51 protein-coding genes (1 of these 51 cut by a window edge) are annotated in these 57,031 nt (G+C 64.4%); 29 read left to right on the top strand and 22 right to left on the bottom strand.

Annotation, left to right across the window (positions count from 1 at the left end):
• The 4 genes from U1R88_RS30890 to U1R88_RS30875 all read left to right on the top strand — a co-directional run.
• Positions 1-961: the 3' portion of an FGGY-family carbohydrate kinase gene (locus tag U1R88_RS30890; RefSeq protein WP_322434761.1), read on the top strand. It extends 557 nt beyond the left edge of the window; the window shows 961 of its 1,518 coding nt (coding positions 558-1,518); the start codon falls outside the window, past its left edge; the stop codon is at positions 959-961.
• A complete protein-coding gene (locus U1R88_RS30885; protein WP_082979602.1) occupies positions 961-1,959 on the top strand; it encodes a sugar-binding transcriptional regulator in 999 nt (332 codons plus the stop codon). Before U1R88_RS30890 ends, U1R88_RS30885 begins: the two co-directional genes overlap by 1 nt.
• Positions 1,952-3,028, top strand: a complete 1,077-nt coding sequence (gene deoC, locus U1R88_RS30880; RefSeq protein WP_322434760.1) for a deoxyribose-phosphate aldolase — start codon at positions 1,952-1,954, stop codon at positions 3,026-3,028. Before U1R88_RS30885 ends, deoC begins: the two co-directional genes overlap by 8 nt.
• 231 nt (positions 3,029-3,259) lie before the next feature.
• Positions 3,260-5,656, top strand: coding sequence for an aldehyde dehydrogenase family protein (locus U1R88_RS30875; RefSeq protein WP_322434759.1), 2,397 nt, complete (start codon positions 3,260-3,262; stop codon positions 5,654-5,656).
• A 102-nt stretch (positions 5,657-5,758) separates the two neighbouring features.
• On the opposite strand, the gene U1R88_RS30870 is transcribed toward U1R88_RS30875, so the two are convergent.
• From U1R88_RS30870 to U1R88_RS30850, 5 genes are all read right to left on the bottom strand, one after another.
• Positions 5,759-8,863 (bottom strand): ABC transporter transmembrane domain-containing protein, encoded by a 3,105-nt coding sequence (locus U1R88_RS30870; protein ID WP_322434758.1) that lies wholly within the window; start codon positions 8,861-8,863, stop codon positions 5,759-5,761.
• A gap of 256 nt (positions 8,864-9,119) precedes the next feature.
• Positions 9,120-9,905 (bottom strand): winged helix-turn-helix domain-containing protein, encoded by a 786-nt coding sequence (locus tag U1R88_RS30865; protein ID WP_322434757.1) that lies wholly within the window; start codon positions 9,903-9,905, stop codon positions 9,120-9,122.
• Positions 9,906-10,133: 228 nt separating this feature from the next.
• Complete coding sequence (locus U1R88_RS30860; protein ID WP_322434756.1) at positions 10,134-11,216, bottom strand: helix-turn-helix transcriptional regulator; 1,083 nt, start codon at positions 11,214-11,216, stop codon at positions 10,134-10,136.
• 83 nt (positions 11,217-11,299) lie between these two features.
• The gene (locus U1R88_RS30855; protein WP_322434755.1) at positions 11,300-11,764 is read right to left on the bottom strand and encodes a GNAT family N-acetyltransferase; all 465 of its coding nucleotides are present in this window, start codon (positions 11,762-11,764) and stop codon (positions 11,300-11,302) included.
• 28 nt (positions 11,765-11,792) lie between these two features.
• The gene (locus tag U1R88_RS30850; RefSeq protein ID WP_322434754.1) at positions 11,793-12,710 is read right to left on the bottom strand and encodes a LysR family transcriptional regulator; all 918 of its coding nucleotides are present in this window, start codon (positions 12,708-12,710) and stop codon (positions 11,793-11,795) included.
• 168 nt (positions 12,711-12,878) lie between these two features.
• Here U1R88_RS30850 and U1R88_RS30845 point away from each other — a divergent pair, with 168 nt between their 5' ends.
• Entirely contained in the window at positions 12,879-13,823 is a 945-nt protein-coding gene (locus tag U1R88_RS30845) for a ring-cleaving dioxygenase (protein WP_322434753.1), read from the top strand.
• A 278-nt stretch (positions 13,824-14,101) separates the two neighbouring features.
• A complete protein-coding gene (locus U1R88_RS30840) occupies positions 14,102-14,473 on the top strand; it encodes a cupin domain-containing protein (RefSeq protein ID WP_322434752.1) in 372 nt (123 codons plus the stop codon).
• Between the two features lie 23 nt (positions 14,474-14,496).
• Here U1R88_RS30840 and U1R88_RS30835 read toward each other — a convergent pair whose 3' ends face one another.
• Complete coding sequence (locus U1R88_RS30835; protein WP_322434751.1) at positions 14,497-15,243, bottom strand: hypothetical protein; 747 nt, start codon at positions 15,241-15,243, stop codon at positions 14,497-14,499.
• 475 nt (positions 15,244-15,718) lie between these two features.
• Between U1R88_RS30835 and U1R88_RS30830 the strand changes: the two genes are divergently transcribed.
• Entirely contained in the window at positions 15,719-15,991 is a 273-nt protein-coding gene (locus U1R88_RS30830; RefSeq protein ID WP_322434750.1) for a hypothetical protein, read from the top strand.
• A gap of 260 nt (positions 15,992-16,251) precedes the next feature.
• Here U1R88_RS30830 and U1R88_RS30825 read toward each other — a convergent pair whose 3' ends face one another.
• Entirely contained in the window at positions 16,252-16,581 is a 330-nt protein-coding gene (locus tag U1R88_RS30825) for a GNAT family N-acetyltransferase (RefSeq protein WP_322434749.1), read from the bottom strand.
• A complete protein-coding gene (locus tag U1R88_RS30820) occupies positions 16,574-18,133 on the bottom strand; it encodes a VOC family protein (protein ID WP_322434747.1) in 1,560 nt (519 codons plus the stop codon). Before U1R88_RS30820 ends, U1R88_RS30825 begins: the two co-directional genes overlap by 8 nt.
• A gap of 220 nt (positions 18,134-18,353) precedes the next feature.
• On the opposite strand from U1R88_RS30820, the gene U1R88_RS30815 reads away from it, so the two are divergent.
• The 8 genes from U1R88_RS30815 to tkt all read left to right on the top strand — a co-directional run bounded on the left by U1R88_RS30815 (position 18,354) and on the right by tkt (position 26,685).
• The gene (locus U1R88_RS30815; RefSeq protein ID WP_068295732.1) at positions 18,354-19,289 is read left to right on the top strand and encodes a pirin family protein; all 936 of its coding nucleotides are present in this window, start codon (positions 18,354-18,356) and stop codon (positions 19,287-19,289) included.
• Between the two features lie 256 nt (positions 19,290-19,545).
• Positions 19,546-20,979 carry an ABC transporter substrate-binding protein gene (locus tag U1R88_RS30810; RefSeq protein ID WP_068295730.1) on the top strand — a complete coding sequence of 478 codons (1,434 nt, stop codon included), beginning with the start codon at positions 19,546-19,548 and terminating at the stop codon, positions 20,977-20,979.
• A gap of 208 nt (positions 20,980-21,187) precedes the next feature.
• Positions 21,188-22,069 carry a carbohydrate ABC transporter permease gene (locus U1R88_RS30805; RefSeq protein ID WP_322434746.1) on the top strand — a complete coding sequence of 294 codons (882 nt, stop codon included), beginning with the start codon at positions 21,188-21,190 and terminating at the stop codon, positions 22,067-22,069.
• Positions 22,069-22,905, top strand: coding sequence for a carbohydrate ABC transporter permease (locus U1R88_RS30800; RefSeq protein WP_068295726.1), 837 nt, complete (start codon positions 22,069-22,071; stop codon positions 22,903-22,905). Before U1R88_RS30805 ends, U1R88_RS30800 begins: the two co-directional genes overlap by 1 nt.
• 4 nt (positions 22,906-22,909) lie before the next feature.
• Positions 22,910-23,143 carry a DUF2160 family membrane protein gene (locus tag U1R88_RS30795; RefSeq protein WP_068295725.1) on the top strand — a complete coding sequence of 78 codons (234 nt, stop codon included), beginning with the start codon at positions 22,910-22,912 and terminating at the stop codon, positions 23,141-23,143.
• A gap of 286 nt (positions 23,144-23,429) precedes the next feature.
• Positions 23,430-24,326, top strand: a complete 897-nt coding sequence (locus U1R88_RS30790; RefSeq protein ID WP_322434745.1) for an NAD-dependent epimerase/dehydratase family protein — start codon at positions 23,430-23,432, stop codon at positions 24,324-24,326.
• A 161-nt stretch (positions 24,327-24,487) separates the two neighbouring features.
• Positions 24,488-24,664: a hypothetical protein gene (locus tag U1R88_RS30785; protein ID WP_322434744.1), complete on the top strand. Its 177-nt coding sequence runs from the start codon at positions 24,488-24,490 to the stop codon at positions 24,662-24,664.
• Positions 24,661-26,685, top strand: a complete 2,025-nt coding sequence (gene tkt / locus U1R88_RS30780) for a transketolase (protein ID WP_322434743.1) — start codon at positions 24,661-24,663, stop codon at positions 26,683-26,685. Before U1R88_RS30785 ends, tkt begins: the two co-directional genes overlap by 4 nt.
• An 8-nt stretch (positions 26,686-26,693) precedes the next feature.
• On the opposite strand, the gene U1R88_RS30775 is transcribed toward tkt, so the two are convergent.
• The 7 genes from U1R88_RS30775 to U1R88_RS30745 all read right to left on the bottom strand — a co-directional run bounded on the left by U1R88_RS30775 (position 26,694) and on the right by U1R88_RS30745 (position 34,139).
• On the bottom strand, positions 26,694-27,422 hold the full coding sequence (locus U1R88_RS30775; protein WP_068295719.1) for a GntR family transcriptional regulator: 729 nt from the start codon (positions 27,420-27,422) through the stop codon (positions 26,694-26,696).
• A 93-nt stretch (positions 27,423-27,515) separates the two neighbouring features.
• Positions 27,516-27,818, bottom strand: a complete 303-nt coding sequence (locus U1R88_RS30770; protein ID WP_322434742.1) for a helix-turn-helix domain-containing protein — start codon at positions 27,816-27,818, stop codon at positions 27,516-27,518.
• 321 nt (positions 27,819-28,139) lie between these two features.
• The gene (locus U1R88_RS30765; protein WP_322434741.1) at positions 28,140-29,507 is read right to left on the bottom strand and encodes a porin; all 1,368 of its coding nucleotides are present in this window, start codon (positions 29,505-29,507) and stop codon (positions 28,140-28,142) included.
• Positions 29,508-30,125: 618 nt separating this feature from the next.
• Positions 30,126-31,097: a 2-hydroxyacid dehydrogenase gene (locus tag U1R88_RS30760; RefSeq protein ID WP_322434740.1), complete on the bottom strand. Its 972-nt coding sequence runs from the start codon at positions 31,095-31,097 to the stop codon at positions 30,126-30,128.
• A gap of 128 nt (positions 31,098-31,225) precedes the next feature.
• Complete coding sequence (denD, locus tag U1R88_RS30755; RefSeq protein ID WP_322434739.1) at positions 31,226-32,230, bottom strand: D-erythronate dehydrogenase; 1,005 nt, start codon at positions 32,228-32,230, stop codon at positions 31,226-31,228.
• Between the two features lie 281 nt (positions 32,231-32,511).
• Positions 32,512-33,282: a VOC family protein gene (locus U1R88_RS30750; RefSeq protein ID WP_322434738.1), complete on the bottom strand. Its 771-nt coding sequence runs from the start codon at positions 33,280-33,282 to the stop codon at positions 32,512-32,514.
• A gap of 125 nt (positions 33,283-33,407) precedes the next feature.
• Positions 33,408-34,139 (bottom strand): DUF899 domain-containing protein, encoded by a 732-nt coding sequence (locus U1R88_RS30745; RefSeq protein WP_322434737.1) that lies wholly within the window; start codon positions 34,137-34,139, stop codon positions 33,408-33,410.
• A gap of 135 nt (positions 34,140-34,274) precedes the next feature.
• On the opposite strand from U1R88_RS30745, the gene U1R88_RS30740 reads away from it, so the two are divergent.
• The 4 genes from U1R88_RS30740 (at position 34,275) to U1R88_RS30725 (ending at position 37,687) form a co-directional block, all read left to right on the top strand.
• The gene (locus U1R88_RS30740) at positions 34,275-34,727 is read left to right on the top strand and encodes a MarR family winged helix-turn-helix transcriptional regulator (RefSeq protein ID WP_068295753.1); all 453 of its coding nucleotides are present in this window, start codon (positions 34,275-34,277) and stop codon (positions 34,725-34,727) included.
• Positions 34,728-35,055: 328 nt separating this feature from the next.
• Positions 35,056-35,835: a hypothetical protein gene (locus U1R88_RS30735; RefSeq protein ID WP_322434736.1), complete on the top strand. Its 780-nt coding sequence runs from the start codon at positions 35,056-35,058 to the stop codon at positions 35,833-35,835.
• Between the two features lie 254 nt (positions 35,836-36,089).
• Complete coding sequence (locus tag U1R88_RS30730) at positions 36,090-36,257, top strand: FkbM family methyltransferase (protein ID WP_322434735.1); 168 nt, start codon at positions 36,090-36,092, stop codon at positions 36,255-36,257.
• 59 nt (positions 36,258-36,316) lie between these two features.
• Positions 36,317-37,687, top strand: a complete 1,371-nt coding sequence (locus tag U1R88_RS30725; RefSeq protein WP_322434734.1) for a glutamine synthetase family protein — start codon at positions 36,317-36,319, stop codon at positions 37,685-37,687.
• A gap of 100 nt (positions 37,688-37,787) precedes the next feature.
• Here the strand turns inward: U1R88_RS30725 and U1R88_RS30720 are convergent, their stop codons facing one another.
• Positions 37,788-39,623, bottom strand: a complete 1,836-nt coding sequence (locus tag U1R88_RS30720; RefSeq protein WP_322434733.1) for a chloride channel protein — start codon at positions 39,621-39,623, stop codon at positions 37,788-37,790.
• 120 nt (positions 39,624-39,743) lie between these two features.
• Between U1R88_RS30720 and U1R88_RS30715 the strand changes: the two genes are divergently transcribed.
• Together U1R88_RS30715 and msrA are read left to right on the top strand one after the other, a co-directional pair.
• A complete protein-coding gene (locus U1R88_RS30715; RefSeq protein WP_068295699.1) occupies positions 39,744-40,157 on the top strand; it encodes a MarR family winged helix-turn-helix transcriptional regulator in 414 nt (137 codons plus the stop codon).
• A 107-nt stretch (positions 40,158-40,264) separates the two neighbouring features.
• Positions 40,265-40,966: a peptide-methionine (S)-S-oxide reductase MsrA gene (msrA, locus tag U1R88_RS30710; RefSeq protein ID WP_425545506.1), complete on the top strand. Its 702-nt coding sequence runs from the start codon at positions 40,265-40,267 to the stop codon at positions 40,964-40,966.
• 205 nt (positions 40,967-41,171) lie between these two features.
• On the opposite strand, the gene U1R88_RS30705 is transcribed toward msrA, so the two are convergent.
• Both U1R88_RS30705 and U1R88_RS30700 read right to left on the bottom strand, forming a co-directional pair.
• Positions 41,172-41,651 carry a GNAT family N-acetyltransferase gene (locus U1R88_RS30705; RefSeq protein WP_068295696.1) on the bottom strand — a complete coding sequence of 160 codons (480 nt, stop codon included), beginning with the start codon at positions 41,649-41,651 and terminating at the stop codon, positions 41,172-41,174.
• Between the two features lie 99 nt (positions 41,652-41,750).
• Positions 41,751-42,383, bottom strand: a complete 633-nt coding sequence (locus tag U1R88_RS30700) for a TetR/AcrR family transcriptional regulator (RefSeq protein WP_322434732.1) — start codon at positions 42,381-42,383, stop codon at positions 41,751-41,753.
• Positions 42,384-42,476: 93 nt separating this feature from the next.
• Here U1R88_RS30700 and U1R88_RS30695 point away from each other — a divergent pair, with 93 nt between their 5' ends.
• Entirely contained in the window at positions 42,477-43,142 is a 666-nt protein-coding gene (locus U1R88_RS30695; RefSeq protein WP_322434731.1) for an O-methyltransferase, read from the top strand.
• A 206-nt stretch (positions 43,143-43,348) separates the two neighbouring features.
• Positions 43,349-43,798, top strand: a complete 450-nt coding sequence (locus U1R88_RS30690; protein WP_322434730.1) for a group II truncated hemoglobin — start codon at positions 43,349-43,351, stop codon at positions 43,796-43,798.
• An 11-nt stretch (positions 43,799-43,809) separates the two neighbouring features.
• Here U1R88_RS30690 and U1R88_RS30685 read toward each other — a convergent pair whose 3' ends face one another.
• The 4 genes from U1R88_RS30685 to U1R88_RS30670 all read right to left on the bottom strand — a co-directional run bounded on the left by U1R88_RS30685 (position 43,810) and on the right by U1R88_RS30670 (position 48,542).
• The gene (locus U1R88_RS30685; protein WP_322434729.1) at positions 43,810-44,472 is read right to left on the bottom strand and encodes a GNAT family N-acetyltransferase; all 663 of its coding nucleotides are present in this window, start codon (positions 44,470-44,472) and stop codon (positions 43,810-43,812) included.
• Between the two features lie 37 nt (positions 44,473-44,509).
• Positions 44,510-45,211: a DUF2865 domain-containing protein gene (locus tag U1R88_RS30680; RefSeq protein ID WP_322434728.1), complete on the bottom strand. Its 702-nt coding sequence runs from the start codon at positions 45,209-45,211 to the stop codon at positions 44,510-44,512.
• 99 nt (positions 45,212-45,310) lie between these two features.
• Entirely contained in the window at positions 45,311-47,113 is a 1,803-nt protein-coding gene (locus U1R88_RS30675; RefSeq protein WP_322434727.1) for an IlvD/Edd family dehydratase, read from the bottom strand.
• Positions 47,114-47,432: 319 nt separating this feature from the next.
• Positions 47,433-48,542, bottom strand: coding sequence for an acyltransferase family protein (locus U1R88_RS30670; protein ID WP_322434726.1), 1,110 nt, complete (start codon positions 48,540-48,542; stop codon positions 47,433-47,435).
• Positions 48,543-48,832: 290 nt separating this feature from the next.
• On the opposite strand from U1R88_RS30670, the gene U1R88_RS30665 reads away from it, so the two are divergent.
• The 6 genes from U1R88_RS30665 to U1R88_RS30640 all read left to right on the top strand — a co-directional run bounded on the left by U1R88_RS30665 (position 48,833) and on the right by U1R88_RS30640 (position 56,846).
• Entirely contained in the window at positions 48,833-50,035 is a 1,203-nt protein-coding gene (locus tag U1R88_RS30665) for a pyridoxal phosphate-dependent aminotransferase (protein WP_322434725.1), read from the top strand.
• 31 nt (positions 50,036-50,066) lie between these two features.
• Positions 50,067-50,978, top strand: coding sequence for a sugar kinase (locus tag U1R88_RS30660; RefSeq protein ID WP_322434724.1), 912 nt, complete (start codon positions 50,067-50,069; stop codon positions 50,976-50,978).
• A 200-nt stretch (positions 50,979-51,178) separates the two neighbouring features.
• Positions 51,179-53,848 carry a bifunctional lysylphosphatidylglycerol flippase/synthetase MprF gene (gene mprF, locus U1R88_RS30655; protein ID WP_322434722.1) on the top strand — a complete coding sequence of 890 codons (2,670 nt, stop codon included), beginning with the start codon at positions 51,179-51,181 and terminating at the stop codon, positions 53,846-53,848.
• The gene (locus tag U1R88_RS30650) at positions 53,848-55,197 is read left to right on the top strand and encodes a virulence factor family protein (protein ID WP_322434720.1); all 1,350 of its coding nucleotides are present in this window, start codon (positions 53,848-53,850) and stop codon (positions 55,195-55,197) included. Before mprF ends, U1R88_RS30650 begins: the two co-directional genes overlap by 1 nt.
• Positions 55,198-55,315: 118 nt before the next feature.
• Positions 55,316-56,125, top strand: coding sequence for an MBL fold metallo-hydrolase (locus U1R88_RS30645; RefSeq protein ID WP_322434718.1), 810 nt, complete (start codon positions 55,316-55,318; stop codon positions 56,123-56,125).
• A gap of 364 nt (positions 56,126-56,489) precedes the next feature.
• On the top strand, positions 56,490-56,846 hold the full coding sequence (locus U1R88_RS30640; protein ID WP_322434716.1) for a hypothetical protein: 357 nt from the start codon (positions 56,490-56,492) through the stop codon (positions 56,844-56,846).
• Positions 56,847-57,031: the final 185 nt, after the last annotated feature.

The raw sequence follows: 57,031 nt of genomic DNA, 5'->3' as shown, positions 1-57,031 counted from the left end.
CTTCCCCGACGAGCTCTATGCCGAGTTCGGCATTGCCGACCTCGCCACGAAACTGCCTGGTGACATCAAGGCGGTGGGCGCGCCGATCGCTCCGGTCAGTGCTAACGCGGCTGAGCATCTCGGCCTCGCCAACCGGCCCATTCTGGCGCAGGGCGGCATCGACGCCCATACCGGCATCGCGGGTGCAGGCACCCTGAGGCCGGGCGAACACCTGCTGATCGGAGGCACCTCGATCGTCCATCTCTTCCAGCTCGCAGCCGAGGCCCCGGTCACCGGCTTCTGGGGGCCGTATCCCCATGCCCTGGTCGACGATTACTGGCTGGTGGAAGCCGGGCAGGTTTCGGCCGGTTCGGTGATGTCCTGGTATGCGCGCGACATGTTCGGGCTCGACCAACAGGAGCGGGCTGCCCTGGTGCAGGAAGCGAGCGCCCTGCCGGTCGGGGGCACCGGCCTGCTGACGCTTGACTATTTCATGGGCAACCGCACACCCTATCGCGATCCCCTGCTGCGCGGTGCCGTGCTCGGCCTTGCCCTCAGCCATACCCGCGCGGATCTCTATCGCTCCGCCGTCGAGGCGGTGGCGCTGGGTTCGGCAAACGTGTTCCGCCGCATCCAGGACCTCGGCATTCCCTGCAACCGCATCGTCTCTTCGGGTGGCTATGCCAAGAATCCGCTTTGGTTGCGGGCCACGGTTGATGCCATGGGCATGCCCGTCGAGCTCCTTGGGCAAACCAATCTCACCCTCGTCGGCACGGCCGCCTCAGCCGCCACCGGCGCCGGCCTGTTCGACGACCTCTTCGCCGCGGCGGACGCGGTGGCCCAGCCTGTCACGCTGGTCGAGCCCGACCTCGCCGCCCATGCCCGCTATGGTGAATTGCTGCAGGATTATCTTGAAGCGACCGAGCTTCTTGCGCCACTCTCGCGCAAGCTGGCATCCAGACAGCTTGAAGGACCGCGTTGATGAGTGTCGGCAATCTCGACCAAGACGTCCAGTTCAGGACGATGTCCGGCGAGCAGCGCGAACTCCTGATGATCCAGGTCGCCAAGCGCTACTACGAGCTCGACATGACCATGGGCGACCTTGCCAAGGAGCTCAACCTCACCCGCTGGCAGGCGAGCCGCCTGCTCACCGAGGCGCGCGAGGCCGGCATCGTGCGCATCGAGATCGTGCCACGGGCGCCGCGCTCCCCCGACATCGAGTCGAGGCTCCAGCGGCGCTGGAACCTGAAGGAAGCCGTCGTCGTCCCCAACAATGGCGAGGAGGACGAAGGCCTTCTGCTCGATGCCGTGGCGCAGGCCGCCGCGCGCATGCTCGCCGGTCTCGGCAAGGTGCCGCTGATCGGCGTGTCCTGGGGCCGCACCATGAGCGCCGTAGCCCACCGCCTGCCGCCCTTCTGGAACGAGGGCGTGGAGGTGGTGCTGCTCAACGGCGCCATGAATATCCGCTCGCCCTCGGTGCGCACCAACAACACCGCCGAGCTCTTCGCCCGTTCGGCCAACGGCACGGCAACCTTGCTGCCGGTGCCCGCCATTCTCGGCCATGCCGCCACCCGCATCGCCCTGGAGCAGGACCCCACCATCGCCAGCGTCTTGGAGCTTGCACGCCAGGCCCCGGTGATCTGCTTCGGCATGGGCACGATCAGCCCCGATTCCGTCCTGGTGCAATCGGGCTTTGTCACCGAGGCGGAAACCCAGGCGCTCAAGGCGAAGGGCGCCGTCGGTGACATTCTCAGCCGTTACATCGATGCCCAAGGCAATATCGTCGATGCGGATATCGACGCACGAACCATCGGCCTGGACCTGCGTTATTGCCGGGAGCGCAAATTCTCGATCGGCGTCGCTGCCGGCAAGTCCAAACAGCCCGTTACCCTTGCCTGCCTTCGGGCCGGCTATGTCAATGTGCTCGTCACCGACGAAGAGACGGCACGCTTCCTCCTGGATGAAAGCCACCATGGATAAGACCGAAAAAGGCACGCCGGCTGCCTCCAAAAAGCCCGCCCAGGTCTCCTCTGGTCAAACAGTCCCGGCCCTCAGCGTGGTGCCTGTCAGCTCCGCCCTCACCGTATCAGGCCAGGGTGCCCATGCCCGCAATCCCGGTACCGCCCTCAAGCCCGAATGGTTCGACGCGATCGAGGTCAATCTCAGCGCGACCGAACGCCGGGCCGCGACCCTGGGCGGGCGCCGCACGGTGAAGAAGGAATACCAGGCTGCCTGGCTGGTGAAAGCGGTGCAATGCATCGACCTCACCACCCTGGCCGGCGACGACACGCCCGGGCGCGTCCATCGCCTCGCCATGAAGGCGCGCCGCCCCATCCGCGAGGACATCGTTGAAGCCCTCGGCCTCGCCGATGCCCCGCCCACGGTGGGAGCGGTCTGCGTCTATCCGACCATGGTCGGTCCCGCCGTCAAGGCGCTCGCCGGCTCGGGCATTCCTGTCGCCTCGGTGGCGACCGGCTTTCCCGCCGGCCTCACCCCGCTGCCCCAGCGCCTCGCCGAAATCCGCTATGCGGTGGACCAGGGCGCCGGCGAGATCGACATCGTCATCAACCGAGCCCAGGTGCTGACACAGGACTGGAACGGTCTCTATGACGAGATCCGCGCCATGCGCGAGGCCTGCGGCGAAGCCCATCTCAAGGCCATTCTCGCCACCGGCGACCTCAAGACCCTGCGCAATGTCTACAAGGCCTCGATGGTCGCCATGATGGCGGGCTCCGATTTCATCAAGACTTCCACCGGCAAGGAGGACGTCAACGCCACCCTGCCCGTCAGCCTCACCATGCTCCGCGCCTTGCGCGACTATGGCGAGTTCACCGGCGAGGCGGTCGGCTTCAAGCCGGCCGGCGGCCTGAGGACGGCCAAGGACGCCCTCGCCTGGCTGGCCCTGATGAAGGAAGAGCTCGGCCGCCCCTGGCTGGAGCCCAACCTTTTCCGCATCGGAGCCTCTTCGATGCTCGCCGACATCGAGCGCCAGCTCGAACACTTCGTGACCGGGCGCTATTCGGCGCTGACCCACCACGCTTTGGCGTAGGAAACGCAACGCGAGAGCCTTCTCCACGAAATGGGGAAGGTGGCCCGACGAAGTCGGGTCGGATGGGGTGCGGCCCGCTAGCGGCGCCCTTTTCGGACTGAGAGCGCTAGCGGACCGCACCCCATCCGTCATTTCTTCGAAATGACACCTTCCCCACTTCGTGGAGAAGGCCAAGCGCGCCTCCCTCCGCTGGGGAAAGGCACGCCGGAACCTATGCCCAGGAGGCCTCGAATGCCCACCGTAAAGGAAATTCTGCAAACCATGGACTATGGTCCTGCGCCCGAAGCCGACAATCACGTCACGGCCTGGCTCGCGAGCCACGAGAAGGGCTTCAAGCACTTCATCGGCGGATCCTTCGTCGCCTCCAAGGGCAAGGACACCTTCGAGGTCGTCAATCCCGCCCGCGACACCCTGCTCGCCAAGGTTGCCGCCGGCACGGCCGAGGATGTCGACGCCGCCGTCAAGGCCGCGCGCAAGGCCTTTCCCGCCTGGTCGGCACTGCCAGGCCATGAGCGTGCCCGCTATCTCTATGCCATCGCCCGCCATATCCAGAAGCGCGAGCGCTTCCTCTCGGTGCTGGAGACGCTGGACAACGGCAAGCCGATCCGCGAGAGCCGCGACATCGACATCCCCCTGGTCGCCAGGCATTTCTACCACCATGCCGGCTGGGCCGAGCTGGTCGAGACCGAGTTCGCCGGCTATGGCCCGGTCGGCGTCTGCGGGCAGATCATTCCCTGGAACTTCCCGCTGCTGATGCTGGCCTGGAAGATCGCGCCGGCATTGGCGGCCGGCAACACGGTGGTGCTCAAGCCCGCCGAGTTCACCCCGCTGACGGCGCTCGCCTTCGCCGAGATCTGCCGCGAAGCCGGGCTGCCGGATGGCGTGGTCAACATCGTCACCGGCGATGGTGCCACGGGTGCGGCCCTCGTCGCACATCCCGATGTCGACAAGATCGCCTTCACCGGCTCCACCGAGGTCGGCCGGCTCATCCGCCAGGCCACGGCGGGCTCGGGCAAGAAGCTCTCGCTCGAACTCGGCGGCAAGTCGCCCTTCATCGTCTATGAGGATGCCGATCTCGACGGCGCCGTGGAAGGCGTGGTCGATGCCATCTGGTTCAACCAGGGCCAGGTCTGCTGCGCCGGCTCGCGCCTGCTGATCCAGGAAGGTATCGCCGAGCGTTTCCTCGGCAAGCTGCGCCGCCGCATGGAGACGCTGCGCGTCGGCGATCCCCTCGACAAGTCCGTCGACATGGGCGCCATCGTCGCGCCGGTGCAGCTCCAGCGCATCCAGGATCTCGTCAAGAAGGGCGAACAGGAGGGTGGCACGCTCTGGCAGGCCGATTGCGCGCTGCCGGCTAAGGGCAGCTTCTTCCCGCCGTCGATCTTCGTCGACGTGGAACCCTCCTCCACGGTCTCGGAGGTCGAGATCTTCGGCCCTGTCGCCGTGGCCATGACCTTCCGCACGCCCGACGAGGCGATCCAGCTCGCCAACCACACGCGCTATGGCCTCGCCGCCTCGATCTGGTCGGAGAACATCAACCGCGCCCTCGACACCGCCGCCCGCATGAAGGCCGGCGTGGTCTGGGTCAATTCCACCAACCTGTTCGATGCCGCCGCCGGCTTCGGCGGCTATCGCGAGAGCGGCTTCGGCCGCGAGGGCGGCCGCGAAGGCCTCTATGAATATCTCAAGCCCGACTGGGAGAAATCCCTGCCGGCTGCGGAGGACAGCAAGGCCGCCGCGCTGGGCGTCACGCCGGCCGAGGCACCCGCGGGCACCGGCCTGCCGAGCATAGACCGCACCGCCAAATTGTTCGTCGGCGGCAAGCAGGCCCGCCCGGATTCCGGCTATAGCTACACGGTCAAGAGCACGGCCGGCGCCACGCTCGGCCAGGCCGGCCTCGGCAATCGCAAGGACATCCGCAACGCGGTCGAAGCGGCGACCAAGGCGGGCGGCTGGGGCGCCGCCACGGCGCATAATCGCGCGCAGGTACTCTACTACATCGCCGAGAACCTGTCGGCCCGCGCCGCCGAGTTCGAGCAGCGCCTCGTCAGCTACGGCCATAGCGCCAAGGCGGCCAAGGCGGAGGTGGAGAAGGCTGTCCGGCGCATCTTCTACTATGCCGCCCAGGCCGACAAATATGATGGCCGCGTGCATTCCACCCGCTCGCGCAACGTGACGCTGGCGATGAACGAGCCCTTCGGCGTGGTCGGCATCCTCTGCCCGGACGAGGCGCCGCTGCTCGGCTTCGTCTCGCTGGTGCTACCGGCAATCGCCATGGGCAACCGCGTCGTCGCAGTGCCCTCGCCGGCCTTCCCGCTGGCGGCAACCGACTTCTACCAGATTCTGGAAACCTCGGACGTGCCGGCCGGCGTGATCAACATCGTCACCGGCGCGCGCGACGAGCTCGCCAAGACCCTGGCCGAGCACGACGACGTCGACGCGCTCTGGTATCACGGCTCCAAGAGCGGCGCCGCTTCCGCCGAGAAGGCCTCCGCCGGCAACCTCAAGGCGACCTGGACCAACCAGGGTCGCGCCATCGACTGGCTGAAGGACACGCAGGCCCAGGGCCCCGACTATCTGCGCCACGCCACCCAGGTGAAGAACATCTGGGTGCCCTACGGCGAATAAAGCTCTCACTTCCTTTGGAGCGCGGACTTCCAGTCCGCTCTTGCCATTCTGCAAGCGCGGTATTTCCAAGAGCGGACTGGAAGTCCGCGCTCCAAAAACGTCTCACGGCCGACCGGCGGCGACCTCGCCGGGTTGCTTGGGCTTGTAGGCGCCCTTGGTGATCACCTCTTCGCCGACCTCGACCAGATGGTGCCCGACGGTGCGCAGGAGATGCAGCGCGACGGTGATGTCGCTCTCCACGATGTCGAGGAATTCGCGCGTGCCGATGCGCAGGCCGGTCAGATCTGCCGTCGCGACCATCGACACCATGCGCGTCTGGCCGAGGATGACGGCAAGGTCGCCGATCAGCCGCCCGGGCAGGATGGTATCGATCAATTCCTCCTCGCCCAGCGAATTGAGCCAGCGCAGCTCGGCACTGCCGGAGGCGACGACATAGGCGCCATCGGGCACCTCGCCGGTGCGGAAGACATAGTCGCCGGCTTTGGTCGACATCCAGCGCGAGGCATAGGCGAGCAGCTCGATCTGGCTGCGCTTGAGGCCACGGAAGCTCTCGACGGTCGAGAGCACCTCGACCTTGGCCTGCAGGTCGCCCGAGATCGAGGCGTGATACGCCGGCGCCGGCGGGCGGATCGCCCCGTTGATCAGGCGGCCGTCGCGGATGGTGACCACTAGGTCGAAATCCTCGCTCTGGGCCATCTGCGGCTCCAGCACGATGATGGTGCTCTCAGGCAGCAAGGCCCGCAGTCTGAGCCAGATGGCACGGCGATCCGCCTCCGAAGCGCTCGCCATGGCGTGATCGAGCAGCACGAGATCGGGCCGGCGGATCAGGGCCCGGCCAAGGCCGATGCGCTCGCGCACCGCCGGCGAGAGGTTGGTGCCGGCGATCGCGGTGCGCACCTCCCCCACCAGCAGGCGCAGGGCGCCGGCAAGGCCTTGCGCCTCCACCACGTCCATCAGCACGTGATGGATCTGCCGGCGGGTCGCCTCCGACGGCGCCACGGACAGGCCGAACACTAGGTTTTCCAGCACGGTCAGGTCATAATTATAGGTTCCGGCCTCAATCGGCGAGAAGGTCCCGCCCGCCAGCTCCCTCAGGCGCGCGCCGTGTCGGGCGCGCGCCGCCAGGATGGCCGCAGCAAGCTCGGCAGGAAAATCGGTACCCAGATCACTCGGCGCGATGTTGAAGAGCAACGACAGCAGCGTGCCATGCTCGGCGACGCTCATGCCGGCGACATCATGGGCCTGCTCCTTGGACGCGACCGACCTCAAGCGTTCGAACAGCTCGGGGCCGATGGTGGTGAAGCGGCGCAGCAGCGGATGCCGCGGCCCGACTTCGCCGAAGGCCCTGACCAACGTCGAAGCGAGATCGATCGAGAAGGCCAGGAGCTGTTCGGCGATGTCGAGTCCCGCGATCTCAGCCAGGAGAACTTCACCCGGATGGCTTGATTCAGTCTCGCTGTGATGGTGCACGGCGTAGAGCAGATTCTCACCGATGGTTAGGCCGGGATTGATGGCACCGGGGTCGAAACGGTCGATCTGCTCGGCCAGCCCTTCGGTCTGGAGGCGCAGCGTCACCTCTTCCCGCAGGGCGCGGACGCGGCCGGCGGGATCGTCATGCTGGCCCGCGACAAGATAGCCGTCGAGGGCGCGATCGAGCAGCATTTCCGAACGGCCGATCACCTCGATGACATTGAGCCACCAGGCGTCGACCTCGCTGTCGTTCTTGAAACCGACGAGCCCACCATCCCTCCAGGAAACATCGAGGCGATCGGTACTGTTGGCGGTCTCCGTCGCTTCGACCAGGGCCTTGGCCGCTTCGCCCGACGGTTCGCCGGAGAACTCCGGCTCTAGATAGAGCGGCAGCCGGGTATTCTGAGCGATGGTGCCACGAAACAGATAGGGCGTGCTGTTGGCGACACCGATACGCGCGGCCAGCATAGTCGGGCTGGCGCCGGCGAGATCGAGGCCGGATATGGTCACCTGCCCAGCGCTGGGCATCGAAGCACCAGAGAGCAGATCGCACAGGGCCCGTCGCACCAGCATGTCCGCGCTCTGAATGGCAACGAGCGACCCGCCGGGTATGACAAGATCGACCTGGTCGAGCAGAGGCACGCCGCCAAGGCCCGGCATGGTGACGTCGCGCAAATGGATCGCCCCGTTCAGGCGGGGGACGTCGGCATCCGCCACCACGGGAGCCAGCGCCTCCGGCACTTCGAACTGCTCCAGCAGGCTGTCATAGCGCGAGGACGCCTCCTGGGCCTGGTTCCAGTAGGTCAGCAATTCGCGCCAGGGATCGGCAATGTCGCGGGACGCGGAGAGCGCCGCGATCAGGGCGCCGACGCTGAGTTGGCCATGGATGACCAGATAGCCGCCGATCAGGAAGAACAGGAAGGGGGTGAGCTGGGTGATCGAATTGTTGACGAACTTGATCAGGAATTTACGCTCGAAAATGAGCAACCGGATCGTATAGAGCTCACCCAGCTGATTGCTGAATTCGGCAAGCCGGTAGCGCAAACCGCCATTCTGGCGCAGATCGGCGACGCCGGCGACGCTTTCCCCAATGCGCTCCGACAGGGCGCGCACCCTGCCGACGCGCTGATGATGAAGCCTGTTCACATAGCGCTGCATACGTGGGATCAGGTAGGCCTGGACCGGGATGAGGCCGATACCGGCAACGCCGAGCCAGACATTCTGGAGAAAAAGGAAGGCGACGATGGTCAGGATCTGGCCGAACTGGAACACCGGCTGTGCGAAGGCATCGCCCATCACTCCGCTCAACGGCTCCGCCTCGGCGGTGACCATCGAAACGACCTCTCCCTGCGAGACAGTATCGAAGCGCTGCAGGGGAAAGCGCAGCACCTGGGCGATCAGCTTGTAGCGCAGCCGCCGGATCATGCGTTCGCCGATGACGCCCCTGTAGATGCTGAGCTGCATCTTGATGACGCCATTGGCCAAGGTGCAGATCAGGAAGCCAATGCACAACACCACGAGGAGCGTGGTCTGATCGAGATGAAGACCCAGGCGGTTGAGCGGCGTGGCATGCCCCTGAAGCGCCCCGTTCAGGATGTATTTGGGCAGCTCCAGCGATAGATAGAGGACCGGAAAGGAGGCCACGGTCGCGGCAAGCAACAAAAGCTGATGCCGCCTGCTATGGCGCCAGACGAAGGAAAACAGTCCGGATTTGTCCGGATCGCCATTGTTGGACAAAAGCCGCCTCCCGCCCGTTGCGAGATCCCCACATTTTCATGTGTGACTACAACCCACAATAGCAAGCCACCGGCAGGCGAAAAGCGCTTCGATGTACGTATTGTCGAGCGATGAAGGCCTGTTTCCATAGCGTTTTGCGATTTGACGGCTTCACCTGGAATCGCAAAGGCGCCCAAGCCGATCCGTCGGATTGGCTTGGAAACAAGGAGGCGGAGCAAACCAGCGTTCAGTCATGACCGCGCTTTGCTCAAGGCCATCACCACATATGCAGGGACGTCGTGCCCTGCGCCGTACCGCACCAGGAGGCCGTCTCGATATTGAAGATGAGCGCGCTGACGACCTGCCTGGCGACGTTCTGGTGGAAGGCCATGACGCTCTCGGCCTTGATGAAGAAGGATTGCGTCAGCAGGCGATGGCCCGATCGGGCATCGGACAGGGTCACGATGACATTGAGGTGGGGCACACCGGCCACGACCTGCCCTTCGACCAGATAGTCGATACCGGCGACCGATCTGGACGATGTCTTGCGCCGCGCCGGCGGCTGCACCAGGATCACGCGCGAATTGGCGATCGCCCCCCTGATTTCCTGCACGATGGTGTCGAAGGCAGGCTTCATCGCGCCATCCACCCCACGCAGGCTGAATGGCATCACCGCGATTTTGGCCTCCGCCGCACCACCATCGAAGTCAACGTCGTCGGGCGCCTGCTCCAGTGCCTCCGGCGAATCGGTGAGGCCGCCGGTCGGCATGTACATGTAGCCCCGGCCCGGTACGGTATGGATGATGCGATGCCGCTCGTCTCCGACACTCTGCCGCGCATCGCGAATGCAGCGCAGCAGGGCTGCTTCCGTGACCACCGCGCGCGGCCAGACCGCCGCGAACAATTCGTCCTTGCGGACGACCCTCCCGGCATTGCGGGCAAGGTAGCTCAGCAATTTGAAGGTTCTGGAACGCACCGGCACGCGAGCACCGGCCTTGCGCAATGTACCTCGGCTGAGATCCAGAACGGATTCGCCGAGCCTGTATGTCAGCTCCTGATCCATGTCTCTACTCTCTCGGCAGTGGGTCCGGGCGGGGTTTGCCCCTGCTCCATCTGATCTGGTGCCGCCGAGAAAGCGCAGGAGGATTTGCAGGAAGCCTCCGACTGTCTCAGCCGCAGGTCCAGTTTCGCTATTATTGCGAATGAAACATCACCAAAACAGATGAGAGAAAGCCGGTTTTGCCACGACCACGACGCCCTTCGAGCGATTGAAGGGAAGATCCAGCCGGCTTCACGCCATGCGCGGCAGCGGCGCCAGCCCGGCGAGCAGGGCGACCACCTCGGCCTGGCGCCTGCAACCGGTCTTCTCCAGCACACCGCGCACCTGGGTGCGCACCGTATTCGACGTCACCCCGCTATGCTGGGCAATGTCCTCCACGCTGTCGCCCGTGGCGAGGCTGCGGGCGACACGGGCCTCCGCCGGCGTGAGATCGAAAAGGGACTGCACCAGCTCCACCGGCGGTGCCTGCGGCGCCGTCACCGGCGTCAGGATCAGGGTCGCCGCGCTGCTCACGAAAATATCGCGCGCGCTCAGGCGGATCGGCACGATATGGGCAACCATGGCCTCAGGTTCACCCCGTACCGGGAAGGAGCGTACGCTCGCGCCATGCGGCTGATCGATGGTGATGATGGCATCGCGCAGGAGCTTGTCAGCCGCCTTGTCGACGAAGGAGACGCCATCGAAGGCGCGCCAATGCACGAAATCGCCGAGATCCTCGATCAGGGCGTTGGCGGCCAGCACCTTGCCCAACCGGTCGAGCACCAGCGCCGGCAGACCGAGCGCAGCCAGGGTCTGGCTGGCGACGCGGGCGCGCTCGAGCTGCAGGCGGGCGGTCATCAGCGCACTGCGGGCAAGGTGGGGGCGCAGCGTGTCGAAACGATCGACGAGGGCGCGCTCGGCCGGCCCCTGGGCGAGCCAGCGCGTGAACAAGAGCAGCAGCATTTCCCGGGTCGGCAATTCCACCGTGGTCACGATCATCGAGCCGATGCCGGAGGGGCGCCAGAAATCCCGATAGAGCGGCTCCTGCTCGAGCTCGATCTCCGTCATGATGTCCCGCTCGGTGATGAAGCCCGCTCGCGAGGACGCCAGCACCCGGTTCAGCCCATGGCCGCGCTGCGCGAAACCGCCGGCCAGCGCCGCCTTGGCCCGCTCCCGGGCGCCGGACGACGCCGTGAGCATGGTGGCGTCCTTGCCGAAGACATAGAGGCTGCCGCCAGCGCCCGACGTCATGTCCGAAAGCGCGTCCAGCGTGCCCGGCCATTGCTCCGGCACGAAGGCACATTCGTAGATCCGATCGACCAGTTGCTGATCCATGACGGCTTCCTCGCGAAAGCAACGCTGCATTATTCCAGATCACGTCGCTTTTTCACAAAGGAAATAAGGCCTTCGTTCTCTCATCAGTCGAGTTTCAACTCGAAAAACACCTGATCGCGTAAGAATATACCATCAATCAGTATCCCCTCGGGGTAGCCCGTCTCCGGCCGGAAGGCATCCGGCACGATTCGGGTCATGCGAAAGCCCCGGCGCTGATAGAAGCGCAGATTGGCAATATCGGCCGTTGCCGTCGAGACGACCAGCGAGTGCGCGCAGCGCTCCCGGCAGAAGGCGATGGCCGCCTCGACCAGTTCTCGCCCGATACCCACGCCCCGATGCTCGGCCAGCACCGCCAGGCTCTTGAGCTCGAGCACGCCGGACTCGTCGGTGGCGAGGATCTGGGCATGGCCGATGATGGCCTCCCCCTGGCGGGCTACCAGCACATCGCCCAGTCCGATATAGGAGGCGACCTGAACGGGTGAATCATCGGCCAGAGCGAACAGCGCCAGCAAGGCCTCGCGCGGCTCCTCATATCGTTCTATCGGCATCGACACATCCGCAGGCAGGGATCGGGCATCACACGGGTCCGCGCAGCCAGTCCGGGACCTCGCCGAAACCCTCGACCAGGTGATCGACAATGGCCCGCAGCTTGCGCGGCATCGGCTTGACCGGCGGCCAGACCGCGGCGATCGGCAGGGGCAGCGGCGGATGGTCGGGCAGCAGGGCAACCAGCCGGCCATCGGCCAGCGCCTCATGGGCGATGAACATCGGCAGCAGGGCCAGTCCCAGGCCGGCAATCGCCATGTCCCGCATCACCTCGCCATTATTGGCGGCGATGCGCCCGCGCATCGGGACGCTGACGACACCGCCAGAGCCATCGGCCAACTGCCAGACCTGGGTGGCCTGCAGGTTGCGATAGCCGATCGCGGGATGATCGGGCAGACCGGCAAGATCCTTCGGTGCCCCTCGCCGTTCCAGATAGTCGGGGCTGGCACACACCACGCGCGGATCGTCGCACAATTTGCGGGCGATCAGGCCGGAATCCGACATCTGGCCGATGCGCACGGCGAGGTCGAAGCCGCCGCGCACCAGATCGACGAAGCGATCCTCGTAATCGACCACCAGTTCCAGATCGGGGTGGCGCAGGGCGAAGGCTGCCAGCAACGGGCTGAGATGGCGGATGCCGAAACTCATCGGCGCCGAGATGGCGAGCGAACCGCGCAGGCCCGACATGCCCCAGGCCACGCTCTCGACCGCATTGGTCATCTCGGCCAGAGCCGGCCGCAGCCTCACGGCCAGTTCGGCCGCCGTCTCATTGGGCAGGATGCGCCCGGCATGGCGCTGGAACAGCGGCGCGCCCAAGGCTAGCTCCAGATCGGTGATGCGCTTGCTGACCACCGATTTCGACAGGTTCGCCCGCGCCGCCGCGCCGGACACCGTGCCGGTCTCCATCACATCCAGGAAGGTCTTGATCTCGTCGATGGTCCATTTCATGGCGAGACTCTCGGTCGGCATACCCACTGCACTCTGCCTACCCCTTCGGCCCCGCCTTTCCAAGCTTTACCGTTCGAAATCTTCGAACGCAGCGTGTGCAAGGATCGCGCTACCCGGCCCGACCGTTCGCGCCGATATTCCGGTTAACGCAACACGAAGGAGACTGCCATGCAGCTCACCGGCATTCATCACCTCACCGCGATCACCGCGAACGCCCCGAACAACAAGCGGTTCTACACCGACACGCTCGGCCTGAGGCTGGTCAAGAAGACCGTCAACCAGGACGACACCAGCGCCTATCACCTGTTCTACGCCGATGGCGAAGCCACGCCTGGCAGCGACCTCACCTTCTTCGACTGGCCGGTGGCGCCCGAACGCCGCGGTACCCATTCGATCAGCCGCACCGGCCTGCGCGTCTCCGGCGAGGACAGCCTGAACTATTGGGCGGCCCGCCTGAAGGATCTGGGCGTAACCGCCGGCGATGTCGGCCTGATCGACGGCCGCGCCAGCCTCGAATTCGAGGATCCGGAGGGCCAGCGCTTCCGGCTGGTGGACGATGGCGGCAATGGCGCGCTGCATCCCTGGAGCCGCAGCCCCGTGCCATCGGAGCACCAGATCAGGGGCCTCGGCCCGATCACCATCTCGGTGCCGAAGAAGGAGCCCACCGATGCCGTGCTCACCCGCGTGCTCAACATGAAGGAGGAGCGCGACTACGCTTCGCCCGACGGCGAGGGCCGCGTGCATGTCTACCGCATGGGCGAAGGCGGTGCTGCCGCCGAGCTGCATGTCGCCGTGCAGCCGGGGCTCGGCACTGCCCGCCAGGGCGCCGGCGCCGTGCACCACGTCGCCTTCCGCACCCCTGACGTGGCCGGGATCCATGCCTGGACCGAGCGCCTCGGCCAGTTCGGCATTCCGAGCTCGGGCGAGGTTGAGCGCTACTACTTCCGTTCGCTCTACTTCCGCGAACCCGGTGGCAATCTCTTCGAGATCGCCACCGACGGCCCCGGTTTCGCCGTCGACGAGCCGCTGGAGAGCCTGGGCGAGCGCCTGTCGCTGCCGCCCTTCCTCGAAGGCCGCCGCGCCGCCATCGAAGCCGGCCTGCAGCCCCTGTAATATCGTCGGGAAACGCAGAGCCTACCAACCCACAGCCAGCGCCGGGCATGTCCCGGCGCTGGTTTTTTGTTGGGGGCAAGCCTAAAGCGTTTTGCGATTTGGTGGAATCACCAGGAATCGCAAAGACGCGTCGGAACAAGGAGTTAGAGCAAATAAGCGTTCGCGCTTGAACGCACTTTGCTCTTGAAACCGCATCGCGGCGAAAGCGCACAATCGTTCAAGATCGCGGCCGCGGCAGGCTCCATAGATTGCGCCGTTCGAGAACGGAGCAAGGCACCATGGAAACCACGCCCAAGGCGATCAACTTCGCCGAGAAGATCTCAGCGATTAGCGACCTCTGGCAGCCCCGCGTGGTTGCCGAGATGAACGACTACCAGTTCAAGCTGGTGCGCATCGAGGGGGATTTCGTCTGGCACGACCATCCCGAAACGGACGAGACCTTCATCGTCCTCAGCGGCCGGCTGCGCATCGATTTTCGTCATGGCGCGGTCGTCATCGGCCCTGGCGAGATGGCCGTGGTGCCCAAGGGCCTGGAGCACAAGCCCTATGCGGAAAGCGAGGTTCATCTCCTGCTGATCGAACCGCGCGGCACGCTCAACACCGGCCATGAAGGCGGCGAGCGCACGGCCCAGAACGACGTCTGGGCCTGAGATCGCCGGGCGAACGCTCTGCCTCAACTCTCGATCACGACATCAAGCAACTCGCCATCGAGCGAAAACTTGGCCGCGAACAATTCGTTGTCGTTGCGAGCCGGCAGGATCGAATAGTCGAGGGTCAGCGCGGCGCCGCCGCTTTTCTCGGGCGAAAGCGAAAAACACCCACGCTTGAGAACGAGCGCCGCGGCAAAGGCCTGCGGTGAGACGGAGCCGGGATCCGTTGCATCAGGAAAGATCTGATCGAGAGCCCGGCGCAGGGTCGGAGTACCATATGTGAAACGCTCCTCCAGCCATTCCACGCGCATAGTCTCGGGAAAGCCCGACCGCACGCCGGCATCCAGCCTGTCCAATTTCTCGACCAGGGGTACGAACGGATCCAGATGCTCCGGCTCGAAGGCAGCCATGGCTTTCTTGGTCATGAAGAGATCGAACGGAATCTTGCGCCCCGCAACGGTCGACGTTGTCAGTCGCGAAAAATCCGACAGCTTGCATCGCCCGAAATAGGGATGGCGATATCCCACCTCCCACCGAGATGGTGCGATTGAATCCGGCAGGTCACGCATCGCCTGTTCGACCTGGTACTCGATTCCGGAAAAATTGCCGGCCGCATCGAAGAGAGCGGAGAAAACCGGCGGCCACCAGGGAATGCCGGCAAATTCCCACGCCGCTGGGTCCAGCGCGCGATATTGCAGGGCAAATGGCCGCTGATCATAGGGGTAGGGAGCAAGGGAAGATGGAAGTAGCTCATCGTCACCGCCCATCATGGCACAGACGAGCTCGAACGCTCCCGCGGAGGGTGGCCAAGAGCGAAAATGATCGCGAACGCGCCGGTCATTCTCTTCCAGATTGCGACAGAAGGCTTCGAAGGCCGGCAGGCGCGGTAGGAGCGCCTCATAGTGCTCGCGCATCGGATGGCACATATACCCCGCCCGATAGGCGATGTCGGAACGATTGTCAGGCGGATGGAAGACCAGATCCCATCCATCCGCCACGACCTGTCCGAAATAGGCATGCGTAGCAATTGTCTCAGGAGACGGCATGGTAACCTCGAGATTCGACCCTCGCAGGGTGCCGTAACTGCGCTCGGGAGGCAATGAGGCCGATCCCGATTACCCCTGTTACCTTACTTTCTCTGCCTCATCCGGAAGCGCAGTCCACCACGATATATACTTCTCCACTTGAGTATTCCTGGAGATCAGCTCTAATAATCCTGCTCGCAATTGGCACTATGGGGTACATATGAGGGTCTTGGTTTTGGCAGCGCTTGCATGCGCCGGCCTCTCCGGGTGCGCAGAAACGAACAACTCCGCTGCCAACTACGATGCCGACAAGGCCATGATGGCTCGCAACAGTGGCGTCAGTGCGGGCTATAGCAGCGCCACGAAGCGTTTCGGCAGAGAAGTTGCCGCCGGCATGGCGTGGTCGAATTCTGGGCCGGTGACGCCATCGGCGGATTACGGGAAGCTTGCCCAGAACTACGATCAACGCCGCAAGAAACGGCTCGATCACTGAGACACTCTCCAGTTCTCGCTGAAGGACAAGATGGCGGCTGCCGCCAGCACCGCAAAACTCCACCGGACCTTTTTATCGAGCGGGAAGGGTGAGCGGCGCGGATATCGTTTTGGACACCATGAGAACCCCGCGAGGATATGTCTGGCCGAGGCTCCGGACTACCGTGAAGGCAGCGCCTTCTACAGCCTCTGGCTGACGCCGTGTGCTGTGCCAAGCTGCTTGCCTTCAAACCAACCATCGAAGGCGCGCCGTCCACACCGTCACCCCAATACGGGCGGGTCCTCGCCCGGCGCCAACGTCATCACGTCGGCCCAGTCGGGGTGCTTGCGATATTGCGCCCGCACATAGGGGCAAAGCGGCAGGATACGGAAGCCGTTCCGGCGCGCGTCCTCCACCATATAGGCCACCAGGGCGGCGGCAGCGCCGGTGCCGCGCATCGTCTCGGGAGCGCCGGTATGGTCGGCACTGATCAGGACGGGAGCATGCTTGGTGAAGACGATCTCGGCCTCCCCTTCCACGCCGTCGATACGGGCGATATAGCGCCCGCGTGGCTCGGCAAGTTCCTCGCGACGAATGTCGATCTCAGCCATTGCGGCCTCCTTCCGTGGTTTCGAACCATTGACGTGCCTCCGACAGGTCGGCGGGCGATAATTCGTGACCTGCGTCGATATTGCGGGCGGTGACGTCTGCACCCTGCTCCCGCAGCCAGGCCTCGAGCCGCGGCGCCTCCTGCCCGAAGGGATCACGTACACCGGTCAGCAACAAGGCCTGCGTTCCGGCCAGATCGGCCTGCGGCAAGGTCTCGAGCACCGGCATCGACCGCAGCAGAATGGCGCGGCGAATGGCGCCGGGATGCAGCGCCATCACGGCGGCCATGAAATTGGCCCCGTTGGAATAGCCGAGGAAGATCAGGCGGGCGGAATCGAGCCCATAGCCTGCAACAGCCCCTTCCACGAAAGCCGCAAAGGCCTTGGCTTCGAAGGCGATATCGGCCTGATCGAACTTCGTCATTCCCATGCGCCGGAACCAGCGGAGCACGCCCTCCTCATGGCTGCGCCCGCGCACGCCCAGCAAGGTCGCATGGGGCGCGATCCGACGGGCCAGCGGCATCAGGTCGGCCTCGTTGCCGCCGGTGCCATGCAGCAGGACCAGGGTGCTGCCGTCGGGCTGGTCCGGCGTGAAGAAGCGATGCACGAAAGGCAGGTCCCGGTGCGGCAGGCGCGGCTCTCCCGGCAGGACAAATTGCGGCAGCATGGCTTTCAGATCCTCGGCCCGCGCGGCATCGCCAGGCGGCACGAACAGGCGTTCGCCGAGACGGTCGGCCTCCTCGTCGATGGCAAAACCGGGACCGTCCGTCGCCACTTCGATCAAGGTGCCGCCGGGTTCGCGCACATAGAGCGAGGTGAAGTAGTTGCGATCGTGGAAATTGGTCGGCGATGAATTGAGACGCGACAGCGCGGCCTCGTGCCTGCGCACCTCAGCCACATCCGCCGCGCGAAAGGCGACATGATCGGCGGTGCCGGTACCCGGGATGCCCGGCACGTAGCCGGAGGCATCGCGGACATCGACAGCATCCGTATCCGACAGCAGGCGCTGGACATTGCCCTCGCGCAGGCCTGGCCGGTAGCCGAAGCGCGCGATGAAGGCCGCCGTCTCCTCCGGCTGGTCAGTCAGCAGGGTCACGGCGCGCAGGCGCCGCGGCGCGACCGCTTCGTTGCCCCAGGGCGCCGCAGCGGGCAGGTCGGCACCGACCAGCTTGACGATGACGCCGTCGGGATCCTTGAGCCTCAGCACGGATTCGCCGAACTCCTGCGAAGGTCCCGTCATCGGCACGCCATGGCTGAGAGCCCGCGTCATCCAGTCGCCGATACTGGCCGACGGCACGGCAAGGGCGATCTCGGAAACCTGGCCGTTGCCGACACGGCCCGGAGCGCCATCCTCCCAGACCAGGAAGGTCACGATGGAGCCAGGAGATCCGAGACGATCGCCATAGAGGAGATGGAGCTGCTGGGCGTCCTCGTAGCCGCCCGTGCGCTTGATGAGGCGCAGGCCCAGGAAGCCGACATAGAAATCGACATTCGCCTGCACGTTGCGCGTCATCAAGGTGACATGGTGGATGCCGCTCGCCGCAATTGCAGTCATGATCGCTTCTCGTCTCTCCGCCGGTCGATAGTCCCAACCTCGCATGATCATTTCCATCAGTCCAAGCCGCTGATGCCGAATTCGGCGTTCTCGATTGCCGAACGGCAAAAGGGTTTTGGGCGGACGGCTCCGGACCTATGCTGAGTCATGGGCCGCCTGAGCAAAGTTCGAGATCTTGCGGCCGACAACGTCCGAAGCACCAAGTGGACTGGAGGATCGAATGAGCTGGAACCCTGCCCTGACACCCGGCTGCCCCGATGCGATCGGCATCGACGCGATCGAAACCCTGATCGTGCCGCGTTCGCGCGATCTCGGCGGCTTCGAAGTGCGCCGCGCCCTGCCCGCCCCCAAACGCCAGATGGTGGGGCCGTTCATCTTCTTCGACCAGGCGGGACCGGCCGAGTTCCTGACCGGCCAGGGCGTCGATGTCCGCCCCCACCCCCATATCGGCCTGGGCACCGTCACCTATCTCTATCGCGGCGATTTCCACCATCGCGACAGCCTGGGCACCGATCAGGTCATCCACCCCGGCGCCCTGAACTGGATGGTGGCCGGGCGCGGGGTCACCCATTCGGAACGGACCTCGGCGCAAGCCCGTCGCGGCCCCAGCAGCCTGTTCGGCATCCAGACCTGGATCGCCTTGCCGGAAACCCATGAGGACATGGCGCCGATGTTCGAGCATCACGGCAAGGAGACCCTGCCGGTGATCGAAAGCGACGGCGTCAGCGTGAAGCTGATCCTCGGCAACGCCTATGGCGAGAAGGCGCCGGCGACAATGTTCTCGGAAACCTTCTACGGCGACGTCATCCTCTCTCCCGGCGCAAGACTGCCCATGCCCGATAATCATGAGGATCGCGGCCTCTACATCACGCAGGGCTCAGTCTCCATCGCCGGCCAGGATTTCGCGGCCGGGCAGATGATGGTCTTCCGCCCCGGCGACGCCATCACCGTGGCGGCCGGCGACCAGGGCGCCCGCCTGATGATCCTGGGCGGCGCCACGCTTGGCGGGCCGCGTTATATCTGGTGGAACTTCGTCGCCTCCTCGAAGGAGCGCATCGAAGAGGCCAAGGCGCAATGGCAGGCCCAGAACTGGGGCCAGGGCCTGTTCGATCTGCCACCGGACGATCGCGCCGAACACATCCCTCTGCCCGACTGAGGTCAGTGGCACCGCTCATTCGCCTCAGTGAGGAATCGCGACGAACCTTCTTCATAATATGGAGAAGGTTCGTCATATTTTGGGGATGACTTTGCGCGAGATTCCTCATACAACTTGGCCTTGCGCGTGACCTTGCCCATTGACTCAGTTTGTGGAAATGCGCAACAAAATGAAGGGCGCCCCAAGACGTGGCTCGGGCGCCTCCCCCGTCGCCACGCGGGCAATAAGAAACAAGCCATTTCCAGGGAGAAACCAGATGTACAGGAAGATAGGAGCCGGCCTCGCCGCACTGACGGTCAGCGTCCTGCTCGCCACCACCTCCGCCTACGCCGATTTCTGGTCCGACGCGTCCAAGGACCTCCAGGGCGTCACCATCCACGGCATTTCGGAGAGCACGCCGCCCTCCAACTATGTCAAGAACGTGCTGGGTCCCGCCTTCACCAAGGCAACCGGCATCAAGGTGGAGTTCGAAGCCACCTCCTGGGACCAGATGTACGACAAGGCGATCAAGGACATGGAGGCCAAGACCGGCGTCTATGACTTCGTCTATATCGAGCAGGACATCATCTACAGCTATCTGGCCCGCAACTTCCTGGTCGACATCACCAAGACCCTTGCCGACAAGCCGGCGCTGAAGGCACCCGACTATGATCCTGCGAAGTTCACCAGCTTCGCCAACTACTTCAAGGACGACAAGGGCGACCTCTACGGCGTGCCGATGGAGGCCTTCATCAAGATCTACCTCTATCGCAAGGATCTGTTCGACGATCCGGCGGTGAAGGAAGCCTACAAGAAGAAGACCGGCAAGGATCTCGCCCCCGCCAAGACCCATGAGGACTACAAGGCCATCGCCGACTTCTTCACCGAATGGGGCAAGGACAAGGGCGAGGAATTGTGGGGCTCGACGGTGCAGGCCAATACCGGCCATCCCGCCTCCTGGTACGAATTCTTCGAAAGCGTCGCACCGACCTTCGGCGTCTATAATTGGGGTATCGACGCTTCCAAGAACTATGCCGCCACCGTCGCCAATGGCGGCTCGATGAACAGCCCCGAGGCCAAGAAGGCCCTGGAATACTGGCTGAGCCTCTTACCGGACGCCCCGCCCGAATCCACCGCCAGCACCTGGGACGAAGTCGCCGCCACCTTCGCGGCCGGCCGCGCCGCCCAGGGCCTCGTATATGGCGAGAACGCCGCCTGGATCGCCACCGATGCCTCCAAGTCCAAGGTGGTGGGCAAGGTCGGCGTCGCCTTGCCGCCGACCTCCCCCGGCGTGATCGAGGCCGCGGAAGCCGGCAAGGGCTATATCGGCTATTATGACGGCGGCGCCTTCGGCATCTCCTATGCCTCCAAGAACAAGGAGGCCGCCCTGCTCTTCCTGCAATATATCGCCCAGGAGAGCGTCCAGGCCGATTGGGCCGTCGCCGGCTCGCGCATCACCCATACCGCGACCTATGACGATCCCAAGGTGAAGGCGCAGGACGAGAAGACCAACGGCTACTATTCGCTGATGAAAAAGGACGGCAAGCTCTTTGCCGGCGCCCCGCCCTACCCGTTCCACGCCCAGGTGCGTGAAGCGACCGCCTCGATCTTCTACAAGGCGATCACGGGCGACCTTTCGGCCTCCGACGCCCTCGACCAGATGGCAGCCACGACGGAAGCCGAACTCAAGAAGCTGGGTTATCGCAAGTAAGAACGCCGGCGACGACCCGACAGTCATCCCGGACGCACTGCAGCGCAAAAGCGCTGCGGTGCAGATCCGGGATCGCATGCCAGTAAAATATATATTTGCGAACGGTTCCGCATCTGCGGTGCATCATTGCATGCTGCACCGCGTGCGGAATGACTAAAGGGTCAGCAACGAAGGCCATCCCTCTTGCCTCGCGGGTGAAGGAACCCTCATGCGATCGTCGACAACCGGCTGGCTGCTGCTGGCACCCACCCTGTTCATCCTCGCTCTGTTCGGTATCGTGCCGTTCATCTACGTGATGGTGGTCTCCTTCACGCAGTGGAACAGCTTCGCTGCCGACCCGACCATGCATTTCAACGGGCTCGACAATTTCCGCGCCCTCGTCTTCGACACCGACTTTCTCAAGTCGATCTGGGGCACGTTGAAATTCGGTTTCTTCGCCGTGGTCAGCGAGATCGTGCTCGGCTACTTCCTCGCCCAGCTCTTCATGCGTGACTTTCCCGGCAAGGGCTTCTTCCGCACCATCCATACGTTGCCGCTGGTAATCGCACCGATCGCCGTAGGCGCGATCTGGCGCCTGCTGCTGACGCCCGGCCTCGGCCCGGTGCCGAGCTATCTTCGAGCCTGGTTCGGCTACGACCTCAACATCAGCCGCTTTTCCGACCAGGCCTTCGCGGCCGTGGTGATCATGGACATCTGGCACTGGACGCCGCTGGTGACGCTGACCCTGCTCGCGGCCCTTTCTTCCCTGCCCAAGGATCCTTTCGAGCAGGCGCAGATCGACGGGGCCAGCCGCTTCCAGATCTTCTGGCACATCACCCTGCCGATGCTGAAGCCGGCGATCCTCGCCACCGTCTTCATCCGCCTGATGGATGCCCTGCGCACCTTCGACGAGATCTTCATGCTGACCTCGGGCGGCCCGGGCGATGCCACCCGCTTCGTCGGCCTCTACATCTACCGCGTGGTGTTCCCCAAGAAGGATTACGGCTATGGCGGCGCCATGTCCGTGCTGGTGCTCTACCTCACCATCGTGATGTGCTGGCTGCTCTATTCGGCCCTGGTGGCCCGCCGCGACCTCAGGAGGCCCGAGTGATGCGCAAGCCCAATGTCTTCGTCAGCCTGTTGCTCTGGATCGTGCTCAGCCTGATCACGCTCGCGCCGATCTACTGGCTGTTCGTGGTCTCGGCCAAGAGCCGCGTCGAGCTCTTCGGCAGGCCGAGCTTCCTGCTGACCTCCTTCTTCCCGGACAATTACGCCAACGCGCTGACCGATCCGAACCTGCAGAAATACATGCTGAATTCGGTCATCGTCGCCACCTCCAATGCCTTTCTGGTGACCCTGCTCGGCTTCCTCGCCACCTATGCGCTGACACGCTACAAGCTGGTCGGCAAGGAGAACGTCTTCTTCTGGACCATCACCAACCGCATGGCCCCGCCCGCGGTGTTCCTGCTGCCCCTCTTCCTGCTCTATACGCAGGTCTTCGTCGTCGGCGACTGGAAGCTGTTCGACACCCGTATCGGCCTTGTGCTGCTTTATTGCGTGTTCAACCTGCCTTTCGCGGTGTGGACATTGCGCCCTGTGCTCGACTCCATCCCGCAGGAGCTGGATGAGGCCGCCACCATCGACGGCGCCTCGACCTTCCAGCTCCTGGCCAAGGTGATCTACCCTCTGGCCCGGCCGGGCCTCGCCGTCACCATGATCCTCACCTGGATCTTCGCCTGGAACGAATATTTGCTGGCCGCCACCCTCACCAGTGTGGAGGCCCGCACCATCACCACGCTGCTCGCCGAATATGTCTCGGTCACCGGCACCAATTGGGGCCAGCTCGCCGCCACGGCCATGCTGACGCTGATCCCGGCTTTGGTGATCCTCGGCGTGGTGCAGCGCCATATCGTCGCCGGCCTGACCTTCGGCGCCGTGAAGGGATGAGGCCATGAACCAGTTCGTCAATCTCGACAAGCAGGATGAAGAGCTCGAAAAGCCCCCCGTCGAAAAGACCGGCTTCCTGCCGATCCACACCAATGGCTTCGACCGCGGCTTCATCGCCGTGGTCCTGCTGATCGCCATCCATCTGTTCTGGATGCGCTTCGTCGAGCAATCGCTGTCGATCTATTTTGCCACCGCGATCTCGCTGGTGCTCGGCTATGTGATCATCAAGAAGGGGTGATGCCGCTGGCGGTGATATTTGGCCCAGATACTTGGCCCAAGCGTCGTTGCGAGCTCTGCCAATCCGCAGGATTGGCTTGGCGAAGCAATCCAGGTGCCGCCGCGGCCGCGTTTTCCAACTCTGGATTGCTTCGCTGCGCTCGCAGTGACGGTGCTTGATCGGTCAAGCATCAAGACCGCTAGGATGACTCCCCCGCCGAGGCACAAACCCGAGGTAGCCCTTGCGCTTCAGGCTCCTCCCACTATTGTCATACAAAATACGACGACAGGATGAGAGGGAGCGGACAATGGCCAAGCGCATCATGTTCACCGGCGGCAGCGGCAAGGCCGGTCGCCATGTGGTGAAGGATCTCCTCGACCACGGCTATGAAGTGCTCAACATCGACACCAGGCCGCTGGACGATCCGCGCGTGCGCACGCTGATCGCCGACATCACCGATGCCGGCCAGGTCTTCAACGCCCTGTCGAGCTATATGGGCACGCACGAGTTCGACGCGTCCTTGCGCCCGCAAAAGGTCGATGCCGTCGTCCACTTCGCCGCCATTCCGCGTATCATGATCGTGCCTGACAACGAGGTGTTCCGCGTCAATGCGCTCGGCACCTACAACGTCATCGAAGCGGCGACCAAGCTCGGCATCCCCAAGGTGGTGATTGCCTCCAGCGAGACGACCTATGGCGTCGTCTTCGCCCATGAGCACCGCAATCCCGCCTATTTCCCGCTCGACGAGGACTATGACGTCGATCCGATGGACAGCTACGCCCTCTCCAAGGTCGTCAACGAGAAGACAGCCCGGGCCTTTGCCCTGCGCGAGGGCATCGACATCTACGCGCTGCGCATCGGCAACGTCATCATTCCAGAGGACTACACCGAGAACTTCCCCAAATGGTTCGCCGATCCCGGCTTCCGCAAGCGCATCGCCTGGAGCTATATCGATGCGCGCGACCTCGGCCAGATCACCCGGCTCGCCATCGAGAAGGACGGGCTCGGCTTCCAGGTCTTCAACGCCGTCAACGACGAGACCTCGTCCAATCTGCCGACCGCCGAACTCCTGCGGCGTTTCTATCCGGACGTACCGGTCAAGGGCACGCTCGGCGAATACGAGACGCTGTTGTCCAACAAGAAAGCCCGAGACTTGCTGGGCTTTCGCGAAGAGCATCCCTGGCGGCGCTATGTGAAAGGCTAGGATATTTGAAATTTGATTTCCAAGTGATTTCCAGCGTCATTGCGAGCGAAGCGAAGCAATCCAGAAGCCACTAATGTCTCGTTTTGGTCCGCTAGATTGCTTCGCTTCGCTCGCAATGACGGTCGAGCAATAGGATTGCGACTGTAGTTCCTGGGGTAAGGATGGCTTCAGCCGAAGCGGTCATCCACTTTGGTCATAGTGTGCAGCCAAGCAATCCAGGCCGGGACGCAACAGCGTTTGACAGCTTAGCTTATTCACCATACTTGTACGGACAGGATTACAAGATGCAGACCGGCTCGCTGCAGATCGGGCTGCCGACCGAACAGGAAACGCCATGAGTTTCGACGAACGCCCCGCTCCCTCCCAGCGCGACCTCGCCAACGCCATCCGCTTCCTGACCGTCGATACCATCGAGGCCGCCGGCACCGGTCACCCCGGCACCGCCATGGGCATGGCCGATATCGCCGAGGTGCTGTGGAACCGCTTCCTCAAGCACAATCCGGCCGACCCGGCCTGGATCGACCGCGACCGTTTCGTACAGTCGAACGGCCATGGCGCGATGCTGATCTATTCCCTGCTGCATCTGTCGGGCTACGATCTCCCGCTCGATGAGCTCAAGGCCCATCGCAAGCCCGGATCGAGGACGCCGGGCCATCCCGAATACGGCATCACGCCCGGCGTGGAGACGACCACCGGTCCGCTCGGCCAGGGCTTCGCCAATGCCGTCGGCATGGCGCTCGCCGAGCGCAAGCTCGCGGCCGAGTTCAACCGCGACGGCTTTCCCGTCATCGACCATCACACTTATGTCTTTGTCGGCGATGGCTGCCTGATGGAAGGGGTGGCACAGGAGGCGGCCTCGCTCGCCGGCGCACTCGGTCTCGGCCGGTTGATCGCCTTCTACGATGACAACGGCATCTCGATCGACGGCGACGTCAGAACCTGGTTCGCCGACGACACACCCGCCCGCTTCCGGGCTCTGGGCTGGCACGTGGTCGCTGATGTCGACGGCCATGACGCCGGCGCGGTCGAGGCGGCGATCGAGGAAGCACGCGGGGTCCACGACAAGCCGAGCCTGATCTGCTGCCGCACCATCATCGGCTTCGGTGCGCCCACCAAGCAGGGCAAGGAAGAAGTTCATGGTGCCCCGCTAGGCGCCGCCGAAGCGGCCGCCACCCGCAAAGCGCTGGGCTGGCCCTATCCGCCCCATGAAGTGCCTTCTCCCATCCGTGCCGGCTGGGATGCACGCGAGCGTGGAGCGGACAGGCAGGCAGCCTGGGAGGCTCTGTTCGCCCGCTACCGGGCAATCCATCCGGATCTTGCCGCCGAACTGCAGCGCCGCATGGCCGGCGAGGCGCCGGCCGCTCTTGCCCCCGCGGTGGCGGCCTATGCCGATGCCCTGCTGGCGGAACCGCCGGCCCGCCAGCCCCTGCGCAAGGCTTCCAGCAAGGTGCTTGCCCGTTTCACCGCCTTGCTGCCGGAGCTGATCGGCGGCTCGGCCGATCTCAGCCAGTCCACTCTGGCCTGGACCGCTGCATCCAAATCGATCCTGCCGGGGGATTTCGCCGGCAATTTCATCCATTATGGCGTGCGTGAATTCGGCATGTCCGCCGCGATGAACGGCATGGCGGCCCATGGTGGCCTGGTCCCCTTCGGCTCGACCTATCTCGTTTTCAGCGACTATGCCCGTAACGCCGTGCGCCTCGCGGCCTTGATGAAGCTGAAGGCGATCTTTCTCTACACCCATGATTCCATCGGGGTCGGCGAGGACGGCCCGACCCACCAGCCGGCGGAACAGCTCCTCACCCTGCGCGCCATTCCCGGCCTGTCGCTCTGGCGCCCCGGCAGCGAACTCGAAGCGCTGCTGGCCTGGGAAGACGCCGTGGGTCGCCAGGGACCCAGCGTCATCGTCGCCGCGCGCCAGGACACTCCGGCCATCACGCACATCCAGGAACACCGGCAGGCGATCCAGCGCGGCGGCTATGTGCTCTCGGAACCGGCACAGCGCCCCGATCTCGTCCTTGCCGGAACCGGCTCCGAACTCGGGCTCGTCGTCGAAGCAGCTGCGTATCTGGAGGCAGAGGGCATTCACGCACGGGTGGTGTCGATTCCCAACGCCGCTCTTTTTGCCGGCCAGCCCGTGGCCTATCGCGACACCGTGCTGACGCCCGGCATTCCAACCCTGTTCGTCGAGGCCGCCTCGTCGATCTACTGGTACCAGTTCCTGCGCGGCCCCGGCGCGGTGATCGGCATCGACGCCTTCGGGGAAAGCGCACCCGGCCCGCTGCTCTACCGGCATTTCGGCCTCACGGCCGAGGCCGTGGCGGCACGGGCCAGGACGCTGCTGGCGGCCGGCGCCTGAGCAGGACGTCAGCGCGCCCGATGCAGTTCGATGGTCAGGCGCGTGCGATCGGGATGGTGCCAGGATTCGTAATATTCCACCGGCCTGCCTTCCTGGTCATAAGTCAGTTCGCGGTTGAACAGCACATGCGACCCCGGCTCGAGCCCGAGATGGCCGGCTATCTCGGCATCGGCCGTGCCGATTTCCACGGTGCGCTGCCCGCTGGAGACGATGACGCCGAAATCCCGCTCGAGGCATTCGTAAAGCGAGACCTGGTCCAGGCCGGGATGGGTCAGCAACCCCGGCACCCGGCCATAGGGCAGATAGTTGCGCACCAGAAGCAGCACCTCGCCATCGGCATAGCGCAGGCGCTCGACCAGCACGGCCCTGGCATCGCCGATGCGTTCTGCGATGGCCGCAGGAGCCTCGATCAGGCGTTGCGCCAGGATCTTCGTGCTCAGCTTGAAACCGGCCCGCGCCAGATCCTCCCGCAGCGGGTCGAGGCGCTGGCTTAGATTGATCGGCACCTTGCGTTCGCGCACGAAAGCGCCGCGGCCGCGTTCGGTCTCAATCAGCCCCTGCAGCGCCAGCGACTGCAGCGCCTGGCGCACGACACTGCGCGAGATGTCGTAACGGGCACACAGCTCATGTTCGGAAGGAAGTCTCTCACCAGCAGCGTAGAGGCCTTGCGAGATTCCGGCCCTCAAGGTTTCGGCGAGTTGAAAATAGAGGGGAACCGGCGTGGAACGATCGAGCATGAAGCGGCAAATCGACGAAAGGGATGCGGGACCCTACCAGCTTTACCGCTCCAGCAACAGCGCGTGCTTGGTCCTGCTTCCGCAGCACCTCAATCACGCTGCATCCGTCTCCTGTACGAGCACGCCGCTCACATTGGCATTGCTGCGGATCACATAGGCCAGGGGATCACGCCCCATCTCCACCGCCAGAGTCATGAAGGTCTCGGCGTTGCAGGGCAGGTAGGAGGATTCGAGACGCGCCAGCGTACTGAAGGTCACGCCCGTAAGCGCGCCGAACTGTCGATAGGTCAGCCCACGCGCGGCGCGCACATTCCGCAAATCGTCACCAAATCGCTTCCAGTCGATCTGGAGCGATGTGGAGTTCTTCTGGAAGGGACGGCTCGCTCTTTCCTGCATTTCTTCACTCACTTCACGCCTGGTGAGATCGCGCTACATTGCCTGGAACTCTTTCAGCAAACATTCTCAAATATTTCATCGCGACTTCTCCAGAACCGGGGAGACTCCGCAAAATGCACTGGACTTCAACTTCTATACGTAAGGCACTCCAATATACGTTACCATACCGGAATGCATTCAGCGTTACAGATCAAAATCGTAACATCACAATTTCTTGAGGACGTTGCCAAAACGCACAGCACAACTTCAGGACTGCAAGCACAATAGGCCAAGCGGGACCCGGCTCGCGCCGGGCCCCGCTCTCAGATCGTCCGGTTTGGATCAGAAGGTGCGCTTCAGGCGAACGCCGGCTTGCCAGATGTTTTCCTTCTTATCCCTGATCACGAGAGTATTCTGGGCCACATCCAGGACATCGCCATACTTGTTGTGCGTGTAAGCGACTTCAGCCCCAACGGTCAGGCCCTTCGTGATCGTATAAGTCAGATTACCTGCGATCGTATAAGCCTTGAAGGATGGCTTGACGTTGGCTCCCGGGAAGACAACGTTCACCAGACTGCCATCAGCCTTGGTATCGATATAGCTTGCGACCAAGTTGGCGTTCAGTACAGGTGTAATGTTGCCACCAAGTTCAGCGACGACCGACCATCCCTTGGAATTCTTGAAACCTGTAATCACGCCATTCTGGACTCGCGTTGCGAACACATCTCCCGGCACACCAAGACCGAGCGAATCATTGTTGGCACCGAGATAGTCGAGCGCACCGTCGGCATACTGACCTTCAACAATGAAGTGGCCACCGTCGATTGCAGGAATCTTCAAGAGCAAGGTGCCGCCAACGGCGTAGCCCCACTTCTGCTTATGAGCCAGATCGATCGTCCCGAGCGGCGTGCCGTTGACGGAAGCCGTGATCGATTCAGCCGAGCGCGTCTGATGTGCTGCACCCTGAACAGCGATCGAGCCCCAGCTCTGATCGAAACGCAATTGTGCGACGACATCCGGTACTTGCTGACCGCCGAACGGATTACTGAGGCTCAGCGTATTGGGCCCGAGGATGGCATTGAGCGCCGGTACGTAGTTCAAGCCAATATTGTTATAGCGGTGATCGCGACCGTCTTCGACCGACAGCGTGGCGCTGAAGCCACCACCAAACTGGGCGGTGTAGGCCAGCAGATTGACCGTGTTGGCCTGAGCATAATAGGGCGCCCAGATGGTGTCACCATATTCGTTATCGTAGAAGCCGAAGAACGAATGGGCATAACCAGCCGTCAAGCCACCGAACTGGATGAAGGCCTTGTCGATGCTGAAGGTGTTGGAATTGTAGCTACCACCACGACCTTGATTGCTGATCTTGTGGGAGTCGGCATTGATCTGGAAGTAGGAACGCAACAGACCCCAATCGGTCTCGGTGCGGGCATCGAACCAGATGCGGGCCTGAGTGTTGAAGGCCGAACGATCGTCGTTACGGTTGAAGCCCGTACCACCAAACACGCGATAGTCGGCGCGGATCTCGCCGCCGATCTTCAGACAGGTGTCGCTGCCCGGGATGTAGAAGAAGCCGGGACCGAAGGCGGAGCAGACCTTCACATATTCGACGGCTTCGCCCTTGGTCATGGGCAGGTCGGCAGCCTGGGCGGCGCCGATGGCGGCGACGCCTGCAGCAGCGCCGAGAAGTGCGGATTTAATCGACATCAAAACCCCCTCCGGGACATTATTTTACTTGCGCGATGGGGTTTCTCGTCATGTCACCCCATTCACAACGGCCGACCAAACTTGGCGCATGCTTAAGAAGCACTTGGCCGCCACGTGAATCGTCGCAGTGAAGGTGCGATATTCTAGAAAGCGCCACAATAGAGTTTTTCTACCTTGGTGCCGACAGAAAACATTTTGGCGAATATGTGTCACTAAAAAGACACATCCGAAGCTTCATAGCTTACACAAAAGAATCGACTACCCCCAAGGGTAGAGAGGATTAATATTCCAACAAAATAAAAGTCTATTTTGGTGTTTTATAATTGGAACACATAAAATTAATACGCGAAATCTCTATCTGCTAGCAAAAGACCCCACACGCGTCTCTTCGCAGGCAAATTAGTTTCCATGTGGTAATATAAGACTTACCGCTTCACCGCCTCCGCACATCGATGCCGGAACGAGTTCGGAAAAACTCCTATCCGGTATCCCGTTTTGCTTGTGGGTGGCATGCCATGCAACGAGACGAAAATCTCCCCCGACAAGACAAGCAGGCTCCGCCGGGCCAATGGTCCGGCGGAGCCTGCTTGTCTTGTCCGTAGCTGGAGCTGTCGGCCGTCAGGCCTTCTGTCGAGGCCAGGGCGTCTCGGACACCGGCGTCAGCGGCCCCTTGCCATCGCGCCAGGAGACGAGATTGTCGACCACCAGCTGGCCCATGGCCCGGCGAGTATGAATGGTGGCCGAGCCGACATGCGGCAGCAGCACCGCATTGTCGAGCGCCACCAGCGCTTCGGGCACATGCGGTTCGTCGGCGAAGACGTCGAGCCCCGCCGCGAGAATGGTGCGATTGCGCAACGCCTCGATCAGGGCGCTCTCGTCGACGACGGAACCGCGGGCGACATTGATCAACACGCCCTCGGGGCCGAGCGCCTTAAGCACCTCGGCATCGACCAGATGGCGCGTCTCCGCCCCTCCGGGGACGATGATCATCAGCGTATCCACCGCCTCCGCCAGCGCCTTCACGCTGGAGTGGTAGGCATAGGCCACATCCGCCTGGCGCCGGCGCCCGTAATAGGCGATCTTCAGGCCGAAGGCCTCGGCGCGGCGGGCGATCGCCTTGCCGATCCGTCCCAGGCCGACGATACCGAGTGTACGTCCACGCAGCGTCGCCGGCGTCAGCGGATAATTTTCGTTCAGCCATCGGCCCTGCCGCAGGAAGCGGTCGGCCTGCGGTACTTCGCGGATGGTCGCCAGCAGCAAGGCCATGGCGAGATCAGCGACGTCTTCGTTGAGGACTTCGGGCGTGTTGGTGACCACGACGCCATGCCGTGCCGCCGCGGCGGCATCGACGGAATCATAGCCGACGCCGAAATTGGCGATGATTTCGAGCTTGGGTAAAGCGGCGATCAGCGCTTCGTCGACATGGGCATGGCCGCCGGCCGCAAGGAAGCGTACCCGGTCGGCAATCCTCGCCAGCACCGCGTCGGGATCATCCGCCAGCCAGAGCTTGTGCACGGTAAAGGCCTGGTCCAGGGCCTCGACCGTTTGGGCAAGCATGGGCTTGGGCATCAGAAGATCGGGTGCGGACATGCCGAGGGAACTCTCAGGGAATGGAATGGATCGAAGGGTAGCGCCAAGACCTAAAGCGTTTTGCGATCTGGCGAAATCACCAAATCGCAAAGACGTGTCGAACCAGGGAGTGAGAGCAAAGCGCCGGCTCAGAGGGTCGGCAGCTTGCCGCCGAGCTCGTCCTCGATATGGGCCTGCACGATGGCATCCATGTCGCGATCGGCGACAAAGCCGAGTTCGAGGGCACGCGCCGTGTCGAAATCGCGCGGCCAACCCGCCACGATCTTCTCGATCACGGGATCAGGCTGGTGCTTGATCAGCGCCACGGCCTTGTCGCCGGCCGCCCGGCGCAGGGCCTCGATCTCCTCGGCCACCGTGGCGGAAAGGCCAGGCATGGAAAGATTGCGGCGTGCGCCCAGGCGGGCCGTATCGATTGCAGCGGAATGGTGGAGGAAGCCGACCGCTGAACGCGGGCTGGCGAACCAATGCCGCACATCGTCCGAGACCGGCAGGATGGCTTCCTGCCCGTTCAGCGGCTCGCGCAGAATGCCCGAGAAGAACCCGGAGGCTGCCTTGTTGGGCTTGCCGGGGCGCACCGCAATGGTGGGCAGGCGGATGCCGATACCGTCGAAGAAGCCGCGGCGGCTATAGTCGGCCAGCAGCAGCTCACCGATCGCCTTCTGCGTGCCATAGGAGGTCAGGGGCGTGTTGAAGAACTCATCGCCGATGCGCTCCGGGAAGGGGGCCCCGAACACGGCGATGGAGGAGGAAAAGATCACGCGCGGATAATAGCCCTCGCCCGGCCGGGCATCACCATGAGCCTGGCGGATCGCCTCGAACAGGCGCTGGGTACCTTCCAGGTTGATGCGATAGCCCTTGTCGAAATCGGCTTCCGCCTCACCCGACACGATCGCGGCGAGATGGACGATCACGTCGGGGCGCGCCCCGATCAGACGCTCGACCGTGCCCGGCACGGGCAGGTCGTCCTGGCTGGCGCTGCAGGCGAACGGTAAACCGGCGGGAACCTGGGGCAGCACGACGTCGCTGAGCAAAGCCTCGCTGACGGCCCTGCCGCCAAGCTTGCCGTCGCGGCTCATGCTTTCCAGCAATTTGCGGCCAACCATGCCGGCCGCACCCAGGATCAGGACTTTCATCGCCTCGCCTCGTCATTTCCCCGCGACCGAATAACGCCAGCCGAAGCCCTGCGCATCGCGCCGCACCTCTTGTCTCATGATGCCCGTTCCGGGCTCGAAGGACGGCTCGAATCCGCCGTTTCTCAGCCTAGCGATAAGGCCTTTGCCGAGGTGAGGCAAGTTCTTGTCTTACAAATTGAGGCAATTCTTGTCTTACAAATCGAGCAAGGACATGATGGCGCACGATAAAGGCCCCGTCATCGCTTCCGGGGCCTCGCCGTCATTCGCATTGGCTGGCACGGTCAGGAACGCGGCCCGACCATCGCCGTCAGGGCTCCCTGCGGATCACGGCATTGGATCACCCACATCTCGCCGGGCACTTCCATCGGCTCCATCAGGATCTTGCCGCCATTGTCGGTGACGCGTTTGGCCGTCTCGTCGATATTGTCGACCTGGATATAATAGATCCACATCGGCCCGCACATGTCCTTGGTGCGGGTCATCATGCCCCCATAATCGGTGCCGTTCTGCCCGTAGAGCTGATAGACACCCATCGGCCCCATATCGAGGCCCCGATGCTTCTCCCAGCCGAACAGCCTGGAATAGAACTCGAAGGCGCCGGGGCCATCGCCGGCATGCAGTTCGCGCCAGGCGATATGGCCGGGCGTGCCCAGGCCCGGCATTTCCGGCGGATCCCCCTGACCCTTGAACAGGCCGAACACGGCACCATAGGGATCGGCGGCAATGGCAAAGCGGCCGACGCCGGGAATGTCGTCCGGCGCACGATGAACCTGGCCTCCGAGCTTCACCACCTCGGCGGCGGAGGCATCGACGTCGTCAGCGGCGACGAAGCCGGTCCAGTTCGGCGGCACATTGCGGGCGGTGGCATCGGGCGGAATGTCCATGAGGCCGGCCACGAGCGCACCCTTGTTGGAGAACAGCGTGTAGGTGAGGCCCGGCATGCCGGAATCGGCTGCCTCCCAGCCCAGCACGGCGGTATAGAAGGTCGCCGCCGCCTTCACATCCGTCGTCATCAATTCGTACCAGACAAAGCTTCCATGTGTGACGGACATGACGGGCTCCCTTGGATGCCGGGTTTCGGATCAAGTTGTTGAATAGATTTCTTGGCAGAGGACGATAGGCCGAGACCATGGCGAGCCGATTACAGCCCCCTGGCGAAAGTCATCGAGAGGCGGCGTCAGCCGCAGCAGCCATGCGCGGCAGGCTTGTCCTGGTATTCGTCGTGCCGCCGCACGAAATCCATGGTCGAGGCTTCGTTCCGTCCCTTCGGCGCGCGGTCGAGGATCATCAAGGTGCCGATCAGTTCCTCGGGGCCGCGGGCATAGCTCGAATAGGTGTGAAACACCTCGCCCCGCTCGTCCTTATAGAAGGCACTCAACCCGGGCAGTTCGTCGTGGCCCTGGGCGCTCGGCTGGCTGGTAAAATTATAGACGATCTCCTCACCGGCCAGGTCTTCCAGGCTGAAGGAGACGTGATAGTCGAAATTGAAATCGCTGCCGAAGGCGGACGCCCAGGGAAAACGCCAGCCCATGCGTGCCCTGTAGGCTTCGATCTTGGCAAGCGGGGCACGAGAGACGGCGGTGAGCGTGACGTCGTGGTGGTTGAGATGAGCCAGCGCCCCGTCGAGATGGTCCGCCAGGAAGGAGCAGCCGGTGCAGCCGGCATCCCAGTCGGGACCCAGCATGAAATGGTAGACGATCAGCTGGCTGCGGCCCTCGAACAGTTCGGCGAGCGTGCGTCGCCCCTCCGGCGTGTCGAACAGATAGGCCTTGTCGACCTTGACCCAGGGCAACGCCATGCGTTCGGCATTCAACCGGTCGCGCGCCCGCGTCGCCTCCTTCTCCTTGATCAGCAGCGCCTTGCGCGCCGTCAGCCATTCGTTCCGAGACACGACGTGGTGGGCTGGCATGTCGACCTCCCTGCAGCAGTTCTTGGATAGCTTGACTAAATAGGTTGATATCAACATTATTAGCGCATGTCAAAACACACCGACCATCGGCGCTTGTCATCCCAGCCCGGCCTTGATGAGGCGGATCCGCCAGACGTGGCAGGCGAACAGGAGCCCCTCGTTCCCTTCGCGACGACCCTGCTCGTGCGCGACACCTGCCTGTGCCTGCACGTCCAGCGCGCGGCGCGGGCACTGGCTCGCCGTTTCGACGACGCCCTGCGCCCGGTCGGGCTGACCAACAGCCAGTTTTCGCTGATGATGGCGCTCAACCGCCCTGCCCCGCCGCCGATGGGGCCGGTAGCGGCGCTGCTGGCCATGGACCGCACCACCCTCACCGCTGCGCTCAAGCGCCTCGAGGCTCGCGGCCTGGTGCAGGTATTGCGCGACCCGGCGGACCGCCGCTCCCGCCTGCTCGCGCTCACAGAGGCGGGAGGCTCCCTCCTGGCGCGGGCCGTGCCGATCTGGCAGGAAAGCCATGCCGGGCTCGAAGCGAATCTGGCGGGCGGCCAGGTCATCCGCCTCAGGCAGGATCTCGCCGCCCTTTGCTGAACCCACACGGGGCAAACGCCCCCGGTTTCCCGGAACTTCGCCTTGGCAAGGCTTAACGCCGTCCCATCAGCTGAAGGTGCAGGACAGGCCAGCCATCACGCCCCTCCACCGAGTAGGCCCTCTCACCGCTCCCCGACGCTATCGTGCCGCATACCGCCCCGGCCATGCCACCGCAACGAGACTGGCAAGACAGCAAGGCCTCCTGCGTGACGGTTGCGTATGACGACAGGGAATGGCTTGATTCGCATTTCCAACCTGCTCTAATCGCCAAACGCGCCACTTCTCTCGCCATCAGGCGCCCCGCCCGGCCTCAATCGAAAAGCAGGTCATGCTCGATATTTCAGCCCTCCAGTCGATGAAGGTGTTGTTCGCAACGCCCTGCTATATCTCTGCCGTCAGCATGAATTATGTGGTCAGCATGTACAGCCTGGCCTGCGATGCCACGCAGCTCGGCTTGAAGACCGTGCTGCACATGCATTCGGAAAGCCTGATCACGCGCGGACGCAACATGGTCGTGCTGAAATTCATGCAGGACGAATCCTATACGCATCTGTTCTGGATCGATTCAGACATTTCCTTCACCACCCAGCAGGTGATCCGCCTGCTGCTCGCCGATCGTGATGTGGCCGGCGGGGTCTATCCGATCAAGTCGCTGGCCTGGCCGGAGTCGCTGCCGGGCGGCCTCAGCAAGGAAGAGGTGGAGATCCGCTATGCGCGCTATGCCTTCAATCCCGTCGACCACGGCAAGTCGCCGATCGGCCAGCATGTCGATGATGAAGGCTTCATCGAGGTCTCGGAAGCGCCCACCGGCTTCATGGTGATCAAGCGCCATGTCTTCCCCAGGCTGATGCAGGCCTATCCCCATCTCAACTACACGCCGGACGGACCGCCCGACAATCCGCTCAAGCCGCTGCACTGGCTGTTCTTCGATTGCATGGTCGATCCCGATTCCGGACGCTATCTGTCGGAGGACTACGCGTTCTGCCGGCGCTGGCGCGACATCGGCGGCAAGGTCTGGATCGATTCACAATCCAAGCTGCAGCATCTGGGCCAGTATAATTATGTCGGCGATGTCGAGACCAGCCTGAAGCAGCAGGGCCACTGGTAGAATTGAAGGCTTGGATCGCCGAGGTTCGCTTCAACCTCATTCGAGTTCGCAGGGGCTTTGTCATTGCCGGGCTTGACCCGCAATCCAGCCTGGCGCCCGGTTATGCTCGTGGCTTCTGGAAAAGCCGGCTCAAACCCGGCTATGAGCCATCTAGCCCACACCATCGGCGACGGCGGCGAGGACGACCTCGATCTCCGCGCCTATTCGGGCTGGAGCAGCCTGCTCACCCCGCGCTGGGGGTGTTTTCCTATTTCATGCCCGATGCGAAGGTGATCGGCCATGTCCCAGTGCGCACCAGCCGCCTCGACGACCTGACGGTGATCTCGGACATCGACATGCTGAAGGTCGACATGCAGGGCACCGAGCTCGCCGTTTTTCAGAATGCCCGCGAGAACTGCCGACGGCCGTCGACCGCAAGCTGAGGAGGCTTGACGACGCAGCGGCGGGCGCGTTCTGTGGAACCCCACCGAGACCCCTCCCCATGTCCGCCGACACCAGCGCTTCCCGTCATCCCGAAGTCGCCGCCTTTCTTGCCGCCCATCCCGATACCCGTTTCATCGAAGCCTTTACCCCCGATTTGACCGGCTATGGCTTCGGCAAGCGCCTGCCGATCGAGGAAATCGACAGCCTCTACCGCTCCGGCATGGGCTTTTCCGCCGCTCCCTATGTGCTCGATGCGAGGCATGACGGCTATGGCTCCGGCGGCATCGGCTGGGACGACGGCGATCCCGATGCCAAGGGCGTGCCGATCCCGGGCACGCTGAAGCCGATGCCGTGGGCGGCCGTGCCGACGGCGCAGGTCATGCTCGACATCTCCTACGCCGTCTCGGGCGAGCCGCTGTGGACCGATCCCCGCCATTTGCTCAAGACCATCCTCGCCCGGCTCGCCGCCGATGGGCTCCATCCCACCGTCGCCTGCGAATACGAGTTCTTCCTCACCGATGGCACGCGGGAGGCCGACGGCCGCATCCGCCCACCGATCCTCAAGCGCACCGGCCGCCCGCTCGGCCCGCCGACCAATCTCTCGGTGCTGACGCTGGAGGAAGTCGCGCTGTGGTCGGCCAGGGCGGACGATGCGGCACGGGCGCAGAACGTGCCGATGGGCAGCATCATCGCCGAGATGGGCGTCGCCCAGTTCGAGACCAACCTGCATCATACGGATGATGCGGTGCTCGCCGGCGATCACGCCGTGCTGCTCAAGCGCCTTATCCGCGGCACCGCGCGTGCCGAGGGCTGGGACGCCACCTTCATGGCCAAGCCTTATGAAGACGAGGCCGGGTCGGGCCTGCATGTGCATGTCAGCCTGTGCGATGCCGATGGCCGCAACCTCTTCGCCGATCCGGCGACCGGCGAGGAGCTGATCCGCCACGCCATCGCCGGCATGCAGCGGCTGATGCCGGAATCGCTTGCCTTCTTCGCACCCAACCACAATTCCTTCCGCCGCTTCGGCGGGCTGTTCGCACCGGTGAACCGCAAATGGGGCGAGGACAACCGCACGGTCGCCCTGCGCATCCCCACGGACAAGGGCCCCGGCCGGCGCATCGAGCATCGCGTCGCCGGAGCCGACGCCAATCCCTATCTGGTGCTGGCCGCCATCCTCGCCGCCGCGCATTACGGCATTACGCGAAAGCTGGAGCCGGATGCGCCCGTGGTCGGCAAGCATGCCGGCTTCACGCGCGATCCCGGCCTGCCGGGCGATGTCTTCGAGGCGGCCCGCCGGCTAGCGCGGGCAAGCCTGTTGAAGGAGTATTTCTCCAAGCGCTATCTGGAGACCTACGCCCATCTGGTCCATGGCCAGCACGAGGATTTCCTCTCAGTGCTGAGCCCGCGGGAATATGATTTGTTCTTCTGACCGGCTTTCTTGGGATCGCAGGCATCCCTGCCTGCTCGCCCCATCCGTCTGACGGAGTGCTTTCAGGAGCAGGCAGGGATGCCTGCGATCCCAAAAAGAGTCAGATTCCCCGCTCGCCGCGGGCCCGCAGCCGGATCATCACGCCGCGGTCGTGCTCCTCGGCACGCCTGTGCGCCCTGACCTGCAGCAGGTCCTTGCGCGCGATCAGGCCGACCAGGCTGCCGTTCTGGCGATCGAGCACAGGCACCCTGCCGATATCGGCGATCGCCATGCGATCGGCGAGTGCGCCGGCCAGCTCATCGGCATAGCCGATCTCGAGGTCCTGCCCCTCCAAGATCTCCTGCAGCGACAGGGACTGGATGTCGTCATCCTCCGAGGCATGCACCGACCAGTCGAGGATGTGGGCGCGCGAAACCATGCCGACCACGCGCCGCTCGGCATCGACGACCGGATAGCTCTTGTGGCAAGGCTCTCCGCTGGTGAAGAAGGCCACGGCCCGCGCCACGGTCATTGCCGCCGGCAGCGTATCGACCTCGCGCACCATCAGATCGGCCACGCGGGCAAGGTCGAATGGATCGGTGTGATATTCGCCCGAGATGTGGTGGCCGCGACGGGCGATCTTCTCGGTGAGGATGGAACGCTTCATGGTCAGCACGGTGGTGGCGTAGGCCATGCCGCAGGCGGTCAGCAACGGCAGGAGCGCGCCGAGATTGCCGGTGAGCTCCACCGCGAACAAGGTCGACGTCAGCGGCGCGCGCATGGTGCCGCCCATCATCGCCGCCATGCCGAGCAGGGCCCAGAAGCCGGGATCGGCCTGCGGCAGCACCAGGCCCGCCAGGGTGCCGAGCGCGCCGCCGAGCATCATCAGCGGCGCCAGGACGCCGCCGGAGGTGCCCGAGCCGAGCGAGATGGACCAGATCAGGGATTTGACCACCAGGAGCAGCAGCACAGCCTTGACGGCCATCTCGCCCGAGAGGAGATGGCGGATGTTGTCGTAGCCCACCCCGAGCGCGTTCGGGTCGAACAGCCCGCCAATACCGATGGCGAGGCCGCCGAACAGAGGCCACCACATCCAATGCAGCGGCAGGCGGTGGAAGAAATCCTCGCTGGCATAGACCATGGCGGTCAGGATGCCCGAGCCCAGTCCGGCAACAATGCCCATCACGACCCAGCCGAGGAAGCCCGGGAAGGTCAGCGCCATATGGCCGGTGAAGCCGAACAGGGGCGTGGGATCGAGCAGCAGGCCGCGCTCGGCCGCCGCCACCGACGCGGCGACCACCACCGGCAGGAAGCTGCGCGGCTTCCATTCGAACAACAGGAGCTCGATCGCCAGCAGCACGGCGGCGATCGGGGTGCCGAACACGGCCGTCATGCCCGCCGCAGCGCCGGCGACCAGCAGGGCCTTGCGCTCATTGGCACTGAGATGGATCATCTGCGCGACGAGCGAGCCGATGGCTCCGCCGGTCATGATGATCGGGCCTTCGGCGCCGAAGGGGCCGCCCGAGCCGATCGAGATCGCCGAGGAGAGCGGCTTCAGCACCGCCACCTTGGGATTGATCCGGCTCTTGCCGATCAGGATCGCCTCCATCGCCTCGGGAATGCCGTGGCCGCGGATCTTCTCAGAGCCATAGCGCGCCATCAGGCCGATGATCAGGCAGCCGATCACCGGGACGAACACAGCGGTCCAGCCCAGCGGCGTGCCGGAGATCGGCATGTTCTCCAGCGAGAACCGGCCATAATAGGCGATGTTGGTGCACAGTGTGATCAGGCGCAGCAGCACGAAGGCCGCGCCCACGCCAGCCGTTCCGACGAAGACGGCGATCGCCATCAGGAGGATCACCCGCCGATCCGTGGTGAAGTCGCCCAGGCGCGCCGGCAATTCGCGGGTTCCCGCCTCGGCATCCTGCCCGGGCGTGCCCAGAGTCGAAGTCGTCATATCACTGATATCCATCTGTCGGGCGGCAGCCCGGCTGAATTTTGTATCGCAATACGATATATTTTGCGCAAGTCAACGGATTTTCGTAGAGAGTGCAGCAGACAGGAGAATCGCGGAACCATGGACACAATGCGGCAGCAAGATCCTGACTACGCCGCCCTGGCGCGATTCCGGCATGCCTTGCGCAAATTCCTGGTGTTCAGCGAAGCGGCAGCCGGCGCTGCCGGGCTGACGGCCCAGCAGCACCAAGTCTTGCTCGCCATCGCCGGCCTGTCGCAGGACGGTGCGCTTTCGATCGGCGAACTGGCCGAGATCCTGATCCTGCGCCACCACAGCGTGGTGGAGCTGGTCGACCGGCTCGGCAAGCTCGGCCTGGTCGAACGCATGGCCGATCCGGCGGATGGCCGGCGCGTGCTGGTGCGGCTGAGCGAGGCTGGCCGCCAGAAGCTGCAGACCCTGTCGGAAACCCATCTGAAGGAACTGGCTGCCATCGGACCGGCGCTTTCCGAGCTCCTGCAGGCCTTCCGGGGCTGATCACGTCGCCGTCACGGGCACCCGCGCCTGCCTCAAATCGGCGTGAGGCGTAACGAAGCCTCCCCATCCGCTCGTATAATCACAGGCAATCCGACGGATGGAGGACGATGATGAAACGGCGCGGCATTCTGTTCATGGCGGCGGGCCTGGCGGCCAGCCTCGGCACCGGCCTGTGGTTTTCAGCCTCGAGCGCCGAGGAAGCGCCGCGCCTGGTATCGCCGCCTGCCCTCGATAGCCGCCCCGGCGTAGCCTCGGAGACGGCGGTGTTGGCGGGTGGCTGCTTCTGGGGCGTGCAGGGCGTGTTCCAACATGTGAAGGGCGTCACTTCGGCGGTTTCGGGTTATGCCGGCGGCTCGGCGGGCACCGCCAGATATGAAACCGTCTCGACCGGGTCCACCGGCCATGCCGAAGCGGTGCGCATCCGCTTCGACCCGCGCCAGATCTCCTATGGCCAGATCCTGCAGATCTATTTCTCGGTGGTGCATGATCCCACGCAGCTCAACCGCCAGGGCCCCGATAGCGGTACGCAATATCGCTCGCAGATCTTCACCACCAGCGCGGAACAGGCCCGCATCGCCGCCGCCTATGTCAGCCAGCTCGACAGCGCCCATTCCTTCGCCAGCCCGATCGCCACCCGCATCGCGCCACTGCAGGGCTTCTTTCCGGCGGAGGCCTATCATCAGGACTATCTGACGCGCCACCCCACCCAGCCCTATATCGCCATCAACGACCTGCCCAAGGTCGCCGCGCTGCGGCAGCTCTTCCCGGCAGTCTATCGGAACGATCCGGTCCTGGTGGCCGGCCGATGAGGCTCGACTAATATCGTCTCGCCAAATGACTGCCTCATCCGCGCGAGGACGTTGTCATCCCCGGCGGGGTCGAAGACTCCGGGAAGGGGATCCGGGGGCGACAAGTCGCGTCCAATGGCCCCTGGATTCCACTCACAAGCAAAGCTTGTGAGGAGACCTCGCCCTCTCTCGCTGCGCTCGCGAGCAGTTCGGCCGGGAATGACGGTTAAGGATTTCGTCCCTTGGTATAAGCCGCGGCGCCCGCCACGTCGCGACTGAAGTGCACGATGCGGCGGTCGGGGCGCTCCTCGATCCGCTCGATGGCATAGCCGCGCCGCTGGTACCAGGCGACGTTCTCGGTGAAACGTTCATTGGTGTAGAGCCGCACGAGCCCATGGCCGTCATGCCGGGCACGCTCTTCGGCAAAATCGAGCAGGGTCGACCCCAGGCGATGGCCCTTGCGCGCCGGCGCCACGGCAAGGCTCCAGATCAGCAAGTGGTCCGGTTTCGGCTCGATGACGAGGGCTGTCTCTAGTGCCTCGGACGGGCCGGACACCCAGATCTCCATCGTCTCGAACAGGGCGGCGAAATCGGCATCATGCGGCGGCAGGGCCATGTCGATGCGCTGCTTCAAGGGAGCATAGGCGGCCTGCTGCAAGGTGGTGATAGCCGGGATCTCGGTTCTGGTGGCGCGGCGGAGATTCATGACGAGGCTCGCAAAAAGGCGTTGGGGAAGCAATCGCTCAATCGGCAGCGGCCGACAAGGCCTTCTCCTCGGCGCGCGGTCCTCTTTACACGATGGGCCTCAGCCCGCGCCGAGGCGTTCGAGATAGGCGCAGAACATATCGGCCATCGCCTCCGAATAAGCCTCGATCTCGGCCGGCGTCCGAGGGCTTTCCGAAAACTGCTTGCCTACCGCACTCAACGTCGTGCTGATGAGGTCGCCGGCCAGGGCTCGCGCCGTTTCCGACGCCTTCGGCAGGACCTCCCGCATGAAGGCCTCGATGATGCCGTCTCCTGCCGCCCTGGCGGCCTCCGCTTCGGGGGCATCGCGGTAGAGCGGCGCGGCATCGTCGAGCGCCACCCGCACCGCGGCCTCGTCGCATTCCGAGCGGATGAAGGCCTGCACGAGGATGCGCAGCCTTTCGAACGGCGGCTTGCCGCCATCCTGCAGGATGTCGCGCAGCAACGCGCTGGTCTGCCGCCATTCGTCGCTCTGGAGCCGAAACAGGATCGACGCCTTGTTGGGGAAATACTGATAGAGCGAGCCGACGCTGACGCCGGCCTTTTCCGCCACCCGCGCGGTGGTGAAGCGCTGCGCGCCCTCCTTGCGCAAAACCTGAATGGCAGCCTCCAATATCGCGGCAACCAGCTCGGTCGAGCGGGTCTGCCGGGGCTGTTTTCGCGAGGAAACAGAAGAACTTCGGCGGTCTGTCATCGGAGTGCCGGGCAATGCGAATAGTGAATACGACGAATTAGTCGTATTTTTAGCCCAACGCAAGAACGCGCTCATCCCAGACCCGAGACTTCCATGACAACCCTTACCGCTACCCCGATCGGTCCTCTGCTGGACCGCCTGTTCGAAGAAGCCGATGCCGCTTCGCCGACAACGATCCCCGCTGTGGCCGAACTCTCCCACCCGGAACGCGAGCGGCTGATGCGCAGCAAGACCGAATATCTCGACCTCTACGGCCGCCTGAAGGACCTGCCGCTCTCCGTCTCCCGCGAAACCGGCCTGCTGCTCTATATGCTGGCCCGCGGTTGCCGAGCCCGCACGATCATCGAATTCGGGACCTCGTTCGGCATCTCGACCCTGCATCTGGCGGCAGCGCTGCGGGACAATGGCGGCGGGCACCTGATCACCAGCGAGTTCGAGCCCTCCAAGCTGGAACGGGCCCGGCGGAACCTCGCCGCCGGCGGCGTGCTCGATCTCGTCGAGATCCGGGAGGGAGATGCGCTGCGCACGCTGGGCACCGACCTGCCCGAGTCGATCGATCTCGTCCTGCTCGACGGCGCCAAGGCTCTCTATCCCGAGATCCTCGATCTGGTGGAGAGCCGGCTCAGGCCCGGCGCCCTCGTCGTCGCCGACAATGCCGACTACAGCCCCGACTATCTCGCCCGCGTGCGCTCGCCGGCCCGGGGCTATCTGTCGACGCCCTTCGGCGAGGATGTCGAGCTCTCGATGCGGATGGGTTGAGGCTGTCCATTGCCGCAAGGCATCGCCCCCCCCCCAAGGAGCCGGGGCGAACCTCCGGCCCCTCCAGCGCTTCCTGTCGCGAGCGGCAACACATCAGGCCGCCACTGCCCCGCCCGGCCAGCCGCGACGTGATGGCAGATTGCCGAGCCGGCAAATTGCAAGCACGATACCGATACAACCGGTGCAGCGCTCGACAGGTCGAAACGATGCAACAGCAGCTTCCCTCCGTTTACCAGCAACTGGGCGGCGAAGACGGTATCTCCCGCCTTGTCGATTTGTTCTACGACATCGTCGAGCAGGATCCGGCGGCCGCTGCCCTCCATGTCCTGCATCTGGACGGCCATGGTGTCGCCCATTCCCGGGTCGAGCAGACCCGCTTCCTGATGGGCTTCTTCGGCGGGCCACGCCTTTATGTCGAATTCCACGGACATTCGGACGTCCGCGCCATCCATGCCCACGTGCCGATTACTGCCGAGACCCGCGACATCTGGATCCGCAGCATGGACAAGGCCTTCGACCAGGCCGGCCTGCCGCCGGAGGTCAAGAACAGGGCCATGAAGGCGCTCACCACGGCCGCCCGTCTGGTGCATGACGTCAATCCGCTTCGCAATCGCAACGACGGAACTGCCGATCGAGCGGGTTCGAACCGCTCCTAGAGCGAGCCTTTTCAGCCGAAGCTCAGCTTGCTCTTCTGCCGGCCGTCCGCCTCGAAATTGGCGGGGTCGAGCCAAGCCTCGTAGCCCGCCTTGAGGCGAGGCCATTCGCCGTCGATGATCGAGAACCACGCCGTGTCGCGGTTCTGGCCCTTGGCCACCATGTGCTGGCGGAACACGCCTTCGAAGGTGAAGCCGAAGCGCAGGGCCGCGCGCTTGGAAGGCTCGTTGAGATTGTGGCACTTCCATTCGAAGCGGCGGTAGCCGAGCGTCTCGAAGGCGTAGCGGGCGAAAAGATAGAGGGCCTCCGTCGCCACCCTGGTGCGGGCGATCGCCGGACCCCAGAGAATGCTGCCGATCTCGATGACGCCATGCACGGGGTCGATCCGCATCAGGGCCTGGCGGCCCTCGGCCTTGCCGCTCGCCTTGTCGACCACCGCGAAGAACAGCGGATCGGCAGTCGAGGAGGCCTTGTCGAGCCAGGCCGAGAAGTCGGCGGCGCTCCCCGGCACGCCCTCGAACAGATAGCGGAAGCGCCCATCGGCCCCGGGCTCCTGGGCCGAATGCAGGAGGTCGGCGCCATGGCGCGCCGGATCGAGCGGCTCCAGGCGGGCATAGCGCCCATCGAGCACCACGCGCTCCGGGCGCGGTACGCCCTTCCAGGTCGAGAGATCCATCGAATGTCCTTCGCGCAGATGCAATCAGATGATCACATTATTGCGGCGTGGCGATGCGTTGTTCAAGCGAAAGCACCTGCTGGCGCACAACGCCGGACAGGGCCTTGGAGGAGGCGACCGAGGTGAAGTCCGTATCGGGATGGGGCACATTGCCGGCACCGCGGAACACCTTCAGGCCATCCGGCATCACCACGATATCGCCATTGCGCAAGGTGGGATCGACCGAGATCGGGATCTGCGGCAGGCCCCTCGCATTGGACTGGCAGGTACAGGCCGGATTCTCGCTATCGCGGAAGGCATAGGCGGTGGGTAGCGCGGTATAGAGGGCACCGGCCTTGTCGACGGCCGACTCGATCGCCGGCTTGGTGTTGCCATTGCTGCCGTCATTGGAACCGCTCGCCTTGTACAGCACCATCTGGCCGCCCGAGCAGGAGGCCTCGCACATCGAGGTCTGCATGTCCTCGTCGCGCTGGGAGCGGATGAATCCAGTGGCGAAATAATAACCGTCGCAGGTGCGCACGCAGTAGCCACGCGCCTTCGGCGTACTCACCACCGGCGCCGGAGCCGGGCGCGAACGCTGCTGCTGCGGCTGCTGTTGCGGCACGGGTGCCGGTGCCGGCCGCGATTCCTGGCGCGGCCGGAACAGGAAATCGAACAGGCCGGCCTGAGCGCTGCCACCCACGGCGACCGTCAGGAGCAATCCGGCGGCAAGCGGAGCGGCAAGGCGTTTCAAGGTCATGGCACGGGTCCTGGCAGAGCGTGAAGGGCCGGCAACAACCGGCCCTGCCTTCTATGCGAGCATCCCGTCAAAATCATGTCGGTGGCAGTTTGTCACCGATTAGTGATTGTCGCGGGGCACCCCATAGGTCTGGGCGACCTTCTGATACTTGACCGCGGGCTTGAGCACCATACCGTCGCCGAGCTGATCCACCATGGCGCGTTGGATTTCCTGCCAGGGCGTCTGGCTCGGCGCATAATGGAAGCCGCCTGCCGCGGCGAGATCGGCGCGGCGCTTGGCCAGATCCTCGTCGGAGATCAGGATATTGGCCTCGCCCTTGTTGAGGTCGATGCGCACCTTGTCGCCCGTCTGCAGGATGGCAAGGCCGCCGCCGGCCGCCGCTTCCGGCGAAGCGTTGAGGATGGAAGGCGAGCCCGACGTGCCCGACTGGCGCCCGTCGCCGATGCAGGGCAGCGAGGTGATGCCGCGCTTGATCAGGGCCGCCGGCGGCTGCATGTTCACCACTTCCGCCGCGCCGGGATAGCCGATCGGTCCGGTGCCGCGGATGAACAGCATGCAATGCTCGTCGATGCCGAGCGAGGGATCCTCGATGCGGTGATGGTAGTCCTCCGGGCCCTCGAACACGATGGCCCGACCCTCGAAGGCGCCGGGGTTCTTGGGATCTGCGAGATAGCGGTCGTGGAATTCCTTGGAGATCACGCTGGTCTTCATGATCGCCGAATCGAACAGATTGCCCGAGAGCACGATGAAGCCGGCATCCTGCACCAGCGCGGTGTCGAAGCTGCGGATCACGTCGGGCAGTTCGATCTTGGCATCCTTGCAGTTCTCGCCGATCGACTTGCCGTTCACGGTGAGCGCATTCTCGTGGATGAGCTTGTGCTTCATCAATTCGGCGACCACCGCCGGCACGCCGCCGGCATGCTGGTAGTCCTCGCCGAGATATTTGCCGGCCGGCTGCAAATTGACCAGCAGCGGCACCTTGTGCCCGACGGTCTGCCAGTCGCGGATGTCGAGCTCGACCCCGATATGGCGGGCGATGGCGTTGATGTGGATCGGCGCATTGGTGGAGCCGCCGATGGCCGAATTGACCACGATGACGTTTTCGAAGGCCTCGCGCGTCATGATGTCGGAGGGCTTGAGATCCTCATGCACCATGTCGACGATGCGCTTGCCGGTCTCGTAGGCCATCTGCTGGCGCTCTCGATAGGGCGCCGGAATGGCGGCCGAGCCGGGAAGCTGCATGCCGAGCGCCTCGGCCAGCGAGTTCATGGTGGTGGCGGTGCCCATGGTGTTGCAGTAGCCGGTCGAGGGCGCCGACGAAGCCACCATCTCCATGAAGTTCTCATAGTCGATCTCGCCGGTGGCCAGCATCTCGCGCGCCTTCCAGACCACCGTGCCCGAACCGGTACGCTCGCCATGCCACCAGCCGTTGAGCATCGGGCCGACCGACAGGGCAATGGCGGGAATATTCACGGTGGCCGCCGCCATCAGGCAGGCGGGCGTGGTCTTGTCGCAGCCAATGGTCAGCACCACGCCGTCGATCGGATAGCCATAGAGCAGTTCGACCAGGCCGAGATAGGCCAGGTTGCGGTCGAGCGCGGCACCGGGACGCTTGCCGGTTTCCTGGATCGGATGCACCGGAAATTCGAAGGCGATGCCGCCGGCCTCGCGGATACCCTCGCGCACGCGCTCGGCCAGCACGAGATGGTGGCGGTTGCAGGGGGAGAGGTCCGAACCGGTCTGGGCGATGCCGATGATCGGCTTGCCCGACTGCAATTCCTTGCGGGTCAGGCCGAAATTGAGCTGGCGTTCGATATAGAGCGCGGTCATGCCCGGATTGTCCGGATTGTCGTACCAGGCCTGCGACCGCAATCTTTTCGTCTTGTTCTTGGTGTCAGCCATGGCAAGCCTCCCTGTCTTCGTGCCCCGCCTGCGTCGTCGGCAGGTGGCAGTCTTCCTGCAACCAGACGACTTAACACTTTTGTCAGACTATTCGCAACGCCTAAGCGACGAATAGCGAGACGATGCCTTGGGCGGCGTTTTACGGCGAGATCGGAGGCCAAGGCGCTTTGCGGTCCGGCGGAATCGCCGCGAATCGCAGACGCGCGGCACCACCGTCGATAAGCTGTTGTTTCTACACACTTTCTCAATCGAAAAGTCCAGCGGCTTTTCGGGAGAATGCTCCGGGAATTATTCGGGGAAGGATGGCAATCGGCGAGGCTCACGCGCCAGCGGATGATGCCGGCCGATAGGTCCAGCGGCGCACGCCCTCCGCCAGGGCCCGCCGCAGCGGTTCGTCATAGAGCTTGAGCAGGACGAAACTCGCCACGCAGACGATGACGATCACGACCGGCCCTTCGATGCCGGCGTTCTGCTCGCCGAAACGCAGGCGATAGAGGCCGTTGATCCAGCAGAACAGCGGATAATGCAGGCAATAGATCGGATAGGACAGGTCACCGCTGAGGGAAGACCAGGCGGCAATCCGTCCCTGCAAGGCCGTGCGTGCGCCGGCCAGGATCAGCAGGGGCGCCAGCAGCGCGATCCAGACGAGCTGCATCCAGAGCGGCACCTCGAAGGGCAGATAGAACAGCACCGCCATTCCCGCCGCAAGCATCCAGAACAGGCGCGGGCCGCCCAGCCAGCGCGGCAGGCGGTCGAGCAGGTGAAAGACGGCGACACCGGCGAAGAAGGAGGCTCCGACGCGCGGAAATCCGCGCCAGAACGTATCCGTGGTATCGCCGCCCAGACCGGTGAAGGGCAGGACCGCCAGGCAGCCGAAGAAGAGAGCGATCGCGAGCGGGAGCTGGCTCACCCGCCGCGTCGCCCACCAGAACGCATTGACGGCCAGTTCCAGGAACAGCGAATATTGCGGGCCGTTCAGCGGGAAGACCTGGGGCCCGCCGATGGCGCCGGGCGCATCGGGATAAGGCAGATTGACCAGGCCGAGCAGCAGGGCCAGCGTCAGCGCGGCAAAGGGCACCTCGCCCTCCAGGTGCCCGGAACGCAGCCCGACATAGAGCGCGCTGATCACCAACCCCAACACGATCAGCGGCATCAGCCGGATCAGCCTGGCGCGCATGAAGCCGGAAAACGACAGGGACTGCCGGCGCTTGCCATAGGCCAGGCTCAGCACGAAACCGCTCAGGCAGAAGAACAGGTCGACGGCGAGGCTGGCATTGGAAGCCAGGCCCGGGATATCGAACCAGTGGCCGAGATGGAAGATCAGCACGGACAGCGCGGCAAAGCCGCGCAAGCCGTCCAATGACGCCAGATGCTGCGGCGAGCGGCCGGCCTCCCGCTCCCCAGAGCCAAGCGCTTGAGGCGTCGTCACGGCCATCGCCAGTAACCTTCAGTCGTCGATCTTGTTCAAGATCAACCTGAGCCAGATCGCGCCTGTTTCGTCAATTCAGCCACATGGAGGCGTCTCCCTACGCCGACTAGACTTCGGAAGGAGGCAATCATGCCTGGCCTGCCCAGCACTCCGGCTTTCGGATGAAGTCGAAATCATCCTTGACACACGCCCTACTGCGATTTGCAAAGACAGGAGGATGCGCCCGCATTAAATCTTGCCTTGCTCGCGATTCCCGCCATAGCCTTGCACCGCCAGGACATGCCATCCCGATGACTTCCCCCAGCGCGCCACATCTCGTTCCGGCCTTCTCGCGCATCGGCGAGGAGAATGCCTTCGCCGTGCTCGCCAGGGCGACCGACCTCGCACGCGAGGGGCGCGACATCATCAATCTGGGCATCGGCCAGCCCGATTTTCCCACGCCCGACCACATCGTCGAAGCCGGCATCAAGGCGCTGCGCGACGGCCATCACGGCTATACGCCGGCCACCGGCATCCTGCCCCTGCGCGAAGCGGTGGCCGAGGACGTCGAGCGCCGCACCGGCGTTGCCGTCTCGCCCGACGAGGTCATCGTGGTGCCCGGCGGCAAGGTCACCATGTTCATGGCCATCCTGATGTTCGGCGAGCCCGGCGCGGAAATCCTCTATCCCGATCCCGGCTTTCCGATCTACCGCTCGATGATCGAGTTCACCGGCGCCACGCCGGTGCCGGTGCCGATCCGCGAGGAGAACGGCTTTGCCTTCTCGGCGACCGAGACGCTGGCCCTGATCACGCCGAAGACCCGCCTCCTCATCCTCAACTCGCCGGCCAACCCCACGGGCGGCGTCACGCCCAAGGCCGAGATCGACGCGCTGGTGAAGGGGCTGGAAGCCCATCCCCATGTCGCCATCCTCTCCGACGAGATCTACAGCCAGATGAGCTATGACGGGCTCCAGCACGTCTCGCTCCTGAGCTACCCCTCCATCCGCGACCGCCTGATCCTGCTCGACGGCTGGTCCAAGACCTATGCCATGACCGGCTGGCGCATGGGCTTCTCGCTCTGGCCGAAAGCCTGGGGGGACGCCGCCCGCAAGCTGGCAGTCAATTCCTATTCCTGCGTCAATGCCAGCGCGCAATGGGCCGGGCTTGCCGCCCTCACCGGCCCGCAGGACGCGGTGCATGCGATGGTCGCCGAGTTCGACCGGCGCCGAAAGATCGTGGTCGACGGCCTCAACCAATTGCCCGGCGTGAGTTCCGTGGTGCCGAAGGGCGCCTTCTATGCCTTCCCCAACATCCGGGCGACCGGCTGGAAGGCCAAACCGCTTGCCTCGGCCCTGCTCGAAAAGGCCGGCGTCGCCACCATCGGCGGCCCCGATTTCGGCGTTTATGGCGAAGGCTATATCCGGCTCTCCTACGCCAATTCCGCCGAGAACATCCGGCGGGCCCTGGCGCGCATGGGCGAATTCCTCAGCGCCAATCCGGGAACGGGTGCGTGAGGTTGAGGCGCGCCCCACAAGGAACAACGACATGACCGATCTCGTCTCCATCGGCGAATGCATGGTGGAATTGTCGCGCCGCGGGGACGGCATGTCGCTGGGCTACGGCGGCGACACCTTCAACACCGCCGTCTACGCCGCCCGCCTCGGGCTCGACGTCGCCTATGCCACGGCACTGGGGGACGACCCCTATTCCCAGGCGATCGCCGACCTCGCCGCCGGCGAGAAGGTCGGCATGGCCGGCGTGCCGCGCCTGGCCGGCCGGGTGCCCGGCCTCTATGTCATCGAGACCGATGCCAAGGGCGAGCGACGCTTTTATTATTGGCGCGACAGCGCGCCGGCCCGCAGCCTGTTCGAGCTTCCCGAGGCCGACGCGCTGATCGCCCGCATCGAGAGCGCCGCGATCGTCTATTTCTCGGGCATCACCCTGTCGCTCTATGCGCCGGCGGGCCTGGAGCGCTTCGCTGAGGTGCTGGGCCGGGCCAAGGCTGCCGGCGCCAGCATCGCCTTCGACGGCAATTACCGCCCGCGCGGCTGGGGCGGCGATCCCGCGCGGGCCCGCACGGTTTTCGGCCGTTTCCTGCCGCTGGTCGATATCATCATGCCGACCTTCGACGACGAGCAGGCCCTGTGGGGCGATGCCACGCCGCAGGACACCATCGCCCGCCTCGCCGATCATGGCATCGGCGAGATCGCGGTGAAGGACGGCACCAACGGCGCCTTCCTGCGCCGGGGCGGCGTCGATGGCCATGTGCCGGTGCCCGAGGCCGTCTCGCCCGTCGACACCACCGCCGCCGGCGACAGCTTCAATGCCGGCTACCTTGCCGCTCGCCGGCGCGATCGCAGTAATGCGGAAGCCGCCCTGCAGGGTCACCGCCTTGCCGCGCGCGTGATCACCCATCGCGGCGCCATCATTCCTTCCGAGGCGATGGCGGGATTGTGACTCACAATTCACGCGGCTGCCGTTGGAATGCCATGTTCTGTCAGCATGAACGGCCCGTCTCCTGATCCTGGACTGAACAATTCAGGAGTGGATACCGGGCACGGTGGCCACTTCGAACCCGTTCTACTGCTGACAGGGGCCTCTGATCGTATAGAAACGATCCAGCAGCTGGGATAGTCGCATTGAAACGGGAACAAGGCATGGCTGAAGTGGTGGGCTCGCTCGACCGCGCCGTGGCGCGCGACGACGGTCCCAAGGTCCCGGCCGCCGCCATCCCTACGGCCGAGCGCCCGAAGAGCGGGCTGCTGCAGCGCATCGACTGGAGCAAGGCCGGCCTCCTGGTCGGGCTCGCCATCTTCACCATCGCCGCCGCCGCGCTCTACCAGATCTTTTCCGGCATCACCTGGTCGGAGGTGAACAATGCGGTCTCGCGCATCGCCTGGGGCCAGGTGGCGCTCGCCTTCCTCGCCACCGCCTTCTCCTACAGCGCCCTGATCGGCTACGACCTGCTGGCCCTGCGCCATGTCGGCGCGCGGCAAGTGCCGCTGCCGATCATCGCCTTCACCTCCTTCATCAGCCACGCCTTCACCTACACGCTCGGCTTCGGCGTGCTCACCGGCGGGGCCGTGCGCTGGCGCATCTACCAGTCGCACGGCGTGAAGCCGAGCCTGATCCTGGCCGTCGGCGCCCTGACCACCCTCACCTTCTGGCTCGGCATCGCCACGGTCGCCGCGATCTGCCTGTTGTTCCAGCCCTCGGTGCTGGCCCCGCTGGACGGGCTCGCCCCCGGCCTCAACCTCGCCATCGGCCTCACCGTGCTCGGCGGCGTCGCGCTTTGGGTGATCGTCTCGGCCGTCCGCCCGCGCACCATCAGCATCGGCGAGCACGCCATGCCCCTGCCCGGCCCGGGGGCGACGCTCGGGGCCATCCTGGTGGGCCTGCTCGACACGGTGGCCGCGGCCGGCGCGCTCTGGCTAATCATGCCGGCCGGCCCGGATGCCGGCTTCATGAGCTTCCTGGCGGTGTTCGCCGTCGCCACGGTGCTCGGCGTCATCAGCCATGTGCCGGGCGGCGTCGGCGTGTTCGAGACCACCCTGATCCTGGCCCAGCCGCAGATCCCGGCGGCGGACATGCTGGTCTCGCTGATCCTGTTCCGCCTGGTCTACTACGTCATTCCCTTCGCCATCGCCTGCCTGATGTTCGGCGGCTACGAGATCCGCCAGCGCCAGCATTCGGTGGGCCGGATCGCCCGGACCATCCACGAGATCGCCCGGCCGATCATCCCGCGCGCCGCCAGCATCGCGGTGTTCATCGGCGGCGTCATCCTGTTGTTCTCCAGCGCCACGCCCGAGGAGCATTACCGCATCGCCATCCTGCGCGGCGTGATCCCGCTGCCCTTCGTCGAGGTCTCGCAGCTGGCCGGCAGCATTTCGGGCCTGGTCCTCCTGGTGATCTCCTACGGCCTGGTCCGGCGCATGGCCAATGCCCAGCGCATCGCGGTGCTGCTGCTGGTCGCCGGCGCCGTCTTCGCGCTGTTCAAGGGCCTCGACATCGAGGAGGCCATCATCTGCTCGATCGTCGCCGGCCTGCTCGTCCTCTACCAGGACGAGTTCTACCGCCAGGCCGACCTGTTCTCGGTCAGGCCCTCCTTCGAGTGGATCCTGGCCTGCGTCGTCGCCATCGGCGCCACGATCTGGCTCGGCTTCTTCGCCTATGCCAATGTCGACTACCAGCACAAGCTGTGGTGGGATTTCGCCTATAACGCCGATGCCCCGCGCTTCCTGCGCGCCACGCTGGCCATGGCCGTGGTCGCCATCGGCATCGCCGCCTATATCCTGATGCATCCCAGCCGCGCCGCCTTCGATCCGGCGACGCCGGAGGAGCTGGAAACGCTGGTGCCGCTGATCAGCGATTCCACCCGCTCGGATGCCCATCTGGCCCTGCTCGGCGACAAGCGCTTCCTGCTCTCGGCCAGCGGCAAGGGCTTCACCATGTATGGCGTGCAGGGGCGCAGCTGGATCGCCATGGGCGATCCGGTGGCGCCCGAGGACGAGGTCGACGCCATGGTCTGGCGCTTCAAGGAGCTGGTGGACCGCAATGGCGGCACGCCGGTGTTCTACCAGGTCACCACCGGCCACCTGCCTGCCTATCTCGACGCCGGCTTTTCGCTCGCCAAGCTCGGCGAGGAGGCCTGGGTCGACCTGACCAAGTTCACGCTGGAAGGCAGCGAGGGCCGGCGCCTGCGCCAGGCCCGCGCCAAGGCCGAGCGCTCCGGCGCCTCCTTCGAGATCGTGCCGGCGGCGCAAGTCGAGGCTATCCTGCCCGAGTTGCAGGCCGTGTCGGACGCCTGGCTCGATGAGAAGGGCAATAAGGAGAAGGGCTTTTCGCTCGGCTTCTGGTCGCCGGACTATATCCGCCGCTACGACCAGGCCGTGATCCGCCAGGACGGCCGCATCGTCGCCTTCGCCAATATCTGGCGCGGCGCCGACAAACAGGAATACACGGTCGACCTGATGCGCTATCTGCCGCAGGGCCCGGCCGGCATGATGGACCTGCTCTTCATCGGCCTCTTGGCCCAGGCCAAAAGCGAGGGCTTCGCCTGGTTCAATCTCGGCATGGCGCCGCTTTCCGGCCTGCCGCGCCACCGCCTCGCCTCGCTGTGGAGCCGCGTCGGCTCCTTCGTCTACAAGCGCGGCGACCGCTTCTACAATTTCGAGGGCCTCAGGGCCTACAAGGACAAGTTCAAGCCGGATTGGCGCCCGAAATATCTTGCCTTTCCGGGGGGCTTGGCCCTACCGCAGATTCTCATGGATGTTACCGGCTTGATCGCTTCGAGCCCGAGACGCGCTTTGCCCGAGGAGGCCAGTTGATGCGCCGCATCGCCTTGTTCTGTTTCGCCCTGCTGGCCTCCACGGCATCGGCCCTGGCGGCCCCGCGCGAGATCAAGGTGCAGGAGGAGATCCTCGGCACCGTCACCGTGCTCGCCCCCGAGGAGGAGCCCACCAAATTCGTCGCCTTGCTCTCCGACAAGGACGGGCTGACGCCGGCCTACCGGGCCGTGGCCGACAAACTGGTGGACCAGGGCGCCGCCGTGATGCTGATCGACAGCCAGGCCTTCATCGACGGCCTCGCCAAGGGCGACGAGGAGGATTGCCACTACGCCTTCGGCGACATCGAGGATTCGGCCCGCGAGGCGCAGCGCCAATTGGGCATGCAGACCTGGCGCTGGCCGGTTGTGGTGGGCCTCGGCACGCTGGGCGGCACCTTCGCCTATATCAATCTCGCCCAGGCGCCGGAGAACACCGCCGCCGGCGCCGTCTCCACCGGCTTTTCCGACGAGATGGCGTCGAAGCTCCGCATGTGCGAGGGCGCGCCCGTCTCCAAGGCGGCCGACGGCAAATGGCAGTACAAGCCCCTCGCCAAGGTGCCCGGGCGCTGGACCTTTGTCGGCGCCGCCGCCCCTGACGCCACCACCCAGGCCTTCGTCGCCGGCACCAAGGACGCCCAGTCCATCGTCGCCGATGGCGGCCCGGACGCCCTCACCGATGCCGCGGTGAAGGCCGCCGTCGAGATGGGCGCCCCGCCCAACCAGGAACTCGGCGACCTGCCCCTGGTGGAGCTGCCGGCCTCGGGCCCGCCGACGGGCCTCGCCATCTTCATCTCCGGCGACGGCGGCTGGCGCGACATCGACAAGACCATCGGCGAGATCCTGCAGAAGGAAGGCGTCGCCGTGGTGGGCGTCGACTCGCTGCGCTATTTCTGGAGCACCAAGGAGCCTGACGTCATCGCCGGCGACCTCACCCGCATCATCGGCTACTACACCAAGCTGTGGGGCGCCAAGCGCGTCGCCGTGATCGGCTATTCCCTGGGCGCGGACGTGATCCCCTTCGTCTGGCAGAAGCTGCCGCCGCCCATGCAGAAGAAGATCAATCTCCTCGCCATGCTGGGCCTGGAGCCGACCGCCGATTTCGAGATCTCCGTCTCCGGCTGGCTCGGCGTCGCCTCCTCCTCGGACGTCGACCTCAAGCCCTATCTGCCCGGCCTGCCCTTCGAGAAGACCATGTGCTTCTACGGCAAGGAGGAAGTGGTGGAGAACGGCACCGCCTGCGTCTTCCCCGAAATGAGCAAGGCCACGCTGGTGGAACGCCCGGGCGGGCATCATTTCGACGGCAATTACGAGCCAGTGGCCCGGGCGATCCTGGATCGGCTGAAGAAATAGCTGGGAACATCGGCCCGGGTCCATCTTCAGGCTCCCTGGCACGACGGAATGGCTGTTCGTCGTCTCGCGGCGTAACGCCCGGCACCACGCGGGAGGGCGACCTTTACAGGAGACATCGATGAAGCGCGTTGCTGCCGGCGAGCATCATGCCGCCTATAAATTCGGTCGCTTGGCGTTGATTTCCCTCCGGGACGGCTATGTCGACATGCCCGTCACCCGGTTGCGCCAGCCGGGCGACCGCCCCTTCGGCCCCGACCTGCCGTCCCAGCTTCATCTCGTCGAGGGCGGACTGAGGCTATCGGTCAACGCCTTCGCCATCGATGACGGCGAGGCCGTTACGCTGATCGACAGCGGATCATCGAACGCCTGGCATCCGAGCATGGGCTTCCTGCCCCAGGCCCTGCGCGAGGCGGGCATTGCCGCCGGCCGTATCAGGACCGTCGCCTTTACCCACACGCATCTCGACCATATTCACGGGCTCATTCTGCCCAATGGTGAGGATGCCTTCCCCAACCTCTCCCGTCTCTTCGTACCCCGGGCAGAACTCGGCCTGTTCCGGGACGTAGCCCGGCTCGAACGGTTCCACGAGAGAGCGGAACCCTTCGAGCCGGGGCAATTCCTGGGGGCTGGTATCGAGGCCCTGGCCGCTCCGGGCCACGAGGCCGGCCATACGTGTTTTCGCGTCACCAGCGAGGGCGAGACGATCCTGATCTGGGGCGACACGGTGCATGTCCCATCGCTTCAATTCGACAGGCCGGAGCTGACCTGGGAGTTCGACGCCGACCAGGAACAGGCGCGCGAAAGCCGCATGCGCCTCATGGCCCTGGCAGCCGACGGCGGATATTGCGTTGCAGGCGCCCATCTCGACTCGCCCGGCGTCGGCCGCCTCTCACGCGCGGAAAACGGCTTCCGTTTCGAGCCTTTGTAGTATCGGCAAGCTGCGATTAAAGAAGAGGCAGTTGCCGCCATACCAATTCATCCCCTGGAACGACGATTTGGACGCGAGCCCGAAACGACCAAACTGGGGCCGTCAGCGGACCAGCGTCTTCTGGTATAGTTCGGTGAATAGCTGATGCGAGTTTTGGTTCTCAACCGATCGTGCCCAGAGGCGGCGCGTCATTCGCAGGCCTCATGGCATGGTCAACATACCGTTCGATCTTCACCAGCGTTCTGCACCCGACAGGCGCGTGCAAGGCAACATATCCGAAACCCATGCGACCATTTCAAAATGCGGAGGCTTTGAGATGTCCGCCCAAAAGACGCAGTCTCACGGGCACACGAGGAGGTAGACCATGCGATCGATCGTCGTGGCTGGCGCTATCGCCCTATGCGCTTTGACGGGGAGTGCGGCGAACGCCGTGGACCGGTGGGCCCAGTGCGAACTCACGGTCAAAGGCAAGACCTATATCCACGGCCGCTGCAATGTCGAGGATATGGGAGAAGGATCCTTTGCCCTGGGCGTTCTTCGGGATGACCAGCCGATCCCCCGCAAGGGCTTTTATTTCGCCTATGTCGATGTGAATGGAGACACGGCGGAGGCCAAGTGGAATGAGGATCGCAAGGAAATGCACGCCAACGCTTCGCTGGGAACGCTCATGCGCAAGGGCGCCTGCTGGGTGAACGATATCGCGAAGATTTGCGTGCGGTGAGGTGTCCGGGAATTGTGATGAACAGTACATTCAATTCAGGAGGGCAAATCTCACGAAATTTAAATGTGCTGTCATCGTAATTGCGCCTGAAACTCGATAGCAGACATACTAGGCCTCGTGGACAAAGCTTGACGGCAAGGCTCGGGATTGATTCAAGGCTGCTTTTTGGAGGCAGTTTTGGGCGA

This window comes from Labrys sedimenti (assembly GCF_034424805.1).
Lineage (GTDB): Bacteria > Pseudomonadota > Alphaproteobacteria > Rhizobiales > Labraceae > Labrys > Labrys sedimenti.
The sequence above is the reverse complement of the archived record's forward strand: the minus strand, read 5'-3'. Positions and strand labels throughout refer to the sequence as shown.

What these genes read in the sequence shown, in the direction of transcription:
- U1R88_RS30885 (WP_082979602.1), top strand. Translation starts at nt 961, where the DNA reads ATGAGTGTCGGCAATCTCGACCAAGACGTCCAGTTCAGGACGATGTCC.
- deoC (WP_322434760.1), top strand. Translation starts at nt 1,952, where the DNA reads ATGGATAAGACCGAAAAAGGCACGCCGGCTGCCTCCAAAAAGCCCGCC.
- U1R88_RS30875 (WP_322434759.1), top strand. Translation starts at nt 3,260, where the DNA reads ATGCCCACCGTAAAGGAAATTCTGCAAACCATGGACTATGGTCCTGCG.
- U1R88_RS30865 (WP_322434757.1), bottom strand. Translation starts at nt 9,905, where the DNA reads ATGGATCAGGAGCTGACATACAGGCTCGGCGAATCCGTTCTGGATCTC.
- U1R88_RS30860 (WP_322434756.1), bottom strand. Translation starts at nt 11,216, where the DNA reads ATGGATCAGCAACTGGTCGATCGGATCTACGAATGTGCCTTCGTGCCG.
- U1R88_RS30855 (WP_322434755.1), bottom strand. Translation starts at nt 11,764, where the DNA reads ATGCCGATAGAACGATATGAGGAGCCGCGCGAGGCCTTGCTGGCGCTG.
- U1R88_RS30850 (WP_322434754.1), bottom strand. Translation starts at nt 12,710, where the DNA reads ATGAAATGGACCATCGACGAGATCAAGACCTTCCTGGATGTGATGGAG.
- U1R88_RS30845 (WP_322434753.1), top strand. Translation starts at nt 12,879, where the DNA reads ATGCAGCTCACCGGCATTCATCACCTCACCGCGATCACCGCGAACGCC.
- U1R88_RS30840 (WP_322434752.1), top strand. Translation starts at nt 14,102, where the DNA reads ATGGAAACCACGCCCAAGGCGATCAACTTCGCCGAGAAGATCTCAGCG.
- U1R88_RS30835 (WP_322434751.1), bottom strand. Translation starts at nt 15,243, where the DNA reads ATGATGGGCGGTGACGATGAGCTACTTCCATCTTCCCTTGCTCCCTAC.
- U1R88_RS30830 (WP_322434750.1), top strand. Translation starts at nt 15,719, where the DNA reads ATGAGGGTCTTGGTTTTGGCAGCGCTTGCATGCGCCGGCCTCTCCGGG.
- U1R88_RS30825 (WP_322434749.1), bottom strand. Translation starts at nt 16,581, where the DNA reads ATGGCTGAGATCGACATTCGTCGCGAGGAACTTGCCGAGCCACGCGGG.
- U1R88_RS30820 (WP_322434747.1), bottom strand. Translation starts at nt 18,133, where the DNA reads ATGACTGCAATTGCGGCGAGCGGCATCCACCATGTCACCTTGATGACG.
- U1R88_RS30815 (WP_068295732.1), top strand. Translation starts at nt 18,354, where the DNA reads ATGAGCTGGAACCCTGCCCTGACACCCGGCTGCCCCGATGCGATCGGC.
- U1R88_RS30810 (WP_068295730.1), top strand. Translation starts at nt 19,546, where the DNA reads ATGTACAGGAAGATAGGAGCCGGCCTCGCCGCACTGACGGTCAGCGTC.
- U1R88_RS30805 (WP_322434746.1), top strand. Translation starts at nt 21,188, where the DNA reads ATGCGATCGTCGACAACCGGCTGGCTGCTGCTGGCACCCACCCTGTTC.
- U1R88_RS30800 (WP_068295726.1), top strand. Translation starts at nt 22,069, where the DNA reads ATGCGCAAGCCCAATGTCTTCGTCAGCCTGTTGCTCTGGATCGTGCTC.
- U1R88_RS30795 (WP_068295725.1), top strand. Translation starts at nt 22,910, where the DNA reads ATGAACCAGTTCGTCAATCTCGACAAGCAGGATGAAGAGCTCGAAAAG.
- U1R88_RS30790 (WP_322434745.1), top strand. Translation starts at nt 23,430, where the DNA reads ATGGCCAAGCGCATCATGTTCACCGGCGGCAGCGGCAAGGCCGGTCGC.
- U1R88_RS30785 (WP_322434744.1), top strand. Translation starts at nt 24,488, where the DNA reads ATGGCTTCAGCCGAAGCGGTCATCCACTTTGGTCATAGTGTGCAGCCA.
- tkt (WP_322434743.1), top strand. Translation starts at nt 24,661, where the DNA reads ATGAGTTTCGACGAACGCCCCGCTCCCTCCCAGCGCGACCTCGCCAAC.
- U1R88_RS30775 (WP_068295719.1), bottom strand. Translation starts at nt 27,422, where the DNA reads ATGCTCGATCGTTCCACGCCGGTTCCCCTCTATTTTCAACTCGCCGAA.
- U1R88_RS30770 (WP_322434742.1), bottom strand. Translation starts at nt 27,818, where the DNA reads ATGCAGGAAAGAGCGAGCCGTCCCTTCCAGAAGAACTCCACATCGCTC.
- U1R88_RS30765 (WP_322434741.1), bottom strand. Translation starts at nt 29,507, where the DNA reads ATGTCGATTAAATCCGCACTTCTCGGCGCTGCTGCAGGCGTCGCCGCC.
- U1R88_RS30760 (WP_322434740.1), bottom strand. Translation starts at nt 31,097, where the DNA reads ATGTCCGCACCCGATCTTCTGATGCCCAAGCCCATGCTTGCCCAAACG.
- denD (WP_322434739.1), bottom strand. Translation starts at nt 32,230, where the DNA reads ATGAAAGTCCTGATCCTGGGTGCGGCCGGCATGGTTGGCCGCAAATTG.
- U1R88_RS30750 (WP_322434738.1), bottom strand. Translation starts at nt 33,282, where the DNA reads ATGTCCGTCACACATGGAAGCTTTGTCTGGTACGAATTGATGACGACG.
- U1R88_RS30745 (WP_322434737.1), bottom strand. Translation starts at nt 34,139, where the DNA reads ATGCCAGCCCACCACGTCGTGTCTCGGAACGAATGGCTGACGGCGCGC.
- U1R88_RS30735 (WP_322434736.1), top strand. Translation starts at nt 35,056, where the DNA reads ATGCTCGATATTTCAGCCCTCCAGTCGATGAAGGTGTTGTTCGCAACG.
- U1R88_RS30730 (WP_322434735.1), top strand. Translation starts at nt 36,090, where the DNA reads ATGCCCGATGCGAAGGTGATCGGCCATGTCCCAGTGCGCACCAGCCGC.
- U1R88_RS30725 (WP_322434734.1), top strand. Translation starts at nt 36,317, where the DNA reads ATGTCCGCCGACACCAGCGCTTCCCGTCATCCCGAAGTCGCCGCCTTT.
- U1R88_RS30720 (WP_322434733.1), bottom strand. Translation starts at nt 39,623, where the DNA reads ATGACGACTTCGACTCTGGGCACGCCCGGGCAGGATGCCGAGGCGGGA.
- U1R88_RS30715 (WP_068295699.1), top strand. Translation starts at nt 39,744, where the DNA reads ATGGACACAATGCGGCAGCAAGATCCTGACTACGCCGCCCTGGCGCGA.
- msrA (WP_425545506.1), top strand. Translation starts at nt 40,265, where the DNA reads ATGATGAAACGGCGCGGCATTCTGTTCATGGCGGCGGGCCTGGCGGCC.
- U1R88_RS30705 (WP_068295696.1), bottom strand. Translation starts at nt 41,651, where the DNA reads ATGAATCTCCGCCGCGCCACCAGAACCGAGATCCCGGCTATCACCACC.
- U1R88_RS30700 (WP_322434732.1), bottom strand. Translation starts at nt 42,383, where the DNA reads ATGACAGACCGCCGAAGTTCTTCTGTTTCCTCGCGAAAACAGCCCCGG.
- U1R88_RS30695 (WP_322434731.1), top strand. Translation starts at nt 42,477, where the DNA reads ATGACAACCCTTACCGCTACCCCGATCGGTCCTCTGCTGGACCGCCTG.
- U1R88_RS30690 (WP_322434730.1), top strand. Translation starts at nt 43,349, where the DNA reads ATGCAACAGCAGCTTCCCTCCGTTTACCAGCAACTGGGCGGCGAAGAC.
- U1R88_RS30685 (WP_322434729.1), bottom strand. Translation starts at nt 44,472, where the DNA reads ATGGATCTCTCGACCTGGAAGGGCGTACCGCGCCCGGAGCGCGTGGTG.
- U1R88_RS30680 (WP_322434728.1), bottom strand. Translation starts at nt 45,211, where the DNA reads ATGACCTTGAAACGCCTTGCCGCTCCGCTTGCCGCCGGATTGCTCCTG.
- U1R88_RS30675 (WP_322434727.1), bottom strand. Translation starts at nt 47,113, where the DNA reads ATGGCTGACACCAAGAACAAGACGAAAAGATTGCGGTCGCAGGCCTGG.
- U1R88_RS30665 (WP_322434725.1), top strand. Translation starts at nt 48,833, where the DNA reads ATGACTTCCCCCAGCGCGCCACATCTCGTTCCGGCCTTCTCGCGCATC.
- U1R88_RS30660 (WP_322434724.1), top strand. Translation starts at nt 50,067, where the DNA reads ATGACCGATCTCGTCTCCATCGGCGAATGCATGGTGGAATTGTCGCGC.
- mprF (WP_322434722.1), top strand. Translation starts at nt 51,179, where the DNA reads ATGGCTGAAGTGGTGGGCTCGCTCGACCGCGCCGTGGCGCGCGACGAC.
- U1R88_RS30650 (WP_322434720.1), top strand. Translation starts at nt 53,848, where the DNA reads ATGCGCCGCATCGCCTTGTTCTGTTTCGCCCTGCTGGCCTCCACGGCA.
- U1R88_RS30645 (WP_322434718.1), top strand. Translation starts at nt 55,316, where the DNA reads ATGAAGCGCGTTGCTGCCGGCGAGCATCATGCCGCCTATAAATTCGGT.
- U1R88_RS30640 (WP_322434716.1), top strand. Translation starts at nt 56,490, where the DNA reads ATGCGATCGATCGTCGTGGCTGGCGCTATCGCCCTATGCGCTTTGACG.